The organism is Neisseria sp. HMSC064D07 (genome assembly GCF_001837185.1).
Lineage (GTDB): Bacteria > Pseudomonadota > Gammaproteobacteria > Burkholderiales > Neisseriaceae > Neisseria > Neisseria flavescens_C.
This window is the reverse complement of record NZ_KV831707.1, coordinates 133,226-177,337: the sequence shown is the minus strand read 5'-3', so window position 1 is coordinate 177,337 and position 44,112 is coordinate 133,226. Positions and strand designations below refer to the sequence as shown.

Genomic DNA, 44,112 nt, shown 5'->3' with positions numbered 1-44,112 from the left:
GGCTTTATAAGCCTTTTCCAGATAGCTGTTTACCGCAGAAATATTTTCCGTCTTGCTGGCGGACAATAAGGCGGCCTGAATATACAAATCAGGGTTAGGATTTTCTTCCAACAAAGTCTGCAAACGCTTAAAAGCCTTATCATTTTGGCCATGGGCGATCAAATTGGCGATATCCAATTCCTGCCAAATCGGAGATAAGGTTTTGGTGTCTGTCTCTTTGAAAAAGCCGTCCAGAATATCAGGATGCCGTTGCGCTATCAGACGCAGGGTAACAAAAGTCGGCGGCAGAATTTCGTTGTCCAACTTGGCCAAGCGTTGCAATGCGGCAATGGCATGTTTCTTTTGACCGTCTTTTGCACTAAAAATTGCATCCGCAATCGCCGCTTCAGGGAAGTCTTTATAATTTAATGCCGTTTTATGCACCTGTTTGACCGCATCACTAGTCAGATTCGACTGTTGGGCTGCGGTTTGTGCCAAAAGCAGGAACACGCGCTTTTGCTCATCTTCGCTACCGCCGGCAATCACCTTATCCAATCCGCTCAAATTTTTATCGGCTTTGCCCAGCAGCAAATTGCGCAACCAAGTCATACGCTTTTGTGTTTCACCAGGCTCCGGCTCGATTTCTCGCCATTTTTGATAAATGGCTTCAGCCTGTTCAAAGGCATTTAAAGAAACCGCCATCTCCAAAGCGCGTTCGGCCACTTCGGGAGATTTGGTGCGATGCAACGTCAAAATATAAGTAAACAGTGCAGAAGCCGCATCGCCCTTTTGCAGGGCTAGTTCTGAATTTAACAAAGTAAAAACCTGCGAGGTACGGTTTTGTATGCCCAACAGACGTATCCGTTCCTGTTCGCGCTCTTCAGGAGAAAAACGGTCGGCGCGGCTTTTCTTTTTGATAATCTTAGCCGATTCAAAAACAGCCTTTGAATCGCCGGGCGCGGCAAAAGTTTGTGTAGCAAACAACATCATGACAGCCGCAGCTGCTACTCGAATACGGGATGGGGAAAACAACATAACTATCCTTTTTGAGATCCTGCCGGCATTTTCAGACGGCCTAAGCACTTGCAGAACAGATGCAAAGCTTTATTTATCATTCAGGCATAACTGTAACACACGCACCCTATTTTGTTGACACGGTAACCGTAAACCTTGTGTAATCCTCATCTGCATAAAACAATCAGCATCAAAGATGAATACCGACCACCTTATCCATTTCCTCACTCAAGCTTCACACTTCAGCAGCCGCATGCAAGCAGAGCGAAATCAATTAGTTACCGCTGAAACGGTCAAAGAAGCAGCCGTTTTGGTCGGCATTGTCTTGCATGAAGGAATGTGGCAAATCTTACTGACCAAAAGGGCCGAGACCTTAAGACAGCACACAGGGCAAATTGCCTTTGCCGGCGGTCGCAAAGATGCCCAAGACGACAGCCTAACGGCAACAGCGTTAAGAGAGGCTTATGAAGAAACCGCCATTCCGATTACCGCATGGCAAACTTTTGCGCCGCTACCCTTTTATGACACGCCTTCCGGCTACCGTGTTACGCCTGTTCCGGCAATTTGCACCCAGCCCGTCAACCCCAAAGCCAATCCCGACGAAGTAGCTGAAATTTTTTATCTGCCTTTGGATTGTGCCTTAAACCTGCAAAACTACACATTCCGTCAACTTCATCATAACAATCAAACCCTCGCCCTCCCCGCCCTGCCTTTCCAACGCTACGACATCTGGGGGCTGACCGCAATCATTCTATATGGACTGGCAGAACGTTATCAGCAATATTGCCAAGCTTTTAAATAAGGCAAGGCCGTCTGAAACCAATATTCAGACGGCCTGATTTAATCCATTCTCTTTACGCGGCTTCTTCGAAATATTCGATACCTTCTCCGAACCATTTCATCTCATTGCGCAGGGCGACCACTTCGCCAATTACCATTAAAGCCGGACGCTCCGCTTCGGCGGCCAACAAACCCAAATCTTTCAGACGGCCTGTCCGCACGGTTTGATGCGGTAAAGTCCCATTGGAAATCACGGCGACAGGTGTAGAAGGCTGCCTGCCATAAGCCATCAGTTTTTCCGCAATCTCGGTCGCTTTAAGCGTCCCCATATAAATCACCAATGTTTGGCGGCTTAAAGCCAAAGTCTGCCAATCGGGCTGGCTGCCCTCATGTTTGCTGTGGCCGGTCACAAATAAAGCACTTTGTGCGCAATCACGATGGGTTAACGGAATACCGGCATAAGCAGTGGCACCAAGCGCAGCAGTAATGCCCGGCACAATGCGGTAGGCAATTCCGGCCTGATACAGGGTTTGCACTTCCTCCCCACCGCGCCCGAAAACAAAAGGATCGCCGCCTTTCAACCTCACCACGCGCTCGCCTTTTTGAGCGTGTTCAACCAATAGACGATTGGTTTCTTCCTGCTGGACATGGTGCGCACCGGCGCGTTTGCCCACGCTGATTTTCACCGCATCTTTACGCACCATCGCCAAAATCTCATCCGACACCAAAGCATCGTAAAACACCGTATCCGCAGCCTGAATCGCCTGCAAAGCATGTATGGTCAGCAAGCCCGGATCGCCCGGCCCTGCGCCCACCAAAACCACTTCGCCGCCAAACGGCGTTTCCCGGTTTAACTGCGTGATCAATTCGCGTTCCGCCGCCTCGATATTGTTTTGAGCCGCAAAAATACCAAAACGGCTGTCAAACAACTTTTCCCAAAAATAACGGCGTTGTTCGACATTATTCAGCGTTTGCTTAACCTTTTCGCGCCATTTGCCGGCAATACGCGCCATCGTGCCCGTATGCAGCGGAATCAATGTCTCGATAATCTGCCGCCATTTCCGCGCCAATACAGGCGCAGTACCGCCACTGGATATGGCGATCTTCAACGGCCCCCTATCCACCACGGCAGGCACGATAAACGAACACAAGTCCGCCGTATCCACCGTATTGCACAATTTCGCCCGTCGTTCCGCCGCTTCAAAAACACGGCGGTTAAACACACCGTCATCCGTCGCCGCAATAACGAAATACACCTCGTCCAGCATGACTTCTTCAAACAAGCCGCCCAGCCAAACTATTTTCCCTTCATCCGCCCATTGCTGAAACTGAGGATTTAAAGTTTCCGCAACAACGCGCACGCGCGCTCCGGCAGACAACAGACTTTCCGCCTTGCGCTCGGCAACCTTGCCCGCACCTGCCAGCAAAACAGGGCGGTTTTTCAAATTGGCAAACAAAGGATAATGGCTCATGGTCGTGCTCTTGCTTTATCAATGATTGTCCGCCGATATTAAAGGCCGTCTGAAAAAATAGGAAAGAATGGTTTCTGATTTTCTTATGGTGTTTGGTTATATGTCTGCCACAACAAAATAAGTTATAGCGGCAAACACAAAACTGAAGCAGAAAATTTCAAAATAAATAATTGGAAAATAGTGTAACGATATAAAAATTCATTTTTTTCACAAATAAATTGCGCCCTCTTCATTTTTCAGACGGCCTTTGCCTGCGTATAATATCGTTTTGTCTACAATTTGAAATCCTAACCAATGACCGAATCCATCCGCCTGCCCGCTTCCACACTCAAACCCTCCACCGTTGCCCTGCCCGGTTCCAAAAGCATCAGCAACCGCACGCTGCTCTTGGCGGCACTCTCCGACAACGTTTGCGAAATCCATTCTTTGCTCAAATCCGACGATACCGACCGAATGCTTGAAGCACTCGACAAACTCGGCGTGCAAATTGAATCTTTACCTGAAGGCCGTCTGAAAGTTCATGGCACCGGCGGCCGCTTTCCCAACCCAACCGCCGATTTGTTTTTAGGCAATGCCGGTACGGCATTCCGCCCGTTAACTGCCGCACTTGCCGTTTTGGGCGGCGACTATCATCTTCATGGCGTGCCGCGTATGCACGAACGCCCTATCGGCGATTTAGTGGACGCGCTGCGCATTGCCGGCGCAGACGTACAATATCTGGGCAATGAAAACTACCCTCCGCTTCAGATCGGCAAACGCCAAGACAACGGCGAGCGCGTTATTCCGATTAAAGGCAATGTTTCCAGCCAATTCCTGACCGCCCTGCTGATGGCTTTACCCTTGACCGGACAAGCTTTTGAAATCCACATGGTAGGCGAGTTGATTTCCAAACCTTATATCGACATCACGCTCAAGCTGATGGCGCAGTTTGGTGTAGACATCATCAATGAAGACTACCGTGTATTTAACATCCCGGCCGGAGCCAAATATCATGCGCCCGAACATTTATATGTAGAAGGCGATGCCTCCAGCGCGTCTTATTTCTTGGGCGCAGGCCTGATTGCGGGTACACCCATCCGCGTGACCGGTATCGGCGCACACAGCATTCAAGGCGACGTTGCCTTCGCACGCGAACTGGAGAAAATCGGTGCGGATGTTATTTGGGGCGAAAATTTTGTTGAGATTTCCCGCCCTGCCGAGCGCAAGATTCAGGCTTTTGATTTGGATGCCAACCATATTCCAGACGCAGCCATGACCTTGGCCATTGTTGCACTAGCTACCAAACAGCCCTGCACCCTGCGCAATATCGGCTCATGGCGCGTCAAAGAAACCGACCGTATCGCCGCCATGGCAACCGAACTGCGCAAACTGGGTGCAGAAGTCGTTGAAGAAGCCGAAGCCATCCATATTACGCCTCCCGAAACACTTACCCCCGATGCCGTCATCGATACTTACGACGACCACCGCATGGCCATGTGTTTCTCGCTGGTTTCGCTTTTGGGCGTTCCCGTCATCATCAACGACCCGAAATGTACGCATAAAACTTTCCCCGACTATTTCCAAGTTTTTGCATCATTAACCAACTGATTGATTATTCAAAGTTTCAGACGGCCTGTTGCATACAAAAAACACAGGCCGTCTGAAAAATAAAAATAAAACTATACTTTTTCTTAATTTATGCGATAATAGCTAAATAAATTCTTAGCGATTCATATTTCCTTTCGGAGAGAAAACATGTCAGACGAAAAAAGCAAAGCCTTAGCCGCCGCCCTTGCCCAAATCGAAAAAAACTTCGGCAAAGGCTCCATCATGAAAATGGACGGCAGCCAACAGGAAGAAAACCTTGATGTTATTTCCACCGGCTCCCTCGGCGTAGACTTGGCACTCGGCGTTGGCGGTCTGCCCCGCGGCCGTGTGGTTGAAATTTTCGGCCCGGAATCCTCCGGTAAAACCACACTCTGTCTCGAAGCCATTGCACAATGCCAAAAAAATGGCGGCATCTGCGCATTCATCGATGCCGAGCATGCTTTTGACCCGATTTACGCCCGCAAACTCGGCGTAAAAGTTGAAGAACTCTATCTCTCCCAACCGGATACCGGCGAACAAGCATTGGAAATCTGCGATACATTGGTACGCTCCGGCGGTATCGATATGGTCGTTGTCGACTCCGTAGCCGCACTTGTTCCTAAAGCCGAGATCGAAGGCGAAATGGGCGACAGCCACGTCGGCCTGCAAGCCCGCCTGATGAGCCAAGCCTTGCGCAAACTGACCGGCCACATCAAACGCACCAATACATTGGTTGTTTTCATTAACCAAATCCGTATGAAAATCGGCGTGATGTTCGGCAGCCCTGAAACCACAACCGGAGGTAACGCGCTCAAATTCTACGCCTCCGTCCGCCTCGATATCCGCCGTACCGGTCAGATTAAAAAAGGCGATGACGTGATTGGTAACGAAACCAAAGTCAAAGTCATCAAAAACAAAGTTGCGCCTCCGTTCCGTCAAGCCGAATTCGATATTCTTTACGGCGAAGGCATCAGCTGGGAAGGCGAATTGATTGATCTGGGCGTCAAACATGACATCGTTGAAAAATCCGGTGCATGGTACAGCTACAACGGTGCAAAAATCGGCCAAGGTAAAGACAATGTACGCGTTTGGTTGAAAGAAAATCCTGATATCGCCAACGAAATCGATGCCAAAATCCGTGCGGCAGTCGGTATCAATGTCGATATCACCGAAGGCAAATTGGACGATACCGACGGCGAACGTCCTGAGGAATAAGTCTGTTTGAAATTAAAGGTCGAAAAAGACCAAATAAAAGGCCGTCTGAAATCCGACCATTAATCGGATTTCAGACGGCCTTTTATTCAATACTGCTTAAAGTCCTAATGCCTGAGCGTGAAACTCAATATGCGAATCGATAAAGCTGGCAATAAAGAAATAGTCATGCCCATAGCCCAGGCGTACTTTATATTGGATATTGAAACCTTTTTCGCGTGCTGAGCGGACAAACACTTCCGGTTGCAGGACTTCAGGATACAAAGCATCTTCACTGCCGACATCAATCAAAACAGGCAATTTATGCGATGCCGTCTGAATCAGCTCGGTACTGTCATAGTGTTTCCATGTTTCTACGTTTTGCCCCAAATAAGCTGAAAATGCCTGCCTGCCGCCTTCCGTATCGATAGGATGACATAAAGGCGCAAAGGCTGAAACCGCAGCATATCGGCCGGGATGGTTCAAAGCCAAATGCAGTGCGCCATGCCCGCCCATGCTGAAACCTGCAATGCTGCGCTCCTGCGTTACCGGGAAATGATGCTCGATCAAATCAGGCAATTCTTGGCTGATATAGCTTTCCATTTGGTAATGCTGCGCCCAAGGTGCTTCAGTTGCATTGACATAAAATCCGGCACCCTGTCCAAGATAATGTTCCTCACTGTCGGCAACATGCTGACCGCGTGGCGAGGTATCCGGAAAAGCCACAATAATATTCCATTGTGCCGCAAAACGTTGGATTCCGCTTTGCCGAACCAATTCAGAACCATCACTATTTAAGCCGGAAAGAAAATATAAAACAGGCGCGGGATAGCCTTTTAAGACTTGTGGCGGCAGATAAACATCAAATACCATATCCGTCCGGCAGGTTTGAGAAAAGTGGCGGTACCGTTCCTGATGCCCGTTAAACATCTTTCTGCATTCCAGCAAATGCAATTCTGAATTTTTCATTTTATTCCTTGTAGGGAAGCAACAATAAGCAGAATGTTAGCGCAAAACCTGCCCATCGTGTTGTTACCCCATCCTTTTAAGTCAACCCAATCTGCTTTAAACAAGGCTTGCCAATCATGCGAAATCATTACGCCGACAGCATTTAAAATCTATACACAATCTCTGTGGATAAATCTGTTGATAAGCTTTGGGTAATCGTAAAATTTTCTTTAGGAACAAACCAAGTCTTAAATTGACTAAAATTTAATCAAATAAAATATAATAAAATCAAGTAGTTATATTTATAAGATTTTACTATAATCATACAGTGAAAATTTATAGGTAAAACAAGGTTATGCGGCTTTGTGCATAAATTAGGGTTGACATCCCTAAAAATCGCCCCGAATCAAAAGCTGCGTAAAACAACGGTCGATTTCATCAGATGCCATTCAAAAGACACGCGGCCATACATTTTGCGTTACAATACGCACTTATTTTTAAGAAAGAAAAATACGCCATGAAAGCCTCCCAGTTCTTCATTTCTACCCTTAAAGAAGCCCCTGCCGAAGCCGCACTTGCCAGCCACAAGCTGATGATTCGTGCCGGCCTGATCAAAGCCAACGCATCCGGTCTTTATACTTGGATGCCGATGGGTCTGCGTGTATTGCGCAAAGTTGAAAATATCGTGCGTGAAGAAATGGCTCGCGCGGGTAGCGTGGAGCTGCTGATGCCGGTGGTACAACCTGCCGAACTGTGGCAGGAATCCGGCCGCTGGGAGTTTTATGGTAAAGAACTGCTGCGTCTGAAAGACCGTCATGACCGTGATTTCTGTATGGGTCCGACTTGTGAAGAAGTGATTGCCGACATCGTGCGCAAAGAAGTCAACAGCTACAAACAACTGCCAAAAAACTTTTACCACATCCAAACCAAATTCCGCGATGAAGTACGTCCGCGCTTCGGTGTGATGCGTGCGCGCGAGTTCGTCATGAAAGATGCTTATTCCTTCCATGCCGACTATGCCTCGCTTCAGACGACCTATCAAGATATGTACGACGCTTATTGCCGTATCTTCACCCGTTTGGGTTTGGAATTCCGTCCTGTTGCTGCGGATACCGGCAGCATCGGCGGTACCGGCTCTCACGAATTCCAAGTATTGGCTGAAAGCGGCGAAGACGTTATTGCATATAGCGACACTTCTGATTACGCCGCCAATATCGAGCTGGCGCCTACCTTGCCGCTCAAAGGCGAACGCGCTGTCGCTCAGGCTGAATTGACCAAAGTACATACACCAAACGTCAAAACCATTGAGTCTTTGGTTGAATTCCTGAATATTCCGGTTGAACAAACCCTCAAATCCATTGTGGTTGAAGGCGAAAACGAAGGCGAACTCGTCCTGCTGCTGTTGCGTGGCGACCATGAGTTTAACGACATCAAGGCAGAAAAACTGGTCGGCGTGAAATCGCCACTGACCATGGCAAGCCCTGCAGCGATTGTTAAACAGTTCGGCGCAAACGGCGGCTCTCTCGGCCCTGTTAACTTCAAAGGTAAAGTCTATGCCGATTTTGCAACCGAAAAAGGTGCAGACTGGGTTATCGGCGCGAACGAAGACGACTACCACTATACCGGCTTCAACTTCGGCCGAGATGCTGCCGAGCCTGAATTTGTCGATTTGCGCAATGTCATCGAAGGCGATATCAGCCCTGACGAACAAGGCCGTCTGAAACTGGCGCGCGGTATTGAAGTCGGCCACGTTTTCCAATTGCGCGACAAATATACCCAAGCCATGAATGTCAGCTTCTTGGACAATAACGGCAAATCCCAAATCATGGAAATGGGCTGCTACGGTATCGGTATTACCCGCGTTGTTGCCGCCGCCATCGAGCAAAACAATGATGAAAAAGGCATTGTTTGGACCAAAGCAATGGCGCCGTTTGAAGTCGTTATCGTGCCGATGAACTACAAAAAATCAGAAACCGTACGCGAAGCCGCCGACAAAATCTATGCCGAGCTTTTGGCTGCCGGTGCAGATGTATTGTTGGATGACCGCGACGAACGTGCAGGCGTATTGCTGAATGACTCCGAGCTGTTGGGTATTCCTCACCGCATTGTAATCGGCGATCGCGCCTTAAAAGAAGGCAATGTTGAATATGCCGAGCGCCGTGACAATCAGGCTCAAGCCGTTGCAGTATCAGAAGTTGTTGCCAAGGTTTTGGCCGCATTGAACGCTTAAGTTTTTTCAATTATGAAAAGGCCGTCTGAAACCGATCATCTCATTTCAGACGGCCTTTTTCTGTTTTAATAAATAATGTTTTTTCCGTAGCTCTCTAATATTTCTTTGATTTTCAAAATGGTTTCTTTAGGCGGCGGATGTACGCCTTTTAATTTGTATTCGTCGCCGCACAAAGCCCATTTGTGTGCGCCCAATTCGTGATACGGCAAAAGCTCGACCATTTCGACATTATCCATATCACCGATAAACTCGCCCAATAAATGTGCTGAACGCTCATCATCGGTATAACCAGGAACAACCACATAACGAATCCGCGTCGGCTGATTGCGTTCGGCAAGATAACGCGCAAATTTCAGCGTTTTGGTATTTGGAATACCGACAAGCACTTTATGAATTTCAGGATCGATTTGTTTTAAGTCGAGCATGACCAAATTGGTATGATCTAGCAAATCATCCAAAATCGAATCATAGTGCAAAGCATAGCCATTACTGTCGAGACAGGTATGGATATCGTGTTCCCGGCAGGCCGTAAACCAATCGCGTACAAACTCATATTGCAATAACGGCTCGCCGCCGGTTGCCGTTACACCTCCGCCTGTCGCACGCAGATAATGACGATAGGTCATGACCTGCTTCATCACGGTTGCCACATCCAATTCCTGCGCCTGCTCGGTATGCAAATCCCAAGTATCGCGATTATGACAATACAGGCAGCGCATCAGGCAACCTTGCAAAAAGAGCACGTAGCGCAAACCCGGACCATCGACAGCACCGCAAGATTCAATCGAATGAATAATACCTTTGCCGTTATAGTGACGGTGGCCAAGGTCTTTCAGTTCCGGCTCGGGGGTAATGGCAAAAGTCGTGGACATAGTGTTCGGCTCAAAAATGTTTTTGCTTATATGGATTGTACGATAATAAAGGCCGTCTGAACATTTCAGACGGCCTTGGAGCTTTGTTTCAAAACAAACCAAATGCAAATTTAGCTTCTGGTTTGTTTCGCCACCCGATTACATGGTTTCTGTGAATGTACGGGTAATCACGTCAAGCTGTTGTTCGCGGGTCAGCGAGTTGAAGCGAACCGCATAACCGGAAACACGAATGGTCAACTGCGGATATTTCTCCGGATTGTGCATCGCATCTTCCAAAGTCTCGCGATTCAATACGTTGACGTTCAAGTGTTGGCCGCCTTCCAAAATACCGTCTTCATGGTGGAAATAACCGTCCATCAAACCGGCAAGGTTGCGTTCGCGAGAATGCTCGTCTTTACCCAACGCGCCAGGAATAATGGAGAAGGTATAGGAAATACCGTCTTTAGCAAACTCAAATGGCAGTTTGGCTACGGAAGTCAATGAAGCGACTGCACCGTTGACATCACGACCGTGCATCGGGTTTGCACCCGGACCAAACGGAGCGCCAGCGCGGCGGCCATCTGGAGTATTACCGGTTTTCTTACCGTAAACAACGTTGGAAGTAATGGTCAGTACGGACTGAGTTGGAGTAGCGTTACGGTAAGTTTTGTGGGTCGCCACTTTTTTCATGAAACGTTCAACCAAATCGCAGGCGATGTCGTCCACGCGGTCGTCGTTGTTACCGAATTGTGGGTATTCGCCTTCGATTTCGAAGTCAACGGCAATGCCGTTTTCGTCGCGAATCGGTTTTACTTTGGCGTATTTAATGGCAGACAAAGAGTCGGCAGCCACAGACAGACCGGCGATACCGCATGCCATCGTACGTTTCACGTCACGATCATGCAGCGCCATCAACGCGGCTTCGTAGCTGTATTTGTCGTGCATGTAGTGAATAATGTTCAGCGCGGTAACGTATTGGGTTGCCAACCAATCCATGAATTTGTCCATGCGCTCAAAGACAGTGTCGTAGTCCAAAACTTCGTCCATAATCGGCTCGGTTTTCGGACCAACTTGCTCTTTAGATTTTTCATCCACGCCGCCGTTGATTGCGTACAGCAGAGTTTTAGCCAAGTTAGCACGTGCGCCGAAGAACTGCATTTGTTTGCCGACCACCATCGGGCTGACGCAGCAGGCAATGGCGTAGTCGTCGCTATTGAAGTCAGGGCGCATCAAATCGTCGTTTTCGTATTGGATGGACGAAGTATCGATGGATACTTTGGCGCAGAATTCTTTAAAGCCTTGCGGCAGTTGTTCTGACCACAATACAGTGATGTTTGGCTCAGGAGACGGGCCCATGTTGTACAGGGTGTGCAGCACACGGAAGTTGGTGCGTGTTACCAAGGTACGGCCGTCCAAGCCCATGCCGCCGATAGATTCGGTTGCCCAAATCGGGTCGCCGGAGAAGAGTTGATCGTATTCCGGAGTGCGCAGGAAACGAACCATACGCAGTTTCATCACCAAGTGGTCAATAAATTCTTGCGCTTGGGTTTCGGTAATCACACCGTTTTTCAGGTCGCGTTCGATGTAGATATCCAAGAATGAAGATACACGGCCGAAGGACATCGCTGCGCCGTTTTGAGATTTAACGGCAGCGAGGTAGGCGAAGTAAGTCCATTGGATCGCTTCTTGTGCATTTTTTGCAGGGCCGGAAATATCGTAGCCGTAAGAAGCCGCCATTTCTTTCATTTGGTTCAATGCTTTATATTGCTCATTGATTTCTTCGCGGCGGCGGATCACTTCTTCCAAGTCCACACCGTTTTCCAAATCGGCTTGCAGTGAGTTGAACTGGTTGAGTTTGTCTTTCATCAAGAAGTCGATACCGTACAATGCCACACGACGGTAGTCGCCGATAATACGGCCGCGGCCATAAGCATCCGGCAGACCGGTAATCACGCCTGATTTACGGCAACGGCGGATGTCGGGTGTATAAACGTCAAACACGCCTTGGTTATGGGTTTTGCGGTATTTGGTGAAAATTTCGCTAACTTCGGGATTTAATTCAACGTTGTACACTTTGCACGCATCTTGTACCATTTTCAAACCGCCAAACGGCATGATAGAGCGTTTCAAAGGCTCGTCTGTTTGCAGGCCGACGATGGTTTCCAAATCTTTGTTGATGTAGCCCGGAGCGTGGCTGGTAATACCGGATATGATTTGCGCGTCGATTTTGTACGGCTCGTGCGTACGGTTTTCTACTTTAATTCCTTCCAATACGTCCGTCCACAGTTTGGTTGTGGCTTCGGTTGCAGGTGCCAAGAAAGAAGCATCGCCTTCATAAGGCGTGTAGTTTTTCTGAATAAAATCGCGAACATCTACGTTGATTTCCCAGTTACCGCCAGTAAAACCTTCCCAAGCGGTTGGACGTTGCTGAACATCATTTGACATATCAAGCTCCTAATTTTATTGAAAATATAGACCGTAAATTTTCTGAAAGGATAGCACTAATACCCTTCCATTTACAGGGGTTTTCTTGAAATAAAATTACAGACTAGCCTTTTCTTGACTTACATCAATGAGAATAATTGTTACTTAGCACTACATCTCGGTTTCCAAACACTTACGTTAAAAAACGGCGTAGAATACGAAATTCAGCCCTGAAGACAGACATCCTTCAGGGCTGAATTTTTATTGTATTTCATATCAAAGGCCGTCTGAAACATTCAGACGGCCTTTTATTCACTTAATCAATTAAGCAAACGGGTGGTGCAAAACGATGGTTTCTTCACGGTCAGGACCAGTTGAAACAATAGCCACAGGCGCACCGCACACTTCTTCAATCCGTTTCAGATAAGCTTTAGCGTTTTCAGGCAGCTTGTCGTACTCTTTCACACCGAAAGTCGACTCGCTCCAACCCGGCATGGTTTCGTAAATCGGTTTGCAGGTTTCTACCGCATCAGAGCCGCAAGGCAGAATGTCGGTTTTACTGCCATCAGGCAATTCATAGCCTACGCAGATATTGATGTTTTCAATACCGTCCATCACGTCCAGCTTGGTGATGCACATGCCGGAAATGCCGTTAACTTGAATAGAGCGTTTCAGAGCAGCCGCGTCAAACCAACCACAACGACGCGCACGACCGGTTACAGAACCGAACTCATGGCCGCGCTCAGCCAAACCTGCGCCCACTTCGTCAAACAATTCAGTCGGGAATGGGCCGGAACCCACGCGGGTGGTATAGGCTTTAACGATACCCAAAACGTAATCCAGCATTTGCGGACCTACGCCTGCACCGGCAGAAGCGGCACCAGCCAAGCAGTTGGAGGAAGTCACAAACGGATAAGTACCGTAGTCGATGTCCAGCAACGTACCTTGCGCGCCTTCAAACAACAGGCTTTCGCCTTTACGGTTTTTCTCGTTCAAAACACGGGAAACATCGGTAATCATCGGCGTAATGCGCGGTGCAACTTTTTCAATGACCGCCATCACGTCTTCAACTTTTACCGGCTCGGCATTGTGCAGGTGTTGCAACTGAACGTTGTAATAAGCCAAAACAGCTTCCAGTTTTTCAACCAGTTTTTCAGGGTGCAACAAGTCCACCACGCGAATCGCGCGACGGGCAACTTTATCTTCATAGGCTGGGCCGATGCCGCGACCGGTTGTACCAATTTTGCTTTTACCGCGGGAAGCTTCGCGAGCTTGGTCAAGCGCAATATGGTAAGGCAGAATCAATGGGCAGGTTGGCGCAATTTTCAGACGGCCTTCAACGTTTTTCACACCGGCAGCGTTCAATTCGTCGATTTCGCCCAACAATGCTTCAGGAGAAACCACAACACCTGAGCCGATGAAGCAGTCCAAAGTCTCATGCAAAATGCCGCTTGGAATCAGGCGCAAAATGGTTTTTTTGCCACCGACGACCAAAGTATGGCCGGCATTGTGGCCACCTTGGAAACGTACTACACCGCTGGTTTCTTCCGCCAGCCAGTCAACAATCTTACCTTTGCCTTCATCACCCCATTGGGCACCGATTACGACAACATTTTTAGCCATAGCCATCTAACCTTATTTCAGATACAAAATTTCAAAATAAAACTTAATCATTCAAAGCGATTACTTTCCAAACACCGTCTACCTGTTTCAGACGGCCTGTAACCTCTTTCGAACCGTTATAGCCGATACCGTAATCGATAACGACACATTGTCCTTGTTCGCGCAAAGCATCTACCGCTTCTTGAGCCGCAGGCATGTCTTTTACATCGACAGCCACCACGGATTCCCGTCCGATAGCAGGAAGGCGGCCGATGAAGCTGCGCAAATCAAAACTGAATCCGGCTGCAGGACGCGCGCGCCCGAAGTATCCGCCCAATCCGTCATAACGGCCGCCGCGTGCCACGGCATCATGACGGTTTGAACCATAAGCCGCGTAAAGCAAACCGGTATGGTAATTGTCAACGCGCAGTTCCGACAAATCGATATGCACTTTTTGATTTGGGAACGCGTCGCATACTGCCTGCAATTCATCCAAAGCCGCACTGACTGCGGACAATTCCGGTAATTTCTCTCTAGCCAAAGTCAGCACTTCACGACCGCCGTAGAATCTAGGCAACAGTGAAAACGATTTTGCCCACATACCGTCAAGTTTCCACTCTTTGACCAACTGGCTGACAGCCTCGGCATCTTTGTCCTGCATCAATGACAGCAGGATTACCGATTGCTGCTCATCCAAATGCGCGGCATTTGCTAAAGCACGGAATACGCCGATATGGCCTAATGAAAGCAAAACTTCGCCCATATCGGCAATCTTCATGCTTTTCAGCATCAAATCAATCAATTCGATATCCGCTTCAATGCCTTCCAAGCCGTACATTTCCGCACCCGCCTGCAAAGGTTCGCGCATATTGAGCAATCCGTCAGGACGCGCATGAAGCACCGAACCGGCATAGCATAAACGGTTGATGCCTTGGTTGGTGGAAAGCAAGTGGGCATCAATGCGCGCCACCTGCGGCGTAATATCCGCACGGATACCGAGCTGGCGGCCGCTGAGCTGATCGACGACCAAAATGGTTTTCAAAGACAAACCGGCATCGATATGCGTCAATAAGGAATGGCTGTATTCCATCAATGGCGGTTGCACCAATTCATAACCATGCACGCGGAACAAAGCCAATAGCCGCTCACGGGCGCTTTCTAGTTGTCGGGCATTGGTCGGTAACACGTCGGCAACGTGTTCAGGAAGCTGCCAAGACTTCATGAGAATCTACCTCTGTTTTTTGTAAACATAAAGGGCTGCTTAAATTTAAAACCAAATCAGCCTGACGACTGAAATTTTCCTGAATGCATCAATAGCAAATCCGATGCAGCTTCAACAAAACTGATTTTAAATTTAAACAGCCCCTGAGTAACGGCTTCAAACCGTCGAGTTATTAAAATCAGACTTTACCATATTAAAACGAATTTTGCACCCTGTTTACAGAGAGCGTAAAAAAACATTAAAAACAAAGGCCGTCTGAAAACCAAATGCATAGCTGCATCATTTTCAGACGGCCTTAATTCATGCCTGAACAACCCGACGCTTAGCGCCAGTAACGCCACCAAGGCATATCGTCAGATCGCCATTCGTGTTGCAAGAACGGGCTTTGCGGGAAGTTGGTTTCCAAAACACGGCGTGTATCAGCAGCCAGTTGCAGCTTGTCCAGTTTTTTGTACGCCAATTCCATCATCGCCAAAGCTTCTTCGACGTAACGGGTATTTTGGTAACGGCTGACGATTTTTTGCGCACGGTTGGCCGCTGCGACATAAGCACCGCGTTTCATGTAATAACGTGCCACAGATATCTCGTTACCACCCAAAGCGTCCACCAGCTTGGCCATACGCTCGGTTGCATCGGCAGCGTATTTGCTGTTTGGGTAACGTTGAACCAACTCGGCAAACGCCTGATAAGCATCGCGGTTGGCTTTCGGGTCGCGGTCGGACCAGTCTTGGGACGCCAGCTTGTTCAAGAAAGACTGGTCTTCGTTAAATAGGACCAAACCTTTCAAGTACAGCGCGTAGTCCATATTCGGATGTTGCGGATGATGGCGTTGGAAGCGCGCAATGGCAGCCAAAGCTTTTTCCGGCTCATCGTCTTTATAATAGGCATACGCCGTATCCAACTGGGACTGCTGGGCATAGCGGCCGTTTGGAAAACGGGATTCTAAAATTTCGTATAACTTGACAGCTCGCGTATAATTGTTGCTGTTCAATTCGTCTTGCGCTTCGGCATAAAGCTTTTCCACACTCCAATCTTGAGTAATTTGGGCGTCTTTATCGATTGTGCCTTTATTTGCGCAGGCACTCAGTGCCAAACCTAAAGAAACTACTAAAAGAATTTTTTTCATGCAGAATACTTCCTTTGATAACGAAGCCGATTATAGCGATGATTTAGACTTTCCGTCATCCCCTGAAACAGAAAGTTGTGTTAATTTGACCGTTCCGCTCGAAATGGCGGGCGGAAGGCTGGATGCCGTATTGGCCAAACTCATGCCCGACTACTCGCGCAGCCGCCTGAGTTCGTGGATTAAAGAGGGTGCAGTCATTGTAAACGATAAGCCTGCTCAACCCAAAGATAAAATGATAGGCGGTGAATTGATTGCCGTTACGGTACGTCCGAGCGAAGAAAACCTCGCGTTCACGCCCGAACCCATGGATTTGGACATCATTTATGAAGACGATACCGTCATCGTCATCAACAAACCGGCCGGATTGGTCGTCCATCCTGCCGCAGGCAACTGGAGCGGCACCCTACTCAACGGCCTGTTGGCGCACTGTCCCGAATTAAGCCAAGTGCCGCGTGCGGGCATCGTACACCGTTTGGACAAAGAAACCAGCGGCCTGATGGTGGTCGCCAAGACCCTGCCGGCGCAAAACTCACTGGTTCAACAGCTTCAAGAGCGCACAGTCAAACGCATTTACCGTGCCGTTGCCAACGGCATCGTCCCTTTTGACGGCAAAATCGAAACCCAAATCGGCCGCGACCCGCACAACCGCCTGAAAATGGCAGTCGTCAAATTCGGCGGCAAACCTGCCATTACCCATGTCAAAGTGTTGGAACGTTACCTGGCGCACAGCTACATCGAATGCTCGCTCGAAACCGGCCGCACGCATCAAATCCGCGTTCATATGCGCGAAGCCAACCATCCGCTGGCCGCCGACCCTGTTTACGGCAACCTGCGCCATCCATGCAGCGACGCGGTTAAAGAAGCCATCAAAGCCCTCGGCGCGCGCCAAGCCCTACATGCCTACCGCTTGAGCTTTGTACACCCGAAAACCGGCGAAACCGTTTCCTTTGAAGCACCTATACCTGACGATATGTACCACCTGCTCTCCGTCCTGCGTCTGGAAGCCGGTTTGGATTCTTCCCTAAGCAACGAGGAAGAATGGCAAGAGAAATTCGGCATGGACGATGACGATGATTGGAATGAAGACGACTACGATGTCGAAGTCGTTTATGTAAGGGATTAAACCCATTTTTCAGACGGCCTAAAATATTATTTCAGGCCGTCTGCAATCAATCCGTTCCAATATTTCAGCGACTCAAAGATTATGAAAACCATCACAGATACCCTAAACCTCGCCCCGCAAGGCAAGAATTTTTTGACTGCCGACTGGCCTGCTCCTGCCAATGTTAAAACGCTTATTACCACGCGCAACGACGGTGTCAGCGAAGGCGTGTACCGCAGCCTAAATGTCGGTTCGCACGTCGGCGACAATCTGGAAGCCGTGCTCCGCAACCGCGAAATCGTACAGGAACAAGTCGGCCTGCCCGTTGCCTACCTCAATCAAATCCACAGCACCATTGTTGTGAACGCAGCCGAAGCGTTAGGAAATACACCCGACGCCGATGCCTCGGTGGATACAACGGGCACGGTCGCCTGCGCTTCAATGACTGCCGATTGCCTGCCTGTCTTGTTTTGCGACAAAGCAGGGACCGTTGTTGCGGCGGCTCATGCAGGTTGGCGCGGTTTGGCCGGCGGCGTTTTGCAAAATACCATTGCGGCAATGAATGTCGAGCCGTTGGAAATCATGGCCTATCTCGCGCCTGCCATCGGCCCTGATGCGTTTGAGGTGGGACAAGATGTATTTGATGCATTTTGCACACCCATGCCGGAAGCTGTCGATGCGTTTGAAGACATCGGCGGCGGCAAATACCTTGCCGACATTTACGCTTTGGCGCGCATGGTTCTGCACCGCGAAGGCGTGAACATGATTTATGGCGGCACCCATTGCACCGTTTTGGAACGCGATACTTTCTTCTCCTACCGCCGCGACGGGCAAACCGGCCGCATGGTCAGCCTGATTTGGTTGGAAAAATAAGATTTGCGCCATCAAAGACAAGGCCGTCTGAAATACTTTCCGTTTGCGATTTCAGACGGCCTAAACATTATTCGTTATAATCCGACGATACCGTAACCGGTTTCAACGAAGGAATATCCAATGAAAAAAATCCTATTGCCTGCACTCGCCCTATTGCTTGCCTCTTGCGGTTTCCACCTGAAAGGCACAGGTGTGACTTCTCAGCCGCTGCCTTATCAAAACTGGCATGTAGAAGGCGGAGCCGTCATGCAAAAAGCGCTGGAAAATGCCTTACGCCGTGCCGACGGTCATCCGGTTAGTGAAGCCGAATCACAAATCACCCTGCGCGTTGTCGACTTTCAAAAACGCCGCGACATCTACACCATCACCCGCGCCGCCGCGATCAACGAATACCTGCTGGCCATGACCGTTAAAGCCCAAGCCTTCCGCAACGGCGAGCCGGTTGGCGAACCGATAGAAGTTAAGGTTCACCGCACCATGGACTACGCCGACAGCGAAGTTTTGGGCAAACAGGAAGAGGAAGAAACCATTTGGTCTGAAATGCGCATTGATGCTGCAGATCAAATCGTCCGCCGCCTGACTTTCCTGAAGGCGCGATAATGGCTGCCGCGCCCATTGAGAGCCTGCGCCCCGATACGCCGCTCCAACCGTTATATATTATTCACGGCGAAGAGGATTTGTTGCGCATCGAGGCATTGGATACCCTGCGCGCAGCCGCAAAAAAACAAGGCTATCTCAACCGCGAAGTCTATACCGCTGAAAACAATTTTGACTGGAACGAGCTGTTGCAAAGTGCCGGCAGCGCAGGTTTGTTTGCCGATTTGAAACTGCTGGAAATCCACATTCCCAACGGCAAACCCGGCAAAAATGGAGGCGATACCCTGCAAACCTTCGCCGAACGCCTGCCCGAAGATACGGTTACGCTTATCCTCCTACCAAAGCTTGAAAAAGCGCAAATCCAGTCCAAATGGTTTTCCGCATTAGCAGGCAAAGGCATCGTCCTAGAAGCCAAAGCCGTTGCGCCACATGCTTTGCCGCAATGGATACAGGGCCGTCTGAAACAGCAGGGTTTGGATATCGAGCCTGAAGCACTCGCCCTTTTTGCCGAGCGCGTCGAAGGCAATCTCTTGGCTGCCCGTCAGGAAATAGAAAAACTCGCCCTGCTCCATCCCCAAGGCCATTTGATCAATATTGCCGACGCAGAGGCCGCGGTTGCCACCGTCGCCCGCTTCGATGTATTCCAACTGGCAGGCGCATGGATGAAAGGCGATACCCTGCGCGTTTCCCGTTTGCTGGACGGTTTGGAAGAAGAAGGCGAAGAGCCGGTTTTGCTGTTGTGGGCGGTTGCCGAAGACATCCGCACCCTAATCCGCCTCACTGCCGCACTCAAGCAAGGCCAAAACATCCAAAGCCTGCGCAACAGCCTGCGCTTATGGGGCGACAAGCAGACCCTTGCACCAATGGCGGCCAAACGCATTTCCATCAACCACCTGCTCGACGCGCTCAAAACCTGCGCCAAAATCGACCGCATCATCAAAGGCGCGGAAGAAGGCGATGCATGGACTGAGTTCAAACAACTCGTTACTTCGCTGGCCGCTTGAAACCGTTGCCACGCGTCAAGAAACTTGCACGCAATACGCCCCAAAAACAGAAAATACTGTAAAATAGCGTAAACTTAAATTCAGGCCGTCTGAACCTCGCATTTCAGAAGGCCTCTTCCAGCAAAAAACAAGGAAACACCAACCATATGGATAATAAAACCAAACTTCGTATCGGCGGTCTGGCTCTGCTGACCACTGCCGTATTAAGCCTCATCATCGTTCTGATCGTCGATTCATGGCCGCTGGCCATTCTGTTGGCCGTCATCATCGTGGCCGCTGCCGCAGGCGGTTTCGTTTGGACTTCACGCCGTCAGCAACGCCAATTCCTCGAGCGCCTGAAAAAATTCGACATCGATCCGGAAAAAGGCCGTATCAACGAAGCCAACCTGCGCCGCATGTACCACAGCGGCGGTCAACATCAAAAAGACGCGATTACCCTGGTTTGCCTGTCACAAAAATGTTCCGTTGACGAAGCGCACGCCATTTTCAAAAAACGTCCGACCCGTCAGGAAATGAACCAAATGGCTGCCCAACAGGCACGCGGTCAAAAACGTCCACATCGCTAAACCCGACAGTAACAGGCCGTCTGAACATCCTATCCCGTTTCAGACGGCCTGTTTTTATTTCCATCAAACCCATTTCCGTTTCCATCGCATTATGACCCGTCTTCCCACCGCCCCACTCAAACGCCGCCTCGCCGCACTGGTTTACGAACTTCTGCTGACCGGCGCCGTGACCAGCCTTGCCGCCCTTGCAGCCGGTATTGTCGCCATCTTTCTCAATCCCATTTCCACGCGCCTGTCCATGCTGGCAACCTGTCTGATTCTGTTCTACGCATGGTGGCTCTACTTCCGCGCCAACTGGCACAAAAAAGGCCAAACCCTCGCCATGCAGACATGGAAAATCGGCTTGGCCGATAAAAACGATACCCAACCGCCCCTACCACAACTGCGCCTGCGCTTTATTTGGGCCAGTATTTTTATTGTCTTCATTCCCTTGTTTGCCTACGCCGGATTACGCCATCTGCTCAATATCCCTCCTAAAGGCGCATTCGGCGCCGCGCTCATTTGGCTCATCCTGCCATGGGGCTTTGCCCTGTTCCATCCCGACCGCCAGTTCCTCTACGACTTCTTGGCCGGAACAAGGCTGGTGGATTTAAATCAGAAGAAAACAAACGAATAAAATCCCAAAGCGGCTCAAGCTCTAAATAAAATAAAGGCCGTCTGAAACTCAAAATAAGTTTCAGACGGCCTTTAATCATGAAATCAAGCGATGATTATTCTTGCCAACGTTTGAACACCAGCGATGTATTGACGCCGCCAAAAGCAAAGTTATTGCTGACCACATAATCGGTTTGAATCTCACGTCCTCCTGTTTGGATGTAATCCACCTTGCCGCAACGCGGATCGATGTTTTCCAAATTGACAGTTGGCGCAAACCAGCCGTTGTTCATCATTTCGATGGTAAACCAGGCTTCCAATGCGCCGCACGCCCCGAGTGTATGGCCGAGGTAGCTTTTTTGCGAACTCATCGGTACAAAACCAAACACTGCCTCAGTCGCTAATGTTTCGGCAATATCGCCTTTTTCGGTCGCCGTACCGTGGCCGCTGACATAGCCGACCTTATCAGGCGTAATACCGGCGTCTTTCAGCGCAAGCTCCATACATTTTTGCATGGTTTCTTTTTGCGGTTGGGTAACGTGGCTGCCGTCGCTGTTGGCACCATAGCCGACAAGCTCTGCATAGATTTTCGCACCGCGCGCACGGGCGTGTTCCAATTCTTCCAATACGAAAATGCCTGCGCCTTCGCCGATGACCAAGCCGTCTCGAGCGTTGTCGTAAGGGCGCGGAGTCAGCTCAGGTTCGCCGTTGCGGCGGCTGGCGGCATAAAGTGAATCGAAAACATACACTTCAGACGGACAAAACTCTTCGCCGCCGCCAGCCAGCATCATATCAATCAGGCCGTATTTAATCGCTTCGTAAGCATAACCAATGCCTTGGCTGCCGGAAGAACACGCGCTCGAAGTCGGGATAATGCGGCCTTTCAAACCGAAGAAAATGCCGATATTGGCGGCAGTCGTATGCGGCATCATGCGCACATAAGTATTGGCGTTGAAATTGCGCGATGTGCCTGTTATCAAAAGTTCGCCCATATCGCCGATGTCTTTGGTGCTGCCGACAGACGAACCGCACGCCACGCCCATACGGCCGTCGGTAATGCTTTCATCACCCAGCAAACCCGCATCCGTCAAGGCTTGTTCCGCCGCATCGACACACAAATGCGACACGCGCCCCATGCTTCTGAGCTGCTTGCGTGTCCAGTGCTCTGGAGGGGAATAGCCTTCAATCGGCGCGCCCAGTTGCGCTTCCAATTCAGGAAAGCGTCCACTCCAGTCCATGTATTTGACCGCGTTTTTTTCGGCTTTAAAGGCCGTCTGAATACTTTGCCAATCACGGCCGAAGGCGGTAATACCGCCGATACCTGTTACTACGACTCTTCTGGTATTCAACACAAACCTCCGTTCACAGCAATCACTTGGCGCGTAATGTACGCCGCTTTCTCATCCATCAAAAAGCGCACCGCATGCGCTACTTCCTCGGGCAATCCCATGCGCGCGGCAGGGACGGCCTTTAAGATTTCTTCGACAGGCACGTTCTCATCGATAATATCGGTATCGATAAGGCCCGGTGCCACGCAGTTGACGGTAATTTTGCGTTTTGCCAACTCAACCGCCAAGGCTTTTGCCGCGCCGATTAAGCCCGCTTTGGACGCGCTGTAATTGACCTGACCGCGGTTGCCCGTCAAACCGGATACTGACGCCATGCACACAATCCGTCCGGCTTTGCGGCGGCGAATCATCGGCATGGTCAAAGGGTGCAACACATTATAAAAACCGTCCAAATTGGTACGCAGCACCAAGTCCCAATCATCATCAGTAAACGCAGGAAACGCATTGTCGCGCGTCAGGCCGGCATTCAGCACCACGCCGTAATATGTACCGTTTGCCTCAATGTCGGCAGTCAGAATTTCACGACAAGCCTCGCGGTCGGACACGTCAAACTGCAACACGCGCGCATTTCTACCCAATGTACGGATTTCTTCCGCTACGGCTTCGGCTTCATCGCGGCGGCTGCGGCAGTGGACGACAATATCAAAGCCGTCCTCAGCCAAACCGAGTGCGACGGCTTTGCCGATACCGCGATTAGACCCTGTAATTAAAATAGTTTCACTCATACGTTTTCTCACTATATCGACAGGCCGTCTGAATCTTTGTCTTTTCAGACGGCCTTGTAAACGGTTTAAATGACTTGACCGTCTTTCGGACTGTACACATTTAAAGAAGCTTTTGCCAGCAAACCGTCCGGCGGCAACAGATGCTTCACATCTTCCGGTGCATCCGTCCAGCGCAACTCGCAATCAAATACGCCCATGCCGCCCAAATCCTGAATGGACACATGCGCCCTGACTTCCAGCTCAGTACCGACAGGCACGGAATCGGCAAACAAATCCAGCTTGCGCGTTCCCAATAAAAAACCCAAACGGACAGGCTCTCCGGCCTTTAAAGCCTCAATGCCTGCAAACGCGCCTATGCCCTGCGCCATCAATTCCATATAAGCCATAGACGGCAACACGCCGTCCTGCAGCAAAATATGCTTGTCGCCAACCGGCGCACGGCAAACCGTATAGTCATCGCCAAATTCTTTCACACAGTCGATAAGCACCATATGTCCGCTGTGCGGAAGCAGCGAAGCGACATCATAAATCGGGGCACTCGGTATTGAAGGCATAAAATGTCATCCGGGAATAAATTACGTTACAATATGCATTATAACAGAGCCTAGCTTTTACTAACCCATTTCATTACAATGTATGAAAATGTAAAACATTGAAAGACATCATGCCTCAAAACGTTTGCCGTTTCAGCTTCAATATCGCCGCATGGCAGGCCTCCTCCAGCAAAATCAGTACGCCGGAGCAATGGCAGGACTGGGTGCAGGGAAAACTCGATACCGCCTCCCTGCCGGAGTGCAAACCCGCGCTCTCCTTTTTGCCGCCTATGCAACGCCGCCGCTTGGGAAAAGCGGCACGCTTGGTTTGTGATGCCGCATGGAATCTGGCCGACCAATATCCCGAAAGCGTACCGGTTTACGTTTCGCACGACGGCGAAAGCAACCGCAGCTTTGAATTATGGCAAGAGCTTTTGAACACGCATACCGTCTCGCCGACCTCATTCGGCCTGTCCGTCCACAACGCAACGATTGGGCAATGGTCGATGTTGCGTAAAGACATGAGCGAGCATACCGCGTTGGCCGTTGCCGCCGATTCCTTTGAAACCGCGCTGACCGAGGCATTTGCGCTTTTACAAGACGGCGCGCCATCTGTTTTAGTAATTGTCGCCGATGATCCGTTGTCTGAAGACTATCCCGTCTTGGCTACCCGTGCGCCGTTTGCCTATGCATTGGCACTGGTCATTACCAAAGGCGAAGACTATACCTTAAGCTTGGAAACCACATCTGAAAGGCCGTCTGAAAACCCTAACGATACAACAGTCGAGCCCTATTGGAGCAGCTTGGAGTGGGTACGCTTCCTGCTTTCAGACGGCAAACAACACACGCAACACTATGCCGGTAGAAACTGGCACTGGCAGAAAAACGCATGAAGACTTTAGACTATTTCCGTCGCTTTTTTGCCACACTCTTCGGCTTTATCCTTTTCGGCGTTGCAGGCGTATTGTTCAAAATCGCACTTTTGCCCTATACGCTCAAATCGACCAAAGGCGACATCAAACGTCAACTTGAAGCAAGACGCATGATAGGCAAAGTTTGGCGTTTCTTCGTCGGCTACCTGCAATGGTCGGGCGTATTGAGCGTCCGCTTCAACGGCTTGGAAAAACTCGGCAGACCCGGCCAGCTCATTCTTGCCAACCATCCCTCGCTTTTGGATGTCGTCTTGCTGATCAGCCATTATTCGGAGCCGAACGTACTGGTTAAAAAAGACCTGTTGCACAACCCCAGCATGAAAAGCCAGATTATCGCCTCCGGCTACATCCCCAACGATGAAAGCATGGAAATGCTGGAAGAAATCGACGCCGTGTTCAAAAGTGGGCAAAGTCTGCTGATTTTCCCCGAGGGCACGCGCACAGGTTGGGACGGACAGGTTAAAATGCACCGCGGCGCCGTATCGCTCGGTTTGCGCAGCGCATCAGTCATCACGCCCGTGTGCATCAAGATGACGCCGCCCAATTTTAAAAAAGGGCAACCGTGGTACAAAATCCCGCCACAAAAAATTCATTATGAAATTACCGTCGGCGACGACATCCTGCCGGAAGAATGGCTGGCAGAAAAACCCCTGCCCATCGCCGCAAGGCGTTTAAACGAATACCTTCAAGACTATTTCACAAGGAAAACCACATGAATAACTTAGAAAACCAAATCAAACAATTAATCATCGACAGCTTAGGTCTGGAAGACATTACCGTTGCCGACATCGGCAGCGAAGATCCGCTTTTCGGCGACGACGGCCTGGGTCTGGATTCGGTTGATGCATTGGAACTTGGTTTGGCCGTACAAAAAACCTTCGGCTTCCAGCTCGACGGTGAAAACGACAACCTGCGCGAAAACTTCGCCAACGTCAAAACTCTGGCCGAGTTCGTCAAGAGCCGCCAAGCATAAGGGAGAGAGAGAAGATGACCGAACAAGAAGTACGCACCCTGCTGACCGATGCACTGGTTAACCTGTTTGAAATCGAACCGGAACGCATTAAACCCGAAACCAACCTCTACGAAGATTTGGAAATCGACAGCATCGACGCTATCGACCTTATCGACCACATCAAACGCGAAACCGGCCGCAAACTGCAAGCCGAAGACTTCCGCAACGTGCGCACCGTAGAAGACGTGGTTCAAGCGGTTTTGAAAGTACAACAAGATTCCTGATTCCTCTTTGAATCAGCATATTTTCAGACGGCCTTGTCAATCGGCAAGGCCGTCTGAAAATCAATCGCAACCATGAAAATACTAGGAAAACTCCTACTGACCCTTGCCAGCCTTGCCTATCCGCTCCTATGGTATTACGGCAGGGAAAACGGCGCATTTTTCTGGCTTGCCGCGGCCATGTGTGTGTTATGGCTGATACGCGCCGCCATGCCGCAAACCACAGCCCAACGCATTACGGCGATTATCCTTGCTGCTTTTTTTGCGGCGGTACTGGTTTTCAGACGGCCTGACTCGATGTATTGGTATCCCGTTGCCGTCAACGCGCTGATGCTTGCCGTTTTCGGCGACAGCCTGTTTGCCAAACAAACCGTCATCGAACGCCTCGCCCGATTGCAACATCCCAACCTTCCCCCCGAAGGCGTGCGCCACACTCGGCGCGTTACGCAAATCTGGTGCGCGTTCTTTATCTTCAACGGCGCAACCGCCGCCATTTTGGCAGGCTTGCAATATTACGATTGGTGGGCGGCTTATACGGGCATCGTGTCGTATGTGTTGATGGGGCTTTTGTTTGCCGGAGAGTGGGTGTATCGGAAAATTGTATTGAAAGTGTAGGTCGTCTGAAAAAATGGTGTCCATACTGACAAAATAATGATATGCATTCACATGCCAACTCCATTCACTTACAAATGGAGAAGTGATCATGATAGGTTTTAAATAAAAGTCTAATAACTAGACTTATTTTCTTATAATTAATTAAAGAAAGGTAATCATATGTGTCAAATAGAAGATTGGGATGATATTCGTGCACAGTATAATCGATCAACCTTAATTCTAGGGAATGGGGCAAGTATTGCAGTTAACCGACAATTTAATTATCAGTCTTTACTACAGCATGCTTTTAACAATAATTTATTAAATAATGAACGTATAAATAGATTATTTAATTTTTTTGAAACCTATGATTTTGAATTAATTCTACGTAGAATTTGGCAAGCCCACAATGTAAATCAAATTTTGCGAATAAATAATACCGATCTCAGTCAAGTATATGAAGAAATAAGAAATGGCTTAATAGCAACCGTAAGAAGCATACATCCAAGTTATCAGGAAGTAGAACCTTTCTTAAACAACATTTATAACTTTATCAAGCAATTTGATACCATTATTTCCCTAAATTACGATTTAATTGTATATTGGGCATTAATGCATGGTTTAAACATTAATGATGGATTCTCCTTAAAAGATTGTTTTATAAATAGAAATTTTGATGAAAATTGGAAAAGATTTAGAGAGCCTATCAATAGAAATAGATTTACTTCACTTGTATTTTATCTTCATGGCAATTTAGCGTTAGGAAAGAAATTCTATGGCTCTGAATATAAAATAGAAAACAATGGAATTGGTTTGCTCGATTTAATACTTGACGGCTGGAATCGTGGGGAAACTGTTCCATTATTCATCAGTGAAGGAACAGCAAATCAAAAAATAAATTCTATTCATAATAGCTTTTATTTTTCGACTATTTACAGAGAAGTATTACCAGAACCCAAAGATAGTTTAGTGATCTATGGATGGGGCATAGGTTCACAAGACCTACATTTATTGGAAAAATTAAGAAATTGCGGAATAAGAAATATTGCTGTTTCTGTTTATAATAATAACCAAGATTATTGTCAGTATATTAATACTACTCTTCAGAGACACTTTGGAAATATCAACATTCAATTTTTTGATAGTGATAGCAGCAACTGCTGGATTCATCCATGAACCTAACCCAAATCCTATCCCCCGACCTACCCCAACACGACCTTATCGCCACGCATCCGAATTGGACGCGTGCTGATTTCAACCGTGCGGTTTTTCATCTGTCAGGCCGTCTGAAACAGGCAGGCGTGCAAACTGCCGCGTTGTGGTTTGACGATGCCGCGCTGTTTGCCTGTGCCGTGTTGGCAGTGTGGCATTCTGGTGGAAAGGTTTTATTGCTGCCCAATTTGGCGCAAGACAATTTGGAGTGGGGGAAAACGGCAGAGGCGTTTTTAACAGATTCAACAGATAAAAAGCTATCTTCAGACGGCCTGAACATATGGCACTTGCCTGATGTATTGACTCAAACAGAATCGGAAGGACTGAACACCTATCCTGAAAACCATCTGATTCCCGACCATGCCGAAGCATGGCTGAAAACATCAGGTTCCAGCGGCGAAGCGCAGATTATTGTGAAAACCGCCGCGCAAATGCAGGCAGAAGCCCTGACTTTGGCAAATACGCTGCCATTTGGACAACACGGTGAAACCGTGATCGGCAGCGTGATTCCGCAGCATCTTTACGGCTTCACATTCCGCTTCGCACTCGCGCTGACAATGGTTTGGACTATGGAGCGACAGCAGGCGGTTTATCCGGAAAACCTACTTTCCAGCACAGCCGCACACGATAAAGTGGTTTGGATTGCCAGTCCGGCCGTACTCAACCGCTTGGGTGAAAACCGCAACTGGCAGAGTATCGGCCATAAAATTGCAGGCATTGTCTCGGCCGGCGGCGCATTGCCCGCAACCACGGCGGATTTGCTGCAACAGGCTGCCGTGCGCCCGTTTGAAGTCTATGGCAGTACCGAAACCGGCGTGATTGCCTCTCGTTGCGAACGCCAAGAATGGCAGCCTTTTAAGGGTGTGGAAATCGGGCAAAACGAAGAAGGCGCACTTTGGGCTTCTTCGCCTTGGTCGCCCGAGCGCCGCCAAACCGCCGATTTGATCGAGCCGCAAGATGACGGTTTTCTGTTACTCGGTCGCCAAGACCGTATTATTAAATTTGAGGACAAACGCGTGTCGCTGACCCAAATCGAACACGAACTTTTACAACACCCTTGGATTGCCGATGCCCATTGCGGCCGCCATCCCCAACATCAACGCATTGCCATATGGGCAGCATTGAACGCAGACGGTATCTCTGCCTTGCGCGAGAAAGGCCGCGCTGCGGTCGCAGATACGCTCAAACGCCATCTGGCCGCCACGCAGGACACCATCGCCCTGCCGCGTTACTGGCGTTTTACCGACAACCTGCCGCGCAATGCCCAAGCCAAAATAGCCGCGTCGGATTTTCAGACGGCCTTTACCGTTGCCCAAACTTCTCCCGTTTGGTCGAAAACATCATCTGACGATGAAACCAATACCGAAACTTTTATCGGCCGCGTGCCCTTGGATTTGGTTTATTTCGGCGGCCATTTTGCCACCTTCCCGCTGGTTCCCGGCGTGGTCGAGTTGCAGTGGGTACGCAACCTGTTTGCGCCCAAGCCATGGGGCAAACAGCGTGTCATCCGCATCGAAAATCTAAAATATCAGCAGTTTATCCGTCCTCATGATGAAGTGTCGGTAGAACTGAAATACGATGAAGGCAAAAACAAACTGAGCTTTAAAATTAACAACGGAGAGCATCCTTGTGCATCAGGACGGATTGTGTTTGAGGCCGTCTGAATATACCTATTAACTTTTTAGTGGAAAACCAACAATATGCAACTCTTCCCTGCCCTAGAACAACGCTATTCCCACGAACACCAGTCCGCAGGCGAGGCTCAACGTCTGGCTCAAGAAATCGCTTTTGCACCGATTGTGTTCCAAGTTTCCCGCCTGATGGTGAAATTTGGCATTCTGGACTTGCTGAACGACCATCCAGACGGCCTCACTCAAGCCGAAATTGCTGAAAAAGCGAAAATCAGCAACTACGCGGCACAAGTCCTGCTGGAAGCTTCGCTGTCTATCGGCACTGTCTTGACTCGCGACAACCGCTATTTCATCAGTAAGGCCGGTTGGTTTGTCCTCAAAGACAAAATGGCCCGCGTCAACATGGATTTCACACAGGAAATCTGCTACCAAGGCATGTTTGATTTAGAAAAAACCCTGCAAACCGGCAAGCCTGAAGGCCTGAAAGTATTCGGCGACTGGCCAACCATTTACGAAGGCTTGTCTTCATTGCCAAGCATCGCGCAAGAAAAATGGTTTGCATTCGACCATTATTATTCCGACAACTCCTTCGCCGAAGCACTCAACACCGTGTTCGCCAAACCGGTTAAAAAACTGCTCGATGTCGGCGGCAATACCGGCCGCTGGGCGGAACAATGCGTCAACCACAATGCCGAAGTCGAAGTAACCATCATGGATCTGCCGCAACAAATCGGCTTGATGCGCGAAGCAACCAAAGGTAAAAACGGCGCAGACCGTATCCACGCCCATCCGGCCAATCTGCTTGATCCTGAGATTCCGTTCCCGACCGGTTTTGACGCGATCTGGATGAGCCAATTCCTAGACTGCTTCACCGAAGAACAAGCCACCAGCATTCTTCAACGCGCCGCTGCATCTATGAGCGAAAACACCAGCCTCTACATCATGGAGCCTTTCTGGGACAGACAACGCTACGAAACCGCTGCCTACTGCCTGACCATGACCAGCCTGTATTTCACTGCCATGGCCAACGGCAACAGCAAAATCTTCCATTCTGAAGACCTGATCCGTTGCGTTGAAAAAGCCGGGTTGAAAGTAGCGGAAATTTCAGACGGCATCGGCCGCGGCCACAGCATCTTGCGCTGCGTTAAGGCCGTCTGAACATCATCTTTTAAACCCTAAAAAGAGACCGACCCCAACAGCCATTTCGGCTATCGGGGTCGGTTTGTTTTTGGTATCCGTTTTAAAACATCAGCCGCGCAACATCCATATTGCACACACTAACACAATCGCTACCAACAAAGCGGCAAGCAGTTGTCCCATTCCTGCCAATTTAGGCTGTTGGGCATCAATAGTTTTAAAGCCACTCATCATCGGCGTAATCAAATCCTGTTTTTTCACAAAGCGATACAGCAAAACAGCCGCGATATGTACACCCGCCAAAACAGCTAAAACATTAAAGAAATTGACATGGATTTTTCGCGCCAGCGTACCGGCGTGTTCGCTGACCAAATGATTTAAAAAGCCGGAATTGGTAAACGTATTTTCATCGGCGGCAAATAAACCTGTGGCCGTCTGAAAAACCAAGGCGGCCAATAAAGCGATGACCATCAGCGCGCCCAAAGGATTGTGGCCGACCAATTCGTCTTCAGACATTCGGCCTTGCGTATAGCGGCGGATTTCGGAGAACGGACGCACAAATCGGCAGAATTTTGCCGTATCGCTGCCCCATATCCCCCAGCACAAGCGGAAAACCACCAACGCCAGCATCAACAAACCGCCGCGCAAATGCCATACCAGCATATCGCCGCCTTGGGTTGCGCTGTACCACATGAATCCCATCAATAACACCAAGAGCCAATGGAACAGGCGCGTAGGTGCGTCCCAAACTTTTATTTTTTGCTTCATTACCTTTTACTTTCTGATTTAAAATTAAATTTCTTATCTTGGAAGGTTACGCCATGCAGCCCATCTACACGCTTCCTGAATCGCTTCAAGCTTTTCAGACGGCCTTAGCATTTCCCGACGTATTCCGCCCCCGCGCCCAAGAATCGCACAAAGGCACATACGGCACGCTTGCCATTATCGGCGGCGCAACGGGAATGAGCGGCGCAGTGGTTTTGGCAGCCACAGCCGCGATGTATCAAGGATGCGGCAAGGTTTGGGTGGGTTTCAACCAAGCCACGCTGCCTTTTGCCATCATTCCCGAACGCCCTGAAATCATGCTCGCCACTGCGGCCCAACTGATGGAGCGCAACGATGTCAGCGCACGGGTAATCGGCTGCGGATTCGGTTTGGACGGATTATCAGATCAGCTGCTGCCACAAATCCTGTCTACACACCATGACCAGCCTTTATTGCTCGATGCAGATGCCTTGACACTGCTGGCCCGTTCTCCCGAATTGGCCGAACGCCTCAAATCGTACAAACATATCATCCTGACACCTCATCCGGCCGAAGCCGCCCGCCTACTCGGTACCAATACTCAATCAGTTCAAACCGACAGACCCAAAGCCGTAACCGAAATCAGCCAAAAATATGGCGCGACTGTCGTATTGAAAGGCCATCATACATTAGTTGCCGCAACTGACGGCATGACCTATACCAACACCAGCGGCAATGCCGGTTTGGCCACCGCCGGCAGCGGCGATGTCTTGAGCGGCATGATTGGCAGCCTGCTGGCACAAGGCATTCCGGTATTCCAAGCCGCCTGCGCCGGCGTATGGCTGCATGGTGCGGCGGCCGATGTCATCAAACACAGCGGCCAAATCGAAACCGGTATGCTCGCCGGAGAAATCGCACCTGCCGCCCGATGGCTGCGCAATATTTTATCAAAAGAGTAATACTGTCTATATCATAAATACAAATTGCAGGCCGTCTGAAAATCAATCTCTATTTTCAGACGGCCTGGTTTATTTTTAAGTCATTTTGCAAATTAAGGTTAAGACGTGTATCCTTGACTTCCCTTAAAAACAACTTCACAACATATTATCATGAGTATCCTCAATAAAATCAGCAACTTTATTGGAAAAACATTTTCCCTTTGGGCTGCGCTCTTTGCCGGTATCGCTTTTTTCGCACCCGATACCTTCAAATGGGTCGGCCCTTACATTCCTTGGCTTCTGGGCATCATCATGTTCGGTATGGGCTTGACCCTTAAACCCTCCGACTTTGACATTTTGTTCAAACATCCCAAAGCCGTCATCATCGGCGTGATTGCACAATTCGCCATCATGCCAGCAACCGCCTATCTGCTGGCCAAGCTGTTGAACCTGCCTGCCGAAATCGCAGTCGGTGTGATTTTGGTCGGCTGCTGCCCGGGCGGTACGGCTTCCAATGTAATGACTTATCTGGCGCGCGGCAATGTGGCTTTGTCGGTTGCCGTTACATCGGTTTCCACCCTGATTTCCCCATTGCTGACCCCCGCCATCTTCCTGATGCTTGCCGGTGAAATGCTGGAAATACAAGCGGGCAGTATGTTGATGTCCATCGTCAAAATGGTTTTGTTCCCCATCGTTTTGGGCTTGATTGTCCATAAAGTCTTGGGCAACAAAACTGAAAAACTGACCGACGCGCTGCCACTGGTTTCCGTTGCCGCCATCGTACTGATTATCGGCGCGGTAGTCGGCGCCAGCAAAGGCAAGATTATTGAAAGCGGCCTGCTGATTTTCGCGGTTGTCGTACTCCACAACGGCATCGGTTATCTGCTCGGCTTCTTTGCCGCCAAATGGACCGGCCTGCCTTATGATGCACAAAAAACGCTGGCCATCGAAGTCGGTATGCAAAACTCAGGCTTAGGCGCCGCGCTTGCCGCCGCACACTTTGCCGCCGCGCCGGTTGTTGCCGTTCCCAGCGCATTGTTCAGCGTGTGGCACAATATCTCCGGCTCGCTTCTGGCAACTTATTGGGCAGCCAAAGCCGATAAAAATAAAGAATCCTAAACGTCTTTAATCATAAGGCCGTCTGAACAGGGATAAACGAAATCAACGATTTCTGCCTTACCTGTTCAGACGGCCTTTATTTTAAAATCAAGCAGGATTATTGTTTGGCTGCTTCGATTTGGATATTGATGTTAACTTTTTTGCTCATACCGGCACTTACCAAATAATCCAAGCCCCATTTGGTACGGTCGATGGTGGTGCTGAAGTCGCCGCCACACACTTCTGCTTTTAACATCGGGCTTTGGTAGCAGTTGAATTTGTCGGCTTTGAGTTTCACCGGCGCAGTTTTGCCGTTCATGGTCAGGTTGCCGTCAACGGAAAGCAGTTTTTTGCCGTTGAAATTGAATTTGGTGGATACAAAACGGATTTCAGGGTATTTGTCTGCATTGAAAATATCGGCAGATTTCAAATGCTGGGTAAAGTGGTCAGAACCGGTTTGCAGTTTGGACAAAGGCAATACGATATCGATAGAGCCTTGGCGTTTGGCACGGTCAAATTCCAAATTACCGGTCAAACCATAAATACCGCCAACGTTGGTGCTGGTGTTGAAATGGTCGATGGCAAAGCGGGCATTAGCATGGAATTCGTCCACTTTATAAACAGCGGCAGACGCAGCAGAAGCCAGCATGGCTGAACACAATGCAAACATGATTTTTTTCATTGTCTTATCCTTAGAAATGTGAGAAGTTCCCTATCATATCACTTTTTGATGCCATCATCTTTTGCAACTAAGAAAGACAGCGTTTCATCTTAAGAAAACTTCAGGCTGTCTGAAAAAATGAGCAGCAAATTCAGGTGAAGCAAATACAGTTTAGTTTTATTACAAAATAGCGTGCTTCATCGCTCGTAATTGGTATAAAATACCGAGTTATTTCTACAACAGGCCGCCAACCAACCAGCCTATTTCAGACGGCCTCAGCATAAAACAAAGGAACAAAAATGCCTGAATACCGCTCCAAAACCTCTACCCACGGCCGCAATATGGCAGGCGCGCGCGCATTGTGGCGTGCGACCGGCGTCATGGAAACCGACTTCGGCAAACCGATTATCGCCATTGCCAACTCCTTCACCCAATTCGTCCCGGGCCATGTGCACCTGCACAATATGGGTCAACTGGTTGCCCGTGAAATCGAAAAAGCCGGCGGCATTGCCAAAGAATTCAATACCATCGCCATTGACGACGGTATCGCCATGGGTCACAGCGGTATGCTCTACTCCCTGCCCAGCCGCGACCTGATTGCCGACTCCATCGAATACATGGTAAACGCCCACTGCGCCGACGCGCTGGTCTGCATTTCCAACTGCGACAAAATCACCCCGGGTATGCTGATTGCCGCCATGCGCCTGAACATTCCGACCATCTTCGTTTCCGGCGGCCCGATGGAAGCCGGTAAAGTTATCGGCGTGGCCAATATTCAGCCCGAACGCCGTTTGGACTTGATTGATGCCATGATCGAATCGGCTGACGACAATATCAGCGACAAACAAGTCGAAGAAGTCGAACAAAACGCCTGCCCGACTTGCGGCTCCTGCTCCGGCATGTTTACCGCCAACTCCATGAACTGCCTGACTGAAGCACTCGGCCTTTCCCTGCCGGGCAACGGTTCTTATCTGGCTACCCACGCAGGCCGCAAAGAATTGTTCCTCGAAGCCGGCCGCATGATTGTCGAAATCACCAAACGCTACTACGAGCAAGATGACGAAACCGTGTTGCCACGCAGCATTGCCACCAAAAAAGCGTTTGAAAACGCCATGACCATGGACATCGCCATGGGCGGCTCTACCAATACCATTTTGCACCTGTTGGCCGTTGCCAACGAAGCCGGTGTCGACTTCAAAATGGCAGACATCGACCGCCTGAGCCGCGTTGTACCTTGCATCTGCAAAACCGCGCCAAACAACCACGACTACTATATGGAAGACGTGCATCGCGCAGGCGGCATCTTCGCCATCCTGAAAGAATTGGATAAAGCAGGAAAACTGCACACCGACGTGTACACCATCCACGCGCCGACACTGAAAGACGCGATTGAAAAATGGGACGTGACCAACCCTGAAAACACCCATGCCATCGAGCGTTTCAAAGCGGCTCCAGGCGGCGTGCGCACCACTCAAGCATTCTCACAAAACCGTATGTGGAAAACCCTCGACCTCGACCGCGAAAAAGGCTGTATCCGCGATGTCGAACATGCCTACTCACAAGACGGCGGTTTGGCAGTATTGTTCGGTAATATCGCCGAGCGCGGTTGCGTAGTGAAAACCGCAGGCGTGGACGAGAGCATCCTCAAATTTACCGGCCGCGCCCGCGTGTTTGAAAGCCAAGAAGACGCAGTCGAAGGCATTTTGGGCAACCAAATCGTCGCCGGCAACATCGTCATCATCCGCTACGAAGGCCCTAAAGGTGGCCCGGGCATGCAAGAAATGCTGTACCCGACTTCTTACCTGAAATCCAAAGGTTTGGGCAAAGAATGCGCCCTTCTGACCGACGGACGCTTCTCCGGCGGTACTTCCGGCCTGTCCATCGGTCACGCTTCGCCTGAAGCGGCAGAAGGCGGCGCAATCGGTTTGGTACACGAAGGCGATACCATCGAAATCGACATTCCAAACCGCAGCATCCACCTTGTCATTTCCGATGAAGAGCTTGCCGCACGCCGCGCCGAAATGGAAGCACGCGGCAGCAAAGCGTGGAAACCGGAAAACCGCGACCGCTACGTCTCCGCAGCCCTGCGTGCCTACGGCGCGATGGCGACTTCCGCCGATAAAGGCGCAGTACGCGACGTATCGCAAATCGAACGTTAATTAACCTGACTTAAGGCCGTCTGAACGCTTTCAAGTGTTTCAGACGGCCTTCATTCAAACGGACAAATATGGACAAATTCATTTTAGCGATGATCGGCATGGCCATTGCCCTCTTGATTATTATTGGCGGCGGATTTATCGCTGTCGAATATTTCAAATCCCATCCTGAAGCATTCCAAGTCAAGCCGCTATCAAAATAATCATTTAACGGCATGAGTTTCAAGGGGAAAGAGCCGTAGCTCAAGGCCGTCTGAACGCAGTACATATAATGAAACACATTCTTTACTGGCTGGGCGGTTTTGCCGTCGCCCTCGGCATATTCCAATACTACGAAACCCATCGCTATTCCGAAGACCAGCTCATCTACGCCCAATCGCCGCAAAATCGTACTGCCGTTGCCGATTTTGACGCCTTGGCGTATTTAAACTTCCTCCGCGCCTCAGCCAATCTGCCCGCACTGGCGCACTCAGTCACACTCGAACGCGCCGCACGCAATCATGCCCGCTATCTGCTGCAAAACCCTGACGACGGACATGACGAACACAATACACTCAATCCCTTTTATACAGGTCCACGCCCATCAGACCGCACGCGCAAAGCCGGTTATGCCTATAAAGGCGTGCATGAAAACGTCAGCACCGGCCAGCACCCGCCAAACGAAAAAATCAACGACCACCTTCCTGCCCAACATCAGCTGGACAACCTGATGACGGCGATTTACCACCGTCTCTCCTTACTCGATCAAAATATCGACGAGGCCGGAGCCGCATTTGAATCGCAAGGCAAACAAATCGCGCTAAGCATCAATCAGGGCGACAGCAGATTCAACAGCCTCTGCCAAAAAAACCGCCCTCTCTCCGACCTCAGCCGCTCGTTTTATCAAGATGCCTGTCATGGTCATGCCATTGTTTATGCTGATGAAATTTCCAACCGCAAAACCCGGCCTTACATCACCTATCCGCAAGGCAATTTCGCTTCGCCGGTTTTCCACAGCGAACGTCCCGACCCTATGCCGCATTATGAAATGACCGGCAATCCGGTCAGCATCGCGTTCTCAGAACAATTGCCTCCGGTCAAAATGCGTTCGTTCAAACTGTATCAGGACACAAAAGAAATCAGAGACGTCAAAATCTTAGATAAAGATAATGACCCAAACCGCCTCCTGACCGAACGCCAATTTGCGCTGTTTCCTTTACAGCCATTGGAATACTACACTGACTACCGTGCCGTGTTCGAATACCGTCAAAACGGAAAAGACAGAACGGCCGAATGGACATTCAGCACGCAAAAACCCGATTATCCTTACTTCATCGTCAAAGGCGGCGAAACGCTGGCCATCGAATCCGGACAAAAATATTTTATCCATTGGCAGGATTTTTGGTGCTTGAAACAATGCGAACGCTACAACTACCGCATGAACCGCGACACCCAACTCGACATTATCGAGCGGCAGGCGGGCGGCATCATTATCCGTGTCAACGGAAGCAAAGGCAGCAGCATCCGCTTAATGCCCGAAGGCGAAGACAGGCGCGCCATTACACTTTATTTATGGAAATAAAGCCGTTTTCAGACGGCATGAAGCACCAAAAAGCTGATAAAATACCGCCTCACCACCCTACGGCAAGCTATCCAATATGACCAAACATCCGCAAATAGCAGCTAATACCCGCTATGCTTTTGCCAGCATTGCCGCCATGTTAGCCGCGTTTTTACTGTTCGTTGCCGTCATGTTGCTGCCTTTGGGGCTGACAGCGGACACGCAAGTGATCCTGGTACGGTTTTCACTCTACGCAATCGTGCTGTTTGCCGTACTTGGCGGTATTTTTTCTGTACGCGTTGCCTATTTGCGTAAAAAGAACGGAGCATGACATGACCCAAGCCGATAAAATCCCACAAGAAATCCGCCTCCAGCAAGAGCGGCGCGTACTGACTTTGGTCTATGTTGACGGTGCCAAGAGCCTTCCTGCCGAATACCTGCGCGTGTACTCGCCCAGCGCGGAAGTGCGTGGACACGGTCCAGGTCAAGATGTCTTGCAAACAGGCAAAGCCGAAGTCAGCATTACCGATTTAGACCCCGTCGGCCAATACGCCTTGAAAATTACTTTTTCAGATGGCCACGACAGCGGCCTTTACGATTGGGACTATCTCTACCGACTGGCACACAATCAAGACGCTCTTTGGCAAGACTATCTCAACCGCCTCGAAAAAGCCGGCGCGTCCAGAACGCAAAGTGCCGAAGATTTAAAACCCAAACGCACACATTCCTGCGGTAGCGGAGGTTGCAGCGGAAAGGCCGTCTGAAAAAAGGCGAAGCCGTAACATTGGACGACGGCAGAATCATTGACAGCAAAGCATTCCTCTCCCCGCCAAAAAAAGGACGGGTAGTAGCCATCTTCGGCGATACCAAAGCCTGTCCGCAGGCAGTGTGCGCCGCGCAAAATGCAGACGTTTTGGTGCATAAAGCAACCTTTGCGGCAGGCGATGAAGAGACAGCGGAACGAGTATTCCATTCGACCGTATCCGATGCCGCCAAGCTGGCCTTGCAAGCCAATGTGAAACAACTTTACCTGACCCACATCAGCGCACGTTATACCGAAGAAGAACAACGCCTGATGCTGGAGCGGCAGGCACAAACTATATTTCCCGCGTCGAAAGTGGTTGGCGATTTCGACGTATTCGATATCTGAATCCGTATTATTTTAAGAAGGCAGACACTATGAGCGACCACAAAACCCATTTCGGCTTCTCTACCGTTGACGAAGACGAAAAAGCAGGCAAAGTTGCCGAAGTCTTCCACTCCGTGGCAAAAAACTACGACATTATGAATGACGTAATGTCCGGCGGTCTGCACCGTGTTTGGAAACATTTCACCATCAATACCGCCCGTCTGAAAAAAGGCGACAAAGTATTGGACATCGCCGGCGGTACTGGCGATTTGTCCCGAGGCTGGGCGAAACGTGTGGGCAAAGAAGGCGAAGTTTGGCTGACAGACATCAACTCCTCCATGCTGACGGTCGGCCGCGACCGCCTGCTCAACGAAGGCATGATTCTGCCCGTATCGTTGGCAGATGCTGAAAAATTGCCGTTCCCCGACAACTATTTCAATCTGGTTTCCGTCGCATTCGGTCTGCGCAACATGACGCACAAAGATGCCGCGCTGAAAGAAATGTACCGCGTGTTGAAACCGGGCGGCACCCTGCTGGTGTTGGAATTCTCCAAAGTGTACAAACCTTTGGAAGGCGTGTACGACCTCTACTCTTTCAAACTGTTGCCGATTATGGGCAAACTGATTGCCAAAGATGCCGACAGCTACCAATACCTCGCCGAGTCCATCCGTATGCACCCCGACCAAGAAACCTTGAAGCAAATGATGCTGGACGCAGGCTTTGACAGCGTGGATTACCACAACATGAGCGCAGGCATTGTTGCCCTGCATAAAGGCGTGAAATTCTAAGGCTGTCTGAAACAAACACAAAGGGCGTGATTGATAGACACGCCCTTTGTTTTTAAACCTTATCAAAGCCAATCTGACACAAACCAAAGGCCGTCTGAACAGCCGTAAAACGAAATCAAGGATTTCGATTACACCATTCAGACGGCCTTAATACGTTTAAATCAGCTTATGTCCCTGCTTTCACGCTTTGCCATTGACGGACCATAAATTTCAATGCCGCCGGTTGGATAGGCACCATAATAAAGCTGTTTTTCAAATCCTCGTCAGTCGGGAAAATCGTATTGTCGTTTCTAAACTCTTCATCCATCAGCTCTTGAGCCGGTTTGCTAGATGGCGCATAAGTAACAAAATTGCCGTTTTTTGCCGCAACTTCAGGATCTAAGAAATCATTGATATACGCATGAGCATTGGCCACATGTTTCGCATCTTTCGGAATCACAAACGAATCCACCCAAATCCCCACACCTTCTTTCGGCATCATCACACGGATTTTTTCCTTACCGCCTGCTTCTTCAGCACGGCGTTTGGCAATGTTTAAATCGCCGCCAAAACCAATCGTTACACAAGTATCGCCGCGCGCCAAATCATCGATAAAACCGGATGAAGTAAAACGCTTGATGTACGGACGGTTTTTCTTCAAAACTTCCGTAGCCGCCTTAATATCCGCCGTCTCGCTGCTGTTTGGATTTTTACCCATATAGTTCAATACCATAGGATAAATCTCCGCTGCACTGTCCAAATAGCTGATGCCGCATTGCTTGAGTTTGGACGTGTATTCGGGGTTAAACACCAAATCCCATTGATTGTCCGGCAGCTGATCCGTGCCCAAAACCTTTTTCACACGCTCGGTATTGATAGCGAAGGTGTTAGTACCCCAATAAAACGGAACGGCATATTCGTGGTTCGGATCAACGCCTTCCATCAGTTTCATTAACTGAGGATTCAAGTTTTTATAGTTGGGAATCAGGGATTTGTCGATTTTCTGATACGCACCTGCCTTAATCTGCCTACCGACAAACGCATTGGAAGGAGCCACGATGTCGTAACCCGACTTGCCGGTCAATACCTTGCTTTCCAGCGTTTCATCGCTGTCATATACATCATAAGTTACTGAGATACCGTGTTTCTTCTCAAACGCGGCAACCGTCTCGGGATCGACATATTCCGACCAGTTGTAAATGCTCAATACCTTTTGATTATCGGTTTGAGCCGCCTTGTCGGCAGAAGTTTTGTCCGAGCCGCCGCAGCCGGCCAATGCCAGCGCAGTCAGTACGATGAGGGGCAGATGTTTGGTCATTATCATTCCTTGCGTATCCGGTTGAAAATAGAGAGGCATTATAAAGCAGGCAAGCCCGAGCGGATAGGCTTCATTGTTAAAAGATATTGCCCCACTTAAGGCCGTCTGAAATACGGGTTGCAGCCAACTTAAAACCTTTCTGCCGATAGCTTGAAATATGGTTTTGCGGTAAGATAACGCCCATTCGTTTTTAATCGCAACGCGCCGTCCGGGCCGTCTGAAATCCTTGTAAAAATTTTATCGAGACATTATGAAAACCACCGAACTACGCCAGAAATTCCTGAAATTTTTCGAATCTAAAGGCCACACCATCGTCCGCTCCTCCTCGCTCGTGCCACACGACGACCCGACCCTGCTGTTTACCAACGCAGGTATGAACCAATTTAAAGACGTATTCCTCGGCTTTGACAAACGCCCGTACAACCGCGCCACTACCGCGCAAAAATGCGTACGCGCAGGCGGCAAACACAACGACTTGGAAAACGTCGGCTACACTGCCCGCCACCACACCTTCTTTGAAATGATGGGCAACTTCTCCTTCGGTGACTACTTCAAGCGCGATGCGATCCACTTCGCTTGGGAATTCCTGACTTCCCCCGAATGGTTGAACATCCCTAAAGACAAACTGTTGGCAACCGTTTACGCAGAAGACGACGAAGCCTACAACATCTGGTTGAACGAAATCGGTATGCCTGCCGAACGCATCGTCCGCATCGGCGACAACAAAGGTGCGAAATACGCATCCGACAACTTCTGGCAAATGGGCGACACCGGCCCTTGCGGCCCTTGCTCCGAAATTTTCTACGACCACGGCGAAGAAATCTGGGGCGGCATTCCGGGCAGCCCTGAAGAAGACGGCGACCGCTGGATTGAAATTTGGAACTGCGTATTTATGCAGTTCAACCGCGACGAACAAGGCAATATGAATCCACTGCCTAAGCCTTCCGTCGATACCGGCATGGGCTTGGAGCGCATGGCCGCCGTCATGCAGCATGTTCACAGCAACTACGAAATCGACTTGTTCCAAGACCTGCTCAAAGCCGTTGCCCGCGAAACCGGCGCAGCTTTCAGCATGGAAGAACCCAGCCTGAAAGTCATCGCCGACCACATCCGATCCTGCTCCTTCCTGATTGCAGACGGTGTCTTGCCTTCCAACGAAGGCCGCGGCTACGTATTGCGCCGCATCATCCGCCGCGCCGTGCGCCACGGTTACAAACTAGGCCAGAAACAGGCGTTTTTCTACAAACTCGTGCCCGATTTGGTGAAAGAAATGGGCGCCGCGTATCCTGAGTTGAAAGAGAAACAGACACAGATTATGGAAGCCTTGCGCGCGGAAGAAAGCCGCTTCGGCGAAACGCTGGAAAAAGGCATGGGCTTGTTCAACCAAGTGCTCAACGGCATGAAATTCCTGAAACTGGAAAGCTTGTTGCCGCAAGACGGTGTAGGCAAACCTCTGACATTGAAAACCGCAGATGGTGTGGAATTTACCGCCGCTTCCCGTGTTGCTCCGAGCAAAAAGCAAATCGTTATCCGTCCTCGAGTTTCAGGCAGCCTGAACGAAGGCATGTATATCGATTTGCAGGCTGCTTTGGAAACCGCCCATATTCCCGACGCGAAAAAACCGTTTGCCGAAGCCTTGAATACCTACTTGATGGACAACATCGCCAACAGCAAACTCGTTATCGGCGGCGAACACATCTTCAAACTCTACGACACCTACGGTTTCCCCTACGACCTAACCGCCGACATGGCGCGCGAACTGGGCATCGAACTGGACGAAGCAGGCTTCGAGCGTGAGATGGAAGCCCAACGCACACGCGCACGCGCCGCACAAAGCTTCAAAGCCAACGCTCAACTGCCTTACGAAGGTCAGGACACCGAGTTTAAAGGTTATAGCGAACGCCAAACCGAATCCAAAGTCCTCGCCCTCTACAAAAACGGCGAGCAAGTCAACGAATTGAACGAAGGCGACGAAGGTGCCGTCGTTATCGACTTTACCCCGTTCTATGCAGAATCCGGCGGCCAAGTCGGCGACGTCGGCTATATCTTCGCAGGCGAAAACCGCTTTGAAGTACGCGATACCCAAAAAATCAAAGCGGCCGTATTCGGCCAATTCGGCGTACAGACTTCAGGCCGTCTGAAAGTCGGCGACAGCGTTACCGCCAAAGTGGATGACGAAATCCGCAATGCCAATATGCGCAACCACAGCGCGACCCACTTGATGCACAAAGCCCTGCGCGACGTATTGGGCGAACACGTTGAACAAAAAGGCTCTTTGGTTACCGCCGAATCCACCCGTTTCGACATTTCCCATCCTCAAGCGGTCACTGCCGAAGAAATCGCCGAAGTAGAACGCCGAGTCAACGAAGCCATTTTGGCCAACGTTGCCGTCAACGCAGCCATTATGAGCATGGAAGATGCCCAAAAAACCGGCGCGATGATGCTCTTCGGCGAAAAATACGGCGACGAAGTACGCGTACTGCAAATGGGCGGTTTCTCTACCGAATTGTGCGGCGGTACACACGTTTCACGTACCGGCGACATCGGCCTCTTCAAAATCATCAGCGAAGGCGGTATTGCCGCAGGCGTACGCCGTATCGAAGCCATCACCGGCCTGAACGCACTCAAATGGGCGCAAGAACAAGAGCGTTTGGTTAAAGACATTATTGCCGAAACCAAAGCCCAAACCGAAAAAGACGTACTGGCAAAAATCCAAGCAGGCTCGGCACACGCCAAAGCATTGGAAAAAGAATTGGCACGCGCCAAAGCCGAACTCGCCGTCCACGCAGGCGCCAAACTCTTGGACGATGCAAAAGACTTGGGCGCAGCCAAACTCGTTGCCGCACAAATCGAAGCCGATGCCGCAGCCCTGCGCGAAATCGTAACCGACTTGACTGGCAAATCAGAACAAGCCATCGTATTACTCGCCGCAGTCAACGACGGCAAAGTCTCCCTATGCGCCGGCGTATCCAAACCGTTGACTGGCAAAGTCAAAGCAGGCGATCTGGTTAAATTTGCAGCTGAACAAGTCGGCGGTAAAGGCGGTGGCCGTCCTGACTTGGCGCAAGCCGGCGGTACAGATGCCGATAAATTGCCTGAAATGCTGGTAAGCGTGGAAGGTTGGGTTAAAGAGAAGCTGTAATGTAGGAAAGTTCAGGCTGCCTGAAAGTGGGTTTTCAGGCAGCCTGTTTGAATAAATTAAGACAAGGAAACATCATATGAAAGCAGACACAGATATAGCAGCACAGCACAGCACAGCACAGCACAGCACAGC

41 protein-coding genes and 1 pseudogene are annotated in these 44,112 nt (G+C 49.9%); 28 read left to right on the top strand and 14 right to left on the bottom strand.

Annotated features, from left to right (window positions below):
• Nucleotides 1-1,014 (bottom strand): annotated as a pseudogene (locus HMPREF2608_RS10330) (hypothetical protein); the annotation flags it as partial.
• A gap of 175 nt (nt 1,015-1,189) precedes the next feature.
• Between HMPREF2608_RS10330 and HMPREF2608_RS10325 the strand changes: the two are divergent.
• The gene (locus tag HMPREF2608_RS10325) at nt 1,190-1,795 is read left to right on the top strand and encodes a CoA pyrophosphatase (RefSeq protein WP_070826959.1); all 606 of its coding nucleotides are present in this window, start codon (nt 1,190-1,192) and stop codon (nt 1,793-1,795) included.
• 52 nt (nt 1,796-1,847) lie between these two features.
• On the opposite strand, the gene cysG is transcribed toward HMPREF2608_RS10325, so the two are convergent.
• Nucleotides 1,848-3,245: a siroheme synthase CysG gene (cysG, locus tag HMPREF2608_RS10320; RefSeq protein WP_070826958.1), complete on the bottom strand. Its 1,398-nt coding sequence runs from the start codon at nt 3,243-3,245 to the stop codon at nt 1,848-1,850.
• 294 nt (nt 3,246-3,539) lie between these two features.
• Between cysG and aroA the strand changes: the two genes are divergently transcribed.
• Nucleotides 3,540-4,832: a 3-phosphoshikimate 1-carboxyvinyltransferase gene (aroA, locus tag HMPREF2608_RS10315; RefSeq protein WP_070826957.1), complete on the top strand. Its 1,293-nt coding sequence runs from the start codon at nt 3,540-3,542 to the stop codon at nt 4,830-4,832.
• Between the two features lie 147 nt (nt 4,833-4,979).
• The gene (gene recA / locus HMPREF2608_RS10310; protein WP_003680794.1) at nt 4,980-6,026 is read left to right on the top strand and encodes a recombinase RecA; all 1,047 of its coding nucleotides are present in this window, start codon (nt 4,980-4,982) and stop codon (nt 6,024-6,026) included.
• Between the two features lie 96 nt (nt 6,027-6,122).
• Here recA and fghA read toward each other — a convergent pair whose 3' ends face one another.
• Nucleotides 6,123-6,971 carry an S-formylglutathione hydrolase gene (gene fghA / locus HMPREF2608_RS10305; RefSeq protein ID WP_070826956.1) on the bottom strand — a complete coding sequence of 283 codons (849 nt, stop codon included), beginning with the start codon at nt 6,969-6,971 and terminating at the stop codon, nt 6,123-6,125.
• 496 nt (nt 6,972-7,467) lie between these two features.
• On the opposite strand from fghA, the gene HMPREF2608_RS10300 reads away from it, so the two are divergent.
• Nucleotides 7,468-9,180: a proline--tRNA ligase gene (locus HMPREF2608_RS10300; RefSeq protein WP_070827043.1), complete on the top strand. Its 1,713-nt coding sequence runs from the start codon at nt 7,468-7,470 to the stop codon at nt 9,178-9,180.
• A gap of 65 nt (nt 9,181-9,245) precedes the next feature.
• Here HMPREF2608_RS10300 and pflA read toward each other — a convergent pair whose 3' ends face one another.
• The 5 genes from pflA to HMPREF2608_RS10275 form a co-directional block, all read right to left on the bottom strand.
• Complete coding sequence (gene pflA, locus HMPREF2608_RS10295) at nt 9,246-10,052, bottom strand: pyruvate formate lyase 1-activating protein (RefSeq protein WP_070827042.1); 807 nt, start codon at nt 10,050-10,052, stop codon at nt 9,246-9,248.
• Nucleotides 10,053-10,190: 138 nt separating this feature from the next.
• Nucleotides 10,191-12,476 (bottom strand): formate C-acetyltransferase, encoded by a 2,286-nt coding sequence (gene pflB, locus HMPREF2608_RS10290; protein WP_070826955.1) that lies wholly within the window; start codon nt 12,474-12,476, stop codon nt 10,191-10,193.
• Nucleotides 12,477-12,779: 303 nt separating this feature from the next.
• Entirely contained in the window at nt 12,780-14,078 is a 1,299-nt protein-coding gene (locus HMPREF2608_RS10285; RefSeq protein WP_070585699.1) for an adenylosuccinate synthase, read from the bottom strand.
• 43 nt (nt 14,079-14,121) lie between these two features.
• Nucleotides 14,122-15,279 (bottom strand): ATP phosphoribosyltransferase regulatory subunit, encoded by a 1,158-nt coding sequence (locus HMPREF2608_RS10280; RefSeq protein WP_070826954.1) that lies wholly within the window; start codon nt 15,277-15,279, stop codon nt 14,122-14,124.
• 322 nt (nt 15,280-15,601) lie between these two features.
• Nucleotides 15,602-16,405: an outer membrane protein assembly factor BamD gene (locus tag HMPREF2608_RS10275; RefSeq protein WP_070826953.1), complete on the bottom strand. Its 804-nt coding sequence runs from the start codon at nt 16,403-16,405 to the stop codon at nt 15,602-15,604.
• Here HMPREF2608_RS10275 and rluD point away from each other — a divergent pair.
• The 6 genes from rluD to HMPREF2608_RS10245 all read left to right on the top strand — a co-directional run bounded on the left by rluD (nt 16,404) and on the right by HMPREF2608_RS10245 (nt 21,163).
• Nucleotides 16,404-17,528: a 23S rRNA pseudouridine(1911/1915/1917) synthase RluD gene (rluD, locus tag HMPREF2608_RS10270; protein WP_049332554.1), complete on the top strand. Its 1,125-nt coding sequence runs from the start codon at nt 16,404-16,406 to the stop codon at nt 17,526-17,528. The two genes, HMPREF2608_RS10275 and rluD, sit on opposite strands and share 2 nt — an antisense overlap.
• Nucleotides 17,529-17,609: 81 nt before the next feature.
• Nucleotides 17,610-18,380, top strand: a complete 771-nt coding sequence (pgeF, locus tag HMPREF2608_RS10265) for a peptidoglycan editing factor PgeF (RefSeq protein ID WP_070826952.1) — start codon at nt 17,610-17,612, stop codon at nt 18,378-18,380.
• Nucleotides 18,381-18,500: 120 nt separating this feature from the next.
• Entirely contained in the window at nt 18,501-18,980 is a 480-nt protein-coding gene (lptE, locus tag HMPREF2608_RS10260; protein ID WP_070826951.1) for an LPS-assembly lipoprotein LptE, read from the top strand.
• On the top strand, nt 18,980-19,981 hold the full coding sequence (gene holA, locus HMPREF2608_RS10255; RefSeq protein WP_070826950.1) for a DNA polymerase III subunit delta: 1,002 nt from the start codon (nt 18,980-18,982) through the stop codon (nt 19,979-19,981). The genes lptE and holA overlap by 1 nt, the downstream gene beginning before the upstream one ends.
• Before the next feature lie 146 nt (nt 19,982-20,127).
• Nucleotides 20,128-20,547, top strand: coding sequence for a hypothetical protein (locus HMPREF2608_RS10250; protein WP_003746427.1), 420 nt, complete (start codon nt 20,128-20,130; stop codon nt 20,545-20,547).
• Between the two features lie 91 nt (nt 20,548-20,638).
• On the top strand, nt 20,639-21,163 hold the full coding sequence (locus tag HMPREF2608_RS10245) for an RDD family protein (RefSeq protein WP_070826949.1): 525 nt from the start codon (nt 20,639-20,641) through the stop codon (nt 21,161-21,163).
• Between the two features lie 94 nt (nt 21,164-21,257).
• Here the strand turns inward: HMPREF2608_RS10245 and HMPREF2608_RS10240 are convergent, their stop codons facing one another.
• From HMPREF2608_RS10240 to HMPREF2608_RS10230, 3 genes are all read right to left on the bottom strand, one after another.
• Nucleotides 21,258-22,493 (bottom strand): beta-ketoacyl-ACP synthase, encoded by a 1,236-nt coding sequence (locus HMPREF2608_RS10240; RefSeq protein ID WP_070585691.1) that lies wholly within the window; start codon nt 22,491-22,493, stop codon nt 21,258-21,260.
• Nucleotides 22,487-23,215, bottom strand: coding sequence for a 3-oxoacyl-ACP reductase FabG (fabG, locus tag HMPREF2608_RS10235; RefSeq protein ID WP_070826948.1), 729 nt, complete (start codon nt 23,213-23,215; stop codon nt 22,487-22,489). Before fabG ends, HMPREF2608_RS10240 begins: the two co-directional genes overlap by 7 nt.
• 65 nt (nt 23,216-23,280) lie before the next feature.
• Nucleotides 23,281-23,769 (bottom strand): hotdog family protein, encoded by a 489-nt coding sequence (locus tag HMPREF2608_RS10230; RefSeq protein WP_049336784.1) that lies wholly within the window; start codon nt 23,767-23,769, stop codon nt 23,281-23,283.
• Nucleotides 23,770-23,879: 110 nt separating this feature from the next.
• On the opposite strand from HMPREF2608_RS10230, the gene HMPREF2608_RS10225 reads away from it, so the two are divergent.
• The 8 genes from HMPREF2608_RS10225 (at nt 23,880) to HMPREF2608_RS10190 (ending at nt 30,508) form a co-directional block, all read left to right on the top strand.
• Entirely contained in the window at nt 23,880-24,641 is a 762-nt protein-coding gene (locus HMPREF2608_RS10225; protein WP_070826947.1) for a beta-ketoacyl synthase chain length factor, read from the top strand.
• The gene (locus HMPREF2608_RS10220; RefSeq protein WP_049344240.1) at nt 24,638-25,396 is read left to right on the top strand and encodes a lysophospholipid acyltransferase family protein; all 759 of its coding nucleotides are present in this window, start codon (nt 24,638-24,640) and stop codon (nt 25,394-25,396) included. Before HMPREF2608_RS10225 ends, HMPREF2608_RS10220 begins: the two co-directional genes overlap by 4 nt.
• Nucleotides 25,393-25,653 carry a phosphopantetheine-binding protein gene (locus HMPREF2608_RS10215; RefSeq protein WP_070826946.1) on the top strand — a complete coding sequence of 87 codons (261 nt, stop codon included), beginning with the start codon at nt 25,393-25,395 and terminating at the stop codon, nt 25,651-25,653. The genes HMPREF2608_RS10220 and HMPREF2608_RS10215 overlap by 4 nt, the downstream gene beginning before the upstream one ends.
• Before the next feature lie 14 nt (nt 25,654-25,667).
• A complete protein-coding gene (locus tag HMPREF2608_RS10210) occupies nt 25,668-25,916 on the top strand; it encodes an acyl carrier protein (RefSeq protein WP_003680823.1) in 249 nt (82 codons plus the stop codon).
• Nucleotides 25,917-25,988: 72 nt separating this feature from the next.
• Entirely contained in the window at nt 25,989-26,528 is a 540-nt protein-coding gene (locus HMPREF2608_RS10205; RefSeq protein ID WP_070826945.1) for a COG4648 family protein, read from the top strand.
• Nucleotides 26,529-26,687: 159 nt separating this feature from the next.
• Entirely contained in the window at nt 26,688-27,683 is a 996-nt protein-coding gene (locus HMPREF2608_RS10200; RefSeq protein WP_070826944.1) for a DUF4917 family protein, read from the top strand.
• Nucleotides 27,680-29,383: an ApeI family dehydratase gene (locus tag HMPREF2608_RS10195; protein ID WP_070826943.1), complete on the top strand. Its 1,704-nt coding sequence runs from the start codon at nt 27,680-27,682 to the stop codon at nt 29,381-29,383. Before HMPREF2608_RS10200 ends, HMPREF2608_RS10195 begins: the two co-directional genes overlap by 4 nt.
• A 36-nt stretch (nt 29,384-29,419) precedes the next feature.
• On the top strand, nt 29,420-30,508 hold the full coding sequence (locus HMPREF2608_RS10190) for a FlxJ family methyltransferase (RefSeq protein ID WP_003685414.1): 1,089 nt from the start codon (nt 29,420-29,422) through the stop codon (nt 30,506-30,508).
• A gap of 90 nt (nt 30,509-30,598) precedes the next feature.
• On the opposite strand, the gene HMPREF2608_RS10185 is transcribed toward HMPREF2608_RS10190, so the two are convergent.
• Nucleotides 30,599-31,255 (bottom strand): cytochrome b/b6 domain-containing protein, encoded by a 657-nt coding sequence (locus tag HMPREF2608_RS10185; RefSeq protein WP_070826942.1) that lies wholly within the window; start codon nt 31,253-31,255, stop codon nt 30,599-30,601.
• Between the two features lie 53 nt (nt 31,256-31,308).
• Between HMPREF2608_RS10185 and HMPREF2608_RS10180 the strand changes: the two genes are divergently transcribed.
• The gene (locus HMPREF2608_RS10180) at nt 31,309-32,190 is read left to right on the top strand and encodes an NAD(P)H-hydrate dehydratase (RefSeq protein WP_070826941.1); all 882 of its coding nucleotides are present in this window, start codon (nt 31,309-31,311) and stop codon (nt 32,188-32,190) included.
• A gap of 150 nt (nt 32,191-32,340) precedes the next feature.
• Complete coding sequence (locus tag HMPREF2608_RS10175) at nt 32,341-33,288, top strand: bile acid:sodium symporter family protein (protein WP_070826940.1); 948 nt, start codon at nt 32,341-32,343, stop codon at nt 33,286-33,288.
• A 97-nt stretch (nt 33,289-33,385) separates the two neighbouring features.
• Here the strand turns inward: HMPREF2608_RS10175 and HMPREF2608_RS10170 are convergent, their stop codons facing one another.
• Complete coding sequence (locus HMPREF2608_RS10170; RefSeq protein WP_070585678.1) at nt 33,386-33,949, bottom strand: YceI family protein; 564 nt, start codon at nt 33,947-33,949, stop codon at nt 33,386-33,388.
• A 278-nt stretch (nt 33,950-34,227) separates the two neighbouring features.
• On the opposite strand from HMPREF2608_RS10170, the gene ilvD reads away from it, so the two are divergent.
• The 7 genes from ilvD (at nt 34,228) to ubiE (ending at nt 39,541) form a co-directional block, all read left to right on the top strand.
• Nucleotides 34,228-36,087 (top strand): dihydroxy-acid dehydratase, encoded by a 1,860-nt coding sequence (ilvD, locus tag HMPREF2608_RS10165; RefSeq protein WP_070826939.1) that lies wholly within the window; start codon nt 34,228-34,230, stop codon nt 36,085-36,087.
• 68 nt (nt 36,088-36,155) lie between these two features.
• On the top strand, nt 36,156-36,287 hold the full coding sequence (locus HMPREF2608_RS11700; protein WP_256388404.1) for a hypothetical protein: 132 nt from the start codon (nt 36,156-36,158) through the stop codon (nt 36,285-36,287).
• A gap of 68 nt (nt 36,288-36,355) precedes the next feature.
• Nucleotides 36,356-37,645: a CAP domain-containing protein gene (locus tag HMPREF2608_RS10160; RefSeq protein WP_070826938.1), complete on the top strand. Its 1,290-nt coding sequence runs from the start codon at nt 36,356-36,358 to the stop codon at nt 37,643-37,645.
• A gap of 76 nt (nt 37,646-37,721) precedes the next feature.
• Nucleotides 37,722-37,955, top strand: a complete 234-nt coding sequence (locus tag HMPREF2608_RS10155) for a cytochrome b6 (protein ID WP_070826937.1) — start codon at nt 37,722-37,724, stop codon at nt 37,953-37,955.
• A gap of 1 nt (nt 37,956) precedes the next feature.
• A complete protein-coding gene (locus HMPREF2608_RS10150; RefSeq protein WP_070826936.1) occupies nt 37,957-38,388 on the top strand; it encodes a gamma-butyrobetaine hydroxylase family protein in 432 nt (143 codons plus the stop codon).
• On the top strand, nt 38,367-38,774 hold the full coding sequence (locus HMPREF2608_RS10145; protein WP_283122316.1) for an MBL fold metallo-hydrolase: 408 nt from the start codon (nt 38,367-38,369) through the stop codon (nt 38,772-38,774). Before HMPREF2608_RS10150 ends, HMPREF2608_RS10145 begins: the two co-directional genes overlap by 22 nt.
• 29 nt (nt 38,775-38,803) lie before the next feature.
• Nucleotides 38,804-39,541: a bifunctional demethylmenaquinone methyltransferase/2-methoxy-6-polyprenyl-1,4-benzoquinol methylase UbiE gene (ubiE, locus tag HMPREF2608_RS10140; RefSeq protein ID WP_004519946.1), complete on the top strand. Its 738-nt coding sequence runs from the start codon at nt 38,804-38,806 to the stop codon at nt 39,539-39,541.
• Between the two features lie 166 nt (nt 39,542-39,707).
• Here ubiE and HMPREF2608_RS10135 read toward each other — a convergent pair whose 3' ends face one another.
• Entirely contained in the window at nt 39,708-40,838 is a 1,131-nt protein-coding gene (locus tag HMPREF2608_RS10135) for a polyamine ABC transporter substrate-binding protein (RefSeq protein WP_070826935.1), read from the bottom strand.
• Nucleotides 40,839-41,088: 250 nt separating this feature from the next.
• Between HMPREF2608_RS10135 and alaS the strand changes: the two genes are divergently transcribed.
• On the top strand, nt 41,089-43,980 hold the full coding sequence (gene alaS / locus HMPREF2608_RS10130) for an alanine--tRNA ligase (protein ID WP_070826934.1): 2,892 nt from the start codon (nt 41,089-41,091) through the stop codon (nt 43,978-43,980).
• Nucleotides 43,981-44,112 lie beyond the last annotated feature (132 nt).

Coding starts and splice junctions, on each gene's coding strand:
- HMPREF2608_RS10325 (WP_070826959.1), top strand. CDS start 1,190: ATGAATACCGACCACCTTATCCATTTCCTCACTCAAGCTTCACACTTC.
- cysG (WP_070826958.1), bottom strand. CDS start 3,245: ATGAGCCATTATCCTTTGTTTGCCAATTTGAAAAACCGCCCTGTTTTG.
- aroA (WP_070826957.1), top strand. CDS start 3,540: ATGACCGAATCCATCCGCCTGCCCGCTTCCACACTCAAACCCTCCACC.
- recA (WP_003680794.1), top strand. CDS start 4,980: ATGTCAGACGAAAAAAGCAAAGCCTTAGCCGCCGCCCTTGCCCAAATC.
- fghA (WP_070826956.1), bottom strand. CDS start 6,971: ATGAAAAATTCAGAATTGCATTTGCTGGAATGCAGAAAGATGTTTAAC.
- HMPREF2608_RS10300 (WP_070827043.1), top strand. CDS start 7,468: ATGAAAGCCTCCCAGTTCTTCATTTCTACCCTTAAAGAAGCCCCTGCC.
- pflA (WP_070827042.1), bottom strand. CDS start 10,052: ATGTCCACGACTTTTGCCATTACCCCCGAGCCGGAACTGAAAGACCTT.
- pflB (WP_070826955.1), bottom strand. CDS start 12,476: ATGTCAAATGATGTTCAGCAACGTCCAACCGCTTGGGAAGGTTTTACT.
- HMPREF2608_RS10285 (WP_070585699.1), bottom strand. CDS start 14,078: ATGGCTAAAAATGTTGTCGTAATCGGTGCCCAATGGGGTGATGAAGGC.
- HMPREF2608_RS10280 (WP_070826954.1), bottom strand. CDS start 15,279: ATGAAGTCTTGGCAGCTTCCTGAACACGTTGCCGACGTGTTACCGACC.
- rluD (WP_049332554.1), top strand. CDS start 16,404: ATGCAGAATACTTCCTTTGATAACGAAGCCGATTATAGCGATGATTTA.
- HMPREF2608_RS10275 (WP_070826953.1), bottom strand. CDS start 16,405: ATGAAAAAAATTCTTTTAGTAGTTTCTTTAGGTTTGGCACTGAGTGCC.
- pgeF (WP_070826952.1), top strand. CDS start 17,610: ATGAAAACCATCACAGATACCCTAAACCTCGCCCCGCAAGGCAAGAAT.
- lptE (WP_070826951.1), top strand. CDS start 18,501: ATGAAAAAAATCCTATTGCCTGCACTCGCCCTATTGCTTGCCTCTTGC.
- holA (WP_070826950.1), top strand. CDS start 18,980: ATGGCTGCCGCGCCCATTGAGAGCCTGCGCCCCGATACGCCGCTCCAA.
- HMPREF2608_RS10250 (WP_003746427.1), top strand. CDS start 20,128: ATGGATAATAAAACCAAACTTCGTATCGGCGGTCTGGCTCTGCTGACC.
- HMPREF2608_RS10245 (WP_070826949.1), top strand. CDS start 20,639: ATGACCCGTCTTCCCACCGCCCCACTCAAACGCCGCCTCGCCGCACTG.
- fabG (WP_070826948.1), bottom strand. CDS start 23,215: ATGAGTGAAACTATTTTAATTACAGGGTCTAATCGCGGTATCGGCAAA.
- HMPREF2608_RS10230 (WP_049336784.1), bottom strand. CDS start 23,769: ATGCCTTCAATACCGAGTGCCCCGATTTATGATGTCGCTTCGCTGCTT.
- HMPREF2608_RS10225 (WP_070826947.1), top strand. CDS start 23,880: ATGCCTCAAAACGTTTGCCGTTTCAGCTTCAATATCGCCGCATGGCAG.
- HMPREF2608_RS10220 (WP_049344240.1), top strand. CDS start 24,638: ATGAAGACTTTAGACTATTTCCGTCGCTTTTTTGCCACACTCTTCGGC.
- HMPREF2608_RS10215 (WP_070826946.1), top strand. CDS start 25,393: ATGAATAACTTAGAAAACCAAATCAAACAATTAATCATCGACAGCTTA.
- HMPREF2608_RS10210 (WP_003680823.1), top strand. CDS start 25,668: ATGACCGAACAAGAAGTACGCACCCTGCTGACCGATGCACTGGTTAAC.
- HMPREF2608_RS10205 (WP_070826945.1), top strand. CDS start 25,989: ATGAAAATACTAGGAAAACTCCTACTGACCCTTGCCAGCCTTGCCTAT.
- HMPREF2608_RS10200 (WP_070826944.1), top strand. CDS start 26,688: ATGTGTCAAATAGAAGATTGGGATGATATTCGTGCACAGTATAATCGA.
- HMPREF2608_RS10195 (WP_070826943.1), top strand. CDS start 27,680: ATGAACCTAACCCAAATCCTATCCCCCGACCTACCCCAACACGACCTT.
- HMPREF2608_RS10190 (WP_003685414.1), top strand. CDS start 29,420: ATGCAACTCTTCCCTGCCCTAGAACAACGCTATTCCCACGAACACCAG.
- HMPREF2608_RS10185 (WP_070826942.1), bottom strand. CDS start 31,255: ATGAAGCAAAAAATAAAAGTTTGGGACGCACCTACGCGCCTGTTCCAT.
- HMPREF2608_RS10180 (WP_070826941.1), top strand. CDS start 31,309: ATGCAGCCCATCTACACGCTTCCTGAATCGCTTCAAGCTTTTCAGACG.
- HMPREF2608_RS10175 (WP_070826940.1), top strand. CDS start 32,341: ATGAGTATCCTCAATAAAATCAGCAACTTTATTGGAAAAACATTTTCC.
- HMPREF2608_RS10170 (WP_070585678.1), bottom strand. CDS start 33,949: ATGAAAAAAATCATGTTTGCATTGTGTTCAGCCATGCTGGCTTCTGCT.
- ilvD (WP_070826939.1), top strand. CDS start 34,228: ATGCCTGAATACCGCTCCAAAACCTCTACCCACGGCCGCAATATGGCA.
- HMPREF2608_RS11700 (WP_256388404.1), top strand. CDS start 36,156: ATGGACAAATTCATTTTAGCGATGATCGGCATGGCCATTGCCCTCTTG.
- HMPREF2608_RS10160 (WP_070826938.1), top strand. CDS start 36,356: ATGAAACACATTCTTTACTGGCTGGGCGGTTTTGCCGTCGCCCTCGGC.
- HMPREF2608_RS10155 (WP_070826937.1), top strand. CDS start 37,722: ATGACCAAACATCCGCAAATAGCAGCTAATACCCGCTATGCTTTTGCC.
- HMPREF2608_RS10150 (WP_070826936.1), top strand. CDS start 37,957: ATGACCCAAGCCGATAAAATCCCACAAGAAATCCGCCTCCAGCAAGAG.
- ubiE (WP_004519946.1), top strand. CDS start 38,804: ATGAGCGACCACAAAACCCATTTCGGCTTCTCTACCGTTGACGAAGAC.
- HMPREF2608_RS10135 (WP_070826935.1), bottom strand. CDS start 40,838: ATGACCAAACATCTGCCCCTCATCGTACTGACTGCGCTGGCATTGGCC.
- alaS (WP_070826934.1), top strand. CDS start 41,089: ATGAAAACCACCGAACTACGCCAGAAATTCCTGAAATTTTTCGAATCT.